The organism is Dyadobacter flavalbus, from assembly GCF_006149045.1.
Lineage (GTDB): Bacteria > Bacteroidota > Bacteroidia > Cytophagales > Spirosomataceae > Dyadobacter > Dyadobacter flavalbus.
Genome location: NZ_VBSN01000066.1, coordinates 230685 through 288355, shown reverse-complemented (window position 1 = coordinate 288355; position 57671 = coordinate 230685). Strand labels below are relative to the sequence as shown.

Sequence of the window (57671 nt, the reverse complement as noted above, 5' to 3'; positions counted from 1 at the left end):
CAGCAAAGAGTAAAAAACCGCAACTGGGCTCAGAAAAATATTTCGGGCATTGCCATGGCTGCTTACTTTCAGGAAATTGTTTTGCATCTAAACAACCGGATGAAAACAGCTAAGCCCGAAGCGCCCTGGATGAAAAAGGATGAATACGCAACAAGCCTGCTCTGAAAATTACTTTTTCAAAGAGAATATTCCGGCGTTCAGACTTTTTGCCGATTACCGGATCCTGATGAATTATTAGATGAGCTTTTAACCGGGATATTATATTAACAATTATGAAAATATTACGCGTTATTTGGAGCATGGACCCCAAAGAAGGTGGCCCGTGCCAGGGTATTCGCAATTCTATACCGGAATTAGCCAAGCTTGGCGTCTACAATGAAGTAGTTTCTTTGGATTTGCCAAATTCCAGATTTATCTCCGGTGATTCTTTTACTATTCATGCAATCGGGCCACGAAGCGGACCCTGGTCTTATAATGCAAAATTGAAGCCTTGGCTCCTGGAAAACTTACAGCGGTTTGATGCAGTAATTGTACATGGACTTTGGCAATATCATAGTTACGCTACATTTAAAGCATTAAGCCAGTTAAAAAAACAAAGTCCCGAAACTGCAATTCCGAAGTTATATGTAATGCCCCACGGAATGCTGGATCCCTGGTTTCAGAAAGCAAAAGGCAGAAAGCTGAAGGCAATCAGGAACTGGATATTCTGGAAACTTGTGGAAGGGAAAGTAGTTAATCATGCTGATGGCGTTCTTTTCACGTGTAATGCTGAATTGAAACTGGCCCGTGAAACTTTCCAGCCTTATCATCCCTTACGTGAAATCAATGTAAGTTATGGAATCAAGTCTCCGCCTTCATTTTCGGAGTCAATGCGCAATTCATTTCTGTCGGTTTGTCCCGGTATTAAAGAATTTCCTTACTTTTTATTCCTCAGCCGTATCAATTATAAAAAAGGTGTTGATATATTGATTCAGGCATACTCGATTGTTTTACAGGAATGTATTGCAATGAACAAAACTTTGCCGAAGTTGGTAATTGCAGGCCCGGGAATTGATTCCGGCTATGGGTTGCCATTGTACAAGCTGGTATCAGAAAGTGCTTTGTTAAGTCAGAACATTTTCTTTCCCGGCATGCTTTCCGGTGATGTTAAATGGGGGGCATTTTACGGATGTGATGCATTTATTCTCCCTTCCCATCAGGAGAATTTCGGAATAGCAGTTGTAGAAGCACTCGCATGTTCAAAACCTGTTTTAATTTCAAATCAGGTAAATATCTGGACCGAAATTGAAGAAGCAAAAGCAGGAATCATAGAAGATGATACTCTGAATGGTGTTGTCCGCATGCTGAAAAAGTGGATTGAAACCAGTGAAGTTAAGAAAGAAGAAATGGGTCGAAGGGCAAAGAATGTATTCAACACACAGTTTGCCATCGAGCCGGCTGCATTGCAGTTTCTTAAAGGTATCCAGCAATAGAATCAGGCTTTTGCCATGCACATTTTAATTATCCATTTATCTGTAGAGTTTAAAAATAATGCAGTCTTTAAATGAATTTTCAATGCCTCCCGAATTTCGCGGTCGTCCGGGATGGTACGTTCAGCTTTGGTGGATCATACAAGCTTTGTTTTTCAAAACATCACCTCAGTTTATGTACGGATGGAGAAGGTTTCTGATGCGTTTATTTGGCGCTAAAATCGGAAAAAATGTAATTCTTCGTCCTTCCATGCATACGCAGTTTCCCTGGAAAGTGACAATTGGTGATTACAGCTGGATTGGAGATCATGCCGTATTGTATAGTTTGGGGCCGATTAACATAGGAAGCAATGTTGTCATTTCTCAAAAAAGCTACTTATGCACGGGCTCTCATAATTACCTGAAAAATGACTTTCCGATTTATTTTGAGCCGATCCATATTGAAAATGAATGTTGGCTCGCTACGGATGTATTTGTAGGACCGGGCGTTACAATCGGGAAAGGAACGGTAGTTGGCGCACGCTCGTCCGTCTTTAAATCTTTGCCCGCAAATAAAATATGCACGGGTTCTCCGGCCAAGCCGGTTAAGGACCGCCTGCATCAACATGAACTTGAAAAAACCGCTTATAAAAAGTAATGTAGAATTTTGCCTTATACGTATTCCTGTCCATTTTAAACTTCTGATTATCATTTATGCAAAATGCACATTGCATAAACATCACCGATCTGTATTGTCTTTAATACGGTTTCTTTCTATCCCGAACTTATAAAAAAACGATCGGATGTTTCGATGAAAGCCTAGCGCCAGGTTGCATGCGAAAAGAAAATTATCCTGCTAAATATTATATAATTACTCTTTTTACATGATCGCAGTTCCTATCAACATTTCAAAAATTTCCTACATTAAAAAGAAATTAATTTATCATCATCAGCTAATATATTTTAACAAAATAGTTTGCAGCAAAAAGAATTATTTGGTAACATTGTTGTAGAAACTATTTTATGGATACTTGAAGAATGTTTTTACAAGTTGCATTTAAATACTTAGCAAATAATCTGTTGCATGTTCATTGGTTTATCGAAAATGACAATAATTGCAAACAGGCTTCCAGGTCGATAAAATTCGTACTTAAATGAGATATACGATATATAACAGCTTTACAACATGCGGATATTAATTTTCGGTATTAATTACGCTCCGGAACTAACAGGTATTGGCAAATACACAGGAGAAATGGCCGCATGGCTGGCCGGTCAGGGACATGATATGACAGCCGTAACAGGATTGCCGTATTACCCGGAATGGGAAATTCATGACGGCTATAAAAAGAAGTGGTGGGTAAAGGAACGCATTGATAATGTCAACATATACAGGTGTCCGTTATACGTCCCGAAGAAAGTTACTGCGGTCAAAAGGATCATTCACGAGTTTACTTTCCTGCTTGGGATGCTTCCAGTGTGGCTAATGCTGCTGTTTGGCAGAAAGTACGACCTGGTGCTGTGCGTTTCACCGCCTTTTCACATGAGTATTCTGCCGTTGATTTATGCCAAAATCCGTGGCGTCAAGCTCGTTACGCACATTCAGGATTTGCAGGTGGATGCTGCGCGCGATCTGGGCATGATCAAAAACAAGCGCGGATTGGACTTGATGTTCAGAGTGGAAAAAATGATCTTTGACGCAAGCTCTGCGATTTCTACAATCAGCCCGGGAATGCAGCGGAAAATCATTGCAAAAGATATATCTCCTTCCAAAATCATCCAGTTCCCCAACTGGGTGGATGAATCGGTTATTAACCCGATGCAGAAAATACATTCGCTCCGAAATGAATTCGGTATCAATCAGGACGTAAAGGTTATTCTGTATTCGGGAAACCTTGGTGAAAAACAGGGGCTTGAAATCATTGTGGATGTTGCAAAAAGTTTTGAAAACCAGAAAGATGTTGTCTTTGTCATTGTAGGATGCGGCGGCGGAAAAGAAAAGCTGGAAAATCTGGTAAAAGAATCCGGTCTGTCCAATATCCTGTTTTTTCCGTTGCAGCCTTACGACAAGCTCGCGCCGCTGCTGGCCATGGCGGATTTACATCTGGTTTTACAAAAGCAGTCTGCATCTGATCTGGTTATGCCCAGCAAACTGTCTGCCATTCTGGCAATCGGCGGATGCCCGATCGTTACCGCCATTCCCGGCACTTCGCTTTACGACATTGTTTTCAAGCACCGCATGGGCATTCTGATCAAGCCCGAATGTGCCGCTTCATTAAAGAACGGCATTGAGCTGGCCCTGAAAACGGATCTTACCGAATACAGTAAAAATGCACGCAAATATGCCGAACAATTCCTGAGTAAGGAAAAGGTGCTGCGGCATGTGGAAACATCCCTGAAAGAACTGATTGGAAAATCCTCGACACCGGCGCAGGCGGTTCAGGAAAAGCAGTCGGAACGCATCGAAAAAGTGCAGGCTTTATCCCAGCCCGCTTTTAAAATAGCCGAGGAAATCTGAACAAACCCGAAACCCTGACTGTCGAAACAAAACACAATTTCAATTTAACCGCTACAATTTTGACTGCTGATTTATACGATCATAGGATTCTTGTCAAATCAGTAAATCTTGTTCCCGGAAAGATTGTTTTCGCTTGTTGCCTAGCATACCGAAAGATGCCGAAATTAACTTCACTCAACGTTGCTGATCTATGAAAATTCACTATTTCGGAATTTTGTTCAAGGCACTTCAGTGGACTGATATAGCTCTTCTGAATGTTTCCTTCATCGTTGCCTGTCTGCTCCGCTTCGACAGTCTGAATTTAACTCACGACAGTAATTATAACAATCTGCTGCTTGTAACCAATCTTGTCTGGATATTTACAACCTACGTTTTGCGGACTTATGCTTCCATAAGTGTTTCCTTTCATTTCAGAGAGCAGATCCTGATGCTTTTCAAGGTTCTGATGCTGCATGGAGGCTTGATGATGGCATTTCTTTATCTTGGAAAAAACGGTGAAGATTACTCGCGCTCGCAGTTTCTGCTTACTTATGTCCTGTTTGTAACATTCTCTGCATGCGTGCGTTACTGCGGTCTGCTTTTTTTACAGTTTGGCCGGAGGGCAGGTTATAATTACAACAGGTATGCCATTATAGGCAAAGGATCGCTGGCAACGCTGATCAACAAATACTACGACGAACGTAAAGAGCTTGGATACCAGTTTTACGGAATGCTGGAACTGAATTCGGGAGACAAGGCTCAGACACTGGAATCTGTGGTCAAAGATAATAAGCTGGATTACCTGTACTGCTGCCTTTCCGAAATGAACGATGAGCAGGTCCGTGACATTATCCGGATTGGCGAATGCCAGAAAACGCAGATCAGGCTGATCCCCGATTTCCGCGGTTTCATGACCAACATGGCCAAGATTGAATACCATGATATTTATCCGATTATCCAGGTTAATACGAAACCGTTTTCCAGCGTTAACGAGCAAACCATCAAGCGGATTTTTGATCTGGCATTTTCGGCCATTGTAATTATTGCCGGCGCTCCTGTATTTCTGATCATTGCAGCCGCTGTAAAGATAAGTTCCAAAGGGCCGGTCATTTTCAAACAGGAACGATCGGGACAGTGGGGTGAAATATTTCAGATCTACAAGTTCAGAAGCATGTACACGGATGCGCATAAAACGGGATTGAAGCATTCTCAGGGCATTACGGATTCCCGCATTACGCCGGTAGGAAGATTTTTAAGAAAAACCCGTCTGGATGAACTGCCGCAGTTTTTCAATGTACTGAAAGGCGATATGTCTGTTGTCGGCCCAAGGCCGCTTTTTAAATATGATGTGGATATGCTGATGGAAGCCGAGCCGCATGACTTCCAGAGGCTGCTTACCGTAAAACCGGGCATTACGTCCACCGGACAGATCCATGTAGGTTATGCAGACAACGTTGCCAAAAATCTGGAAAGACTCAAATATGATCTTAAATACCTGCAGTCGTACAGCCTGCTGGATGATGTTCACCTTATTTTCCGTACCGTTCAGGTGATGCTGTCGGGACGGGGCGTGTAAGGCAGCTGTCTAAGCATTGTAAAAATTTTCAATCAACTGTTTTTTATTATTCTACTAATTTATTTCCACTTGCTAAACAATTTAAATTATTAACTACTTAAACTGAGAACATGAAAAAGAACACTATTACGCTTCTGGCATACGGGCTTGCCCTGATGTTCATGACGACAAACTGTAAAGATGACGAAAAGCCGGACCCGCTTGCACCAAGCACCGATCTGGTTGACGCCATTAACAAGATTGAACTTGCTGATGTTTCGCTTGTTGCGCCACAGCCGGTTGTTGTCGTTGAGTCTAAAATCGAAACGTCTGCGCAGGCAGCTGCTGTAAATAACGGAATTCGCGATATGGTTACTACGGGCGTTGTTCCGGAAAGCGTCAGAACAGCAGGCAGCGTAATATCAACAGCGCTTTCGGCGGAAGAAAGGAATGCTATAAGATCCGTAACGCCTGAAATGCTTGCAGCGCTGGAAAAAGGCGGCGAACTTCCAGCTAATCTGAAAGCGATTCAGACAAAAGCGGCTGCAAATGCTTCTCTGTCGGCCTATTTTACAAAAGTTACTTATCCGACTGTTCAGGGCGTTGTCATAAAAGGCCAGCGTACAAACGGCGGAAGCTCTGAAACCGCTGATTCGTATGAAGGCGTTCTTGTAAGTGACGTTTGCCTTGAAGCTGCAGAAGCCGAATACCAGAAAGTAAAAGCCAAGCTGGATGCATCCAGAGACACGCAGCTTACCGCTGTGGCAACTCAGTTTGCAAGCGACATTGCACTGCTTCCTCCGGCTGAGGCATCCTGTCTGTCGGCACTGCCAACCAAGTACGATGCACTGCGCGCATCTGAAAGAGAAACTTTTAATAATGCCAACTCTCTGCTGGATCAAAATCAGGGTTCCATGGACCCGGAACTGTATGCTCAGCTGAAAACGCAGGTTTACATCACCTATATCGAAAACATCACGTCACTGAATTCACTTCAGGAAGCCGATACACTGGCTTGTACTGCAAAGACTACTGCCGGAACGGCAAGTGCAGAAGCGGCCCGTGATGCCAATACGCTTGCAGTTCAGACAGCTTACAATGCTGCACTCACCAGTGCGGGCGCTGCCAGAGCTGCGCTTGCACAAAGCTGCCACAATCAGGGCGGTGGGCAGTAATATCAGAAATACGAAAAGCAGTATCAGGGATGGTTATTTATCATTCCTGATACTGCTTTTTACAATGCCTTCTTTTGCACAAACCAATATTTCAGGCAAAGCCGGACTCATTTACACACCTGCCGCACGCTACACCGAAGACGGCAACATGGCATTCGGCATCCATTTTTTTCCGGGCAACTACGGATTCGGCACAGACAACAGCAATCCGGGAAGAGTACTTTACATGAACCTGACCGTACTGCCCAGGTTCGACGTCAACATCAGCATGCTGCAGCTTTTCAGTACATCGGACAATCCGGTAAAGCTGGGGCTTGGCGACCGGCAGCTCGATTTCAGGTATCTTGTTTTAAAAGAGAAACCTCATCAGCCTTCGCTTGCGGTGATCGTTTCCAATCCTGCCAGCATCAGTCCTACACTTCTTACACACGCGGTTGTTGCAACTAAAAATTTCACCATCAGCAAGAATATCACAACAGAAATCAGTGCCGGTTACGGAAGTCCGTACCATGTGTACCGCAAAGGAAGTACGCTTCAGAATTACGGCTTGTTCGACAATCTGGTTTTTGAAAAGAAAAGCAAATACAGCCGTCACAAACATTACCTTGAAGGCCCGTTCGGCGGCATATCAATACAGTTCCGAAAAAAATACGGGTTGATGCTTGAATATGATTCCAGGAACATCAATGTCGGTGCCTATGCTGTGATGATGAAAAACTGGATCGTGCAGGCCGGAGTCCTGAATGCGGAGCAGATTACTTTCGGTACTTCGTACAATTTCTCCCTTTTAAAACTTCCAAACCGGATCCGCAAGCTTCATGAATAACAGAACGTATCTGCTTTTTTGCCTGCTTGTTTTAAACTGCACGATCCGTTTGGCAGCACAGGACTCAGAAAAGAACGACAAGCTCAGAAATAACTTTGAAAACGTACAGATTGATACGGCCAGCAGCAGTATTTATTATGAGCAAAGACTTTACCGCAATCCGTTTATCGGCGTATACAAAGCAAAAAAGGCATTTTCCGATACGGAGCTGAATACATTTATTCCTTTGTTTCAAGGCATACCTATCGGAAAATATTCCCTGGGCCGACAACTTGAATACAGTCCGCTTACAACCGCGGAAAGAAACAGTCAGAAACGGTTAAACACGTTTCCGTTTCAGAAAAACAATTACAAGCTTGATTTCTGGATACAACCCTATTTTGCAGCCATTTTCGGGAATTTCGAAAAACCGGTCCAAAGCAACACGAGCGTTGCCATTCAAAGTCAGTTTTACATTTTGCCCGGCCTGTCGCTTCAAGCCGGCATTTTGTTCCCGATCACCAACGATCTGGACGGCCGGCCGAAAAATATCCGGCCCGCACCCCTTTTCCTGAATCAGTTTTATGCTTCCGGATATCACTACTTCAGCGCTTCCGCAGGATTTTTCCAGAATGACCAATACGGGTTTAATGTACAATACCGGCATGCCAACCTGAGCAGCCCGTGGTCTTTCGGGCTGGAAACCGGGCTTACCGGCTTTTACTATTATCCGCGCGGCGGCATTTACAATGAAAGGCTTGATAAATTATTGCTGATCGCAGACGCATCGTACCGGTTTGCCGGTCCGGACCTGACTTTTAAAGTTTCCGGTGGCCATTATCTGGCGGGGGATGTCGGCGCACGTATAGAGCTGTTTCGTCAGTTCACAAACGTTGAAATCGGTTTTTATGCCATGAGCACGACCAACGGATCAACGATCGGCTTCAATTTTGCCATTCCGGTTCCGCCCGGCAAGCTGCTGCAGGGAAAACATGCACGCCTGCGTACGACGGATGAATTCCGCTGGGAATACACCTATACAAGAGGTTACAGAATAGGGGAACGGTACAGAACCGGTTATCAGCTGGACCAAAAGCTGCGTCAGTATCACAGGGATTACCTGAACCGGCAGTACCGGCAGCTAAATTAAAATTCAAAACCAAACGATTGCATATACTTCCATTTCAGCTCCGCAAATGCGACGACTTCCTCACTTCTCCCCTTAAACTGCCGGCACCAAAAGTGGCTGTCAAAAAAATCTATTGTGCTTTATTTTGCAATGCTGATTTCCTCAGATTTTTGTCGTAAATTTTAGCTCCGATTTTTTTTACACCAATTTATGTCCGTGAACACCTCTTTTTCAGATCATTTTTATTCATCTTCTATATGGCAGGAATTCATATCTTATCAAAAGGACGAAGTCCTGAAACCGATTTACAGAGATACCGGCCAGAAGCCTGACCGCATGCGCCGTCAGATTTTTCATTCTTCGTTAACGCAGACTTATTATATTCACCAGAAGGACAACCGGCAGGACGCAAAGTATTACGAAACTTTGATGCAGGCCAAAAAGGAATATTACTGCTATCTGCATGCGGCAACGCTCGGACTTAACCTTCCGAACAAGGTAGCGCTGGGATTTCATCATGATCCGCAGTCGGATATTATTCATATGATCCTGTCCAATCAGGAAGTAGGCGGTACCCGGCTCAAAGAAGTGCTGGAAGACATTACGATTGACGATCAGCTGAGAAATAACCTGGGTACGCTTGCAGCATATGACGCGACCAAAATCACGATCTGTTATGCAGACAACGACCGCAAGCCCAAAAACATGATTGTTTCAGATCCGTTTACCGAGAACTGCAGGTTTTATCATGTGGATTTTGAGTACACGATGCAGGAAAATTATGCGCCGTTGATCGACACCTGGTTTAGTGATGACGTAACGCGCGAATTCGGACAGGACATCATCCTGGACCGGGAAGCGGTTTTCAATATGGCCATAGAATTGCTGGACAAGGCGCAGAACTTGCCGGACGATGATTTCAAGCAACAGGTGATCAGTAACCTGCATCAGTCTTTGCCGGTGATCAGATCGCATGCTGCGCTTTTCGGACAGTCCATGTAATGTTATGCAGCTTTGCTTTCGTGTTTACAGCACTCGGCAACGGTTGTAAACACTTCTGCAATATCAATAATCTGTTCCAGTTCGATTACTTCGGAAGCGCATTCAAAATTCAGGTTCAGTTTCCCGACTTTAAGAACCAATCCGGCTTCTTTCAGAAAAACATCCATAGGCGTGTCACCCGCGCCTATGAAATGTTGCATATCAAGGCCAAGATGTGACAGGAATTTTTTAGCGCCATAGAGTTTGTTCACCTGTTCATGTGAGTAAAAATCTTTATGGTCCGTATGCTGAAACGGCGTGTCGCTCTGCACTTCTACGGGAAGGAGAAAAATCATACAGATATCTTCCGCAAGCAAATGTTCCTTCAATGTATCCAGATTGCTGCTGTATACAGTAGAAGCACTTCTGTATTTATCCCTTGTTTCGTCAACCTTTTCCTGAACGGGCGTCCATATGATTTCACCCTTTTTCCAGTCTCTCGGATAGTAAAAAACAAGCGCACTCCTTCCGTTGTTCAGGATTGCATCAACGTCCGAAATCAGATGCCCGATTTCATCTGCTGTTAACGGAAATGCCATCACCTCTTCGAAAGTAAAGCTGGATTCTTCCTTGTGAATATACCCGGCCTGGCTTCCGTTCAGGCTTACAAGCGGAATGGAAGCATGGGACATTCCGTACCAGTCATTCGCAAAAGTATTGATGACGGACAACGGGAAACGCATGGAATTAATGATAACCGTGCAGTTGCTGAGGTACAATTCCGTAAGGCCCGCTCCTACTTCCTCGGGCATAAAATAACGGCCTTCATGCTGCTGGATCACAGTTCCGTCCAGATCGGTGATCAGCCCGCCTTTTTCAATAAACTCCGGGCGGCTTGTAAAATCAGAAATTATTTGGTTCTGCTGGCTAGTTAACGGCATAATATACTTTTAGCACACATCCTGAAAAATCATGCCTAAACATAAACATATTGACAGTTTTGTTTCGTCCGGCCATAATAAGTTATTGTTAACAAGTAGCCTAAGCTCTTTACAGACAGCCCTTTTTGCGTGCATTTATTAATTCAGTTGTAAAAAACATTTCAAAGCAAACATATGACCGGTCTCTTCTGACGGTCATACAAACGAATCCTTGGAACAATCCAAAGTTTCGATAAATACATTATACAACTAAACACTATTGAGACATGAAATCTGGAATTGCTATTTTGTCGCTTGTTTTCTTCACTTTGTACTTTGTTGCATGTAAGGAAAAAGAACTGGATTCGCCGTATATTACGGTACTTTCTCCTACCCGCAATCAATCCCTTCAGGATAAAGACAGTATTAAAGTAAAAGCTCAGATAGAGCCGAAAAACACTTCCGTAGTTAATACTGTAATCACAATCAGGGACAAAAAAGAACATACGCTGACATCTGCAAATCTGGGATGCGCATGCGACAGCAAGCCGGTTGTAAATATTGAGAAATCACTCTTTTATGAAGTCAAGAAAAAGCAAAATGTTATTCTTGAAATTTGCGCCGAGCTGAAAAATGGGGAGAAGGTCTGCGAAACGGTTCCTTTTGAGTTAAAGCATTAAACTACCAAACTGATTCAGTCAAATTTAGAATAAGGCTTAATATAACCCATTTATGCCAAGCCTTAAAATTTATTATTCATGCGATTACTATAGCTATGCGCTACACACACACTTGAAAACCATGAAAATATCCATATTGATTACATTACTCTTTATATCAACGTCTGTTTATGCTCAGGAACGTATAACAATCAGCGGTTTTGTAAAGGAAAAGGGAAGTCAGGAACAGTTGCCCGGAGCCAATGTGTATATTCCCGGTACGTCCATTAACGCAGTAACCAACAATTACGGTTTTTATTCTTTAACCGTTCCCGTTTCTGACTCCGTGACGATTTCCTATTCGCTTGTAGGTTATGAAAAAGTGGTTCGCACGGTTCACGCGCAAAAGAATTCGGAGCTGAATGTGTTTCTTCCGTCCGTTCATCAGCTGGAAGAAGTCGTTGTTTCTGCGCGCAAGCAGGAAGATTATGTGAGCCGGTCGGCGCAGATGAGCGTACTGGAAATCCCGATTCAGCAGATCAAGAAAATGCCTGCGCTCTTTGGAGAAAAGGATGTTTTAAAAGGTCTGCAGTTGATGCCGGGCGTTCAGAAAGGTACCGAAGGACAAAGCGGGCTTTATGTGCGCGGAGGCGGGCCTGATCAGAACCTGATCATTCTGGACGATGCCGTCGTTTACAATGCAAATCACCTTTTCGGCTTCTTTTCCGTATTCAACAGCGATGCGATCAAAAATGTGGAACTGACTAAAGGCGGTTTTCCTGCACGCTACGGCGGCAGGCTCTCGTCCGTTGTGGAAATGAATATGAAAGAAGGAAGCAAAGACAAGCTGCACGGTGAAGGCGGAATCGGGCTTATTGCCTCGCGGCTAACGCTGGAAGGGCCTTTGTCAAAAGGGAAATCATCTTTTTTAATTTCCGGACGAAGAACCTATCTGGATATTCTGGCTGCTCCGTTTATCAAACTCTCGCAAAAAGGCAGTCAGGAGCAGTTCAGGCCCGGCTACTATTTTTTCGACCTGAATGCCAAAATCAATTACGATCTCGGAGCAAAAGATAAACTTTATCTTAGCGGCTATCTCGGTCAGGACAAGTTTTATATCAAAGAAAAAAGCTCGAATATCATAGCTAATGCTGGCATAAACTGGGGAAATGCAACGGCAACAATGCGCTGGAACCACATTCTGAACAGAAAGCTGTTTGTCAACACTTCTTTCATATTTACCAATTTCAACTTTGCCACAACCAGTTACTTCAAGGAAGTTACCGGAACAGATCGCGTTGAAACGGAATCCAGTCTGCGTTACAGTTCGAACATACGGGATTTAAGCCTGAAAACAGACTTTGACTTTTATCCGTCGGCAGCACATGCGATCAAATTCGGGGTACAGGCTACACTGCACAAGTCAACTCCTTCTGCCGTGGCTATGTCGGGTTCTTACAGCGACAAGCCCGTTGATCCAAACGAAAAGCCGGTTCATTCGCTTGAAACAGGAATTTATGCAGAAGACACATGGCAGCCATTTGATGCGTTGAAAATGAATGCAGGTTTTCGGCTGAGTTACTTCAAAGCCCGCAGCAAAAGCTATATTCAGCCTGAACCGCGTTTTTCCGCAGCATGGCGGCTGGCTCCCGATTTTTCCGCAAAGGTTTCCTACGCCCGTATGAATCAGTATGTGCATCTTTTATCCAATACCGGCATAGGATTGCCAACGGATTTGTGGGTAACCAGCACCGACCGTATTGCTCCGCAGCAATCCAGCCAGTATGCATTCGGCTTTGCGAAAGACCTTGAACAGCCTGCGCTTACCTTTACGCTTGAAGGATTTTATAAAAATATGAATCATATTCTCAGCTATAAGGAAGGCGCCACGTTTATGAGTATCAGCGAAGAAGGTGAAAATGCGAATGATGTAAGCTGGGAAGAAAATGTCACTTCCGGCAAAGGCTGGTCGTATGGCTCGGAGTTTCTCGTCCAGAAAAAAACCGGCAGGCTTTCCGGCTGGATTGGCTACACGCTTTCCTGGATTTATTGGAAATTCCCCGAGCTAAATAACGGCAATACATTCCATCCGCGTTACGACCGCCGGCACGACCTTTCCATTGTAGGAATTTACGAACTCAGCACACGGATTACCATGTCTGCAACATGGGTTTACGGAACAGGCAACGCACTTACTTTGCCGACATCCATTTACAGCGCCATCAATTCAAGAATTGATCACAGGTTTTTCAGCCAGTACAATCCGGATGAAAACCTTTTCAATGGCAATTCAACAGGATCGCCGGTTATGGAGTACGCAAGCAAGAACAATTTCCGTGCGGAAGCATTCCACCGGCTGGATCTGGCCGTTCAGTTTCACAAGAAAAAAAAGCGGTACGAACGTACGTGGGAATTCAGCGTGTACAATGCGTATAATCATAAGAATCCTTTATTCTACAGCAGTTCAGATAATTACTGGCATACTGATACCAAACAGAACAAGCTGAAAAAATATTCTCTGTTCCCCGTGATTCCTTCTTTCAGCTACAACTTCAAATTTTAAACCATGAAAAAGATGAAATCCATTATAAGCATTGCTGTAATTGCAATGTCAATGCTGCTTGCTGCCTGTGAAACCATGGTAAGCGACATTCCGGAAGCAAAGTTGCCAAAAGGTGAATCCAGACTGGTAGTGAATTCTTTTATTTCTCCGCAACTTTCCTATATCAATGTCATTGTAACGGAATCCATTCCTTTATTTACAAAGTCAGACGCAACCGGAAACAAAATAGAAAATGCAACAGTGCGGATTTCGGACGGCGTTAATGAAGTCACGATTCCCTTTGACCCAAAGAACAAATTGTACAGTATACCGCAGTCAAAGTTTCCGATTTCAGCTTCAAAAACTTATTATCTGTCTGTTTCGGATGGGAAAAGATCCGTAACGGCACAATGTACGGTTCCCAAACAAACGCCGGTGATAAAATCCTACGAAATTGATACGGTGATAAGAAGCTATTCTTTATATCAGGACACGGCTGTAACCTTGAAAATGACGTGGCAGGATTTCCCGAAGGATACCAATTATTACAGGGTCAGCGCGTTTATGGACATTGATTACACGGTTCCGGTTGCGACAGACAAGCAGGATTTTACAGAAAAAAGAATTTCAGGAACATACGATTTCAACTGGAACTGGCAAACGGGCAGAAATGAATTGATCAGTGACAACAAGCTGGACGGTTCGGTTTTCACTTCTCCGATCGGAAGGGCAAGTTTGCCGCATGAGCAGGAAAAAACTTCTGCAAACGGCAAAAAAGTCATTATTTATCCTCATACTAAAATCACGGCGATTAACATGGAAATATATAGTGTAGACAAGCATTATTATAAATATTTCCGTTCGCAGACAGTCAGTGACAATACAGACAATCCGTTTTCCGAACCTGCATTGATTTACACCAATATAAAAGGCGGGCTTGGCTGCTTCGGTGCTTACAACGCAGCACAGTTAAAACATTCCTACACAAAGTAACCCGGAACTTTACGGATCCTGAAATCCGGAAATCCGCAGGCTTTCAGGATCCGTAATTTTTTTTGTTATCGGGCATATATCGTCGCTCTTGAAATTGTCTCTAGCTAAACACACACACACTTAACATGAACTTCCATGAAAAATATCTTCTGTCTGATGCTGATTTTTCAGTGCTTTTCACTGCCGGTCATTTCACAGGATAAAATGCTTTGGGACGGTGAACTTGCGAATTCAGCCACTTGCACAAAGGCATACGGCTCCATTCTTTCGGGGCCGGATGCTTATGCAGGCAATTATTATTTCAGGGCGGAACCGGACAATGCGCATTCGCCGCGGATCAGTTTTAATTGTACCGGCTTGTGGCGTTCGGATATTTCATCTTTCGACGAGCTTCGGTTTTTTATCAAATCGAATAAAGCCAATCAGATGACTTCAGTGCGGTTTACAACTTATTTTGCCAAAAGCAACTGGGTAAATCTGGAACCTTACATTCAGGGCGGAGGCCTGATTACGACCAGTTACAAGGAAGTCAGGATTCCGCTGCAACTTCTGAAAACGCAGAGCTATAACCTCAGCTCAATCGAGTTTCTGGAATTCGGCACTTCTGCGGTCAGCCAGCTTCAGTTTTTTATCGACAACATAAAAGTTGCCGACGGAAAATCGCCGAAAGTTTATTTCAGGCCGGTTGCGGGTAATATTGCCAAGCTTCGCGTCAGTGAAAGATTTGATACAACCGACTGTTACAACGTAAAAAATTACAGTATTGAAAGTCAGGCTGATGCCGATTACAAAAACGTTGTTTATCCTGTAAAAATCGGGCGGCATGCTTATGTCTCCGGCCTCATGCCCGGATCCGGAAGCCCGGTTACCACATTCGAGCTTTTTCTGATTTTTGACAAACCGCTGAAAAATAATGTTTCCTATACCATTCATGCGAATAAATTGAAGGACCTTTCGGACAACAGCACAGTGCTGGATACCACTTTCATTTTCAGCGACAAGGATATTTATGGCAATGTAAAAGCCAATCATGTTGGCTATCTGCCAGACAGCCCGAAGCTGGGAAAGCTCGGCAACTTTCTGGGCGATGCCTGGTTTATGCCCATTGATACATTAAACCCTCCTCCTTTTCAGCTTATCAATGACGAACAGCAGGTTGTTTTCAGCGGCAACAGCAAGTTTCTGAAAACGGATTCCACTTTCAGCGGCGAACGGGTATTTGAGCTGGATTTCTCTGCATTTGCAACAGCCGGCAAGTATCATCTTTTTGTTCCCGGCTACGGCCGTTCCGAAAATTTCACCATTTCTGACAACGTTTACGACGAGCCCTACTTTCACACCGCACGCGCACTATATTTTCAAAGGACAGAAAAGCTGGAAGGATCAAGCGCCGGAAGCTGGGCACGTGACGGATTGCCGAGCAAAACGGCTGAAATTCATTCGTCACACACCCTTTCCGATCTGAACAATGCTACGGACTATGCACCGGGAACAAAAATACCGATGCCGAAAGGCTGGCTTGATGCCGGCGATTACGGCCGTTACGTTCCTACCGCGGCCAGCACCATGTTCATTCTGTTTACGGCTTTCGAGTTATATCCGAAAAAGTTTCCCGACGGTTTTTCCAACATTCCTGAAAGTGATAATAACATTCCTGATCTGCTGGATGAACTGAGATTTGAAACAGACTGGCTTAAACACATGCAGGCACCTGATGGCGGCGTCTATTTCAGAGTGACGCCTGCACTCTGGTCAAGCGGCCTGCCCGGCGAAGAAACCAACCCGCTTTACGTTTCTGAAAAAACAACGCAATCCACGGCCATGTTTGCTGCTGCCATGGCCATGGCTTACCGGAATTTCAAAACTTATGATCTGCCTTACGCCAATGCATGTCTGGATCAGGCCAAAAAAGCCTGGACTTTTCTGCAGGCACATCCTGCGGCTTCGAAGCCTGTGGATGTCAAGGGAATTGCTGCCGGCCCGTACCCGGATAAAGAAGACCGTGACAACCGTGCGTGGGCGGCAGCTGAGCTTTACAAATCAACAGGTGATGAAAAATACCATGCGGATTTCCTGAACTGGTACAAGCTGATACCGCACGAGTTTCATGCAACCATGAGCTGGCAGCAGCATACGGTAAAGGCAATCTGGGCGTATTCCACTACAACATTTCCTGTGGAAGCTGCACATGTGAATGAATTCAAAAACAAGCTGAACTCCGAAGTACTGGTGAATTATTTTAACCGGACCATGAAAAAGCATGCTTATCACGGCGCATATCATCATTACAAAGGCTATGTCGGCTTCGGAAGTTTTGCGATGGCGCAGAGTTATGCATTCGATTACATCATGTTCAGCCATTTGCTTAAAAAACCGGAATTGCTTGACCTTGCCAAAATACAGCTGGATATTCCGCTCGGAAACAATCCGTTATCCAGAAGTTTTATAACCGGCATCGGACAAAATGCACCAAAATTACCGCTGCACTGGTCATCTTTGCCAAACCGGTTCCAGGAACCTGTCCCCGGCGTGCCTGTTTTCGGCCCGGCTGCTACACTGACCATGAACCGGCCTTCCAGTTTTGCCATTCAGGATTCTGCAAACCGGTATCCTTACGGCTATACAAAAGATGACCCTTATCCCGTTCTCCGCCGGTATACCGACGTGCGCGAGGCGGTGGAAATGGCTGAGTTTACAGTTCAGGAAATGGCTGTGACCATTGCATCCTTTGCCTTTTTCAGCTCCGTTTCAAACGGCCCGCTTCCTGTACGCTTCAAGAATTTTGGCGCAAGGCGAAGTGAATGCCATGTAGAACTGTACTGGGCAACAAGCGAGGAAACCAATGCGGATTATTTCTCCGTACAGCGGAGCAGCGACGGACAGACGTTCAGAGAAATAGGCCGGATAACTGCTTCAGGCACCACCAAGCTGAGCCGTTCCTATTCCTTCACAGATCCGCAGCCGGAACAGAATAATTACTACCGCCTGAAAGAAGTGGATTTTGACGGAAAATATGAATTGACAAGAACTGTTTTTGCAGCTGATCCGTGTAACGGAACAAAGGTTTCTGTAAGTGAACTCAAAAATCACGTTTTTGAAGTAAAAACGAAAACTCCGCAGAATAGCAGATACGAGCAGCTGTCAGCTGAAATCATCAGCAAAGAAGGCAGAACCTTAAAACATCAGGAACTGAAACAGAATGCCGCAACACTGCTCGACGCGTCCGGACTTCCTTCGGGTATTTACATGCTGCATATCAGAAACCATTCGGATTATCCTGTACACACGCAAAAAATAGTAATTTACTAAACAACAATCTTGCTTTCCGCATTTGATGACTCACATTCAACTTCTCACCTTAAATCTGTAAAAAAACTTGAAACAGCATTGTGCCATGCCGCTATTGCGCCGGTTTATACGCAGTTCATGCAACAAGGATGAGGCCGCGCAGCTTATCAAAATACTTCGTTCGCCGGAAGGTCAGCTGCTTTACGGCGAATTGATGGATGAAACACTTGCCTGCAATGAAATCGAAGATGTGCTGCTAACAGACGAGCAGATTGAAATGAGCTTTTGCAAACTGGAAAACAGAATTGACAATATGATTGAACTGGCATGGATATAATCCGTTAAAGAGGAATGACTTTCTTATTTACATTCCATGAAATTTTCCTTTGTTCAACAATTATCAGTCTGCTGTTTCCTTTTGGATTTTCATTATTCCAAAGCGCAAAGCATTGAGCATAACGGCTGGCTTTTCTGGTCGCACGAACAAAAGATTTCTGAACGCTGGCAATTCAGTTACGATATGCAGCTTCGTTCTGCTGACCGGTTTGATTACGCAAACACACTTCTGATCCGGCCTGGAATCGGGTACAAAATCAGGGAAAATCAGACGGTCACTTTGGGTTATACTTATTTCGGAACCTGGGAAAAAGAAAATGACAAATTGGAATATGAACCGGAAAACAGGATTTTTGAACAATTTGAAATCAGGAACAAGCTTAAAAACGTGCAGATAACCAACCGGCTCCGATTTGAACAGCGGTTTATGCATATGCAGCAGGAAAAAATATTTGCGCAGCGGCTCAGGTATTATATTCAGGCATTGATCCCGGTTCTTGCAAATCCCGACTTTACGAACGGAATGTATGTTTGTATCCAGAATGAACTTTTCCTGAACGTTCAGGGAAACAAACAGTCCGGCAGGCAGATTTTTGATCAGAACCGGCCTTATGCGGGAACCGGATACCGCTTTAACGAAAAACTTGATCTGGAAGCCGGATTCATGCTGCGGTACATTATCCAGGAGGATAAGAATGTACGGAACAACATATTCCAGCTTTCGATCAAGTCGTCGTTCTGAAAAGAAAATGATCAAATCTGATTGTTCAGAATCGCAGCAATGTCACTTTGGCTGGGAACAGGGCCGGAAGTTTTATCCGATTCGCTTTCATAACCTTTTTTGGTATTGTGTCCTTCTGCTCCGGAATCCGGCAGAAATTTATTGGCCAGAGTAAAAATACCGGACATTAATCCGGGCTTGATTCCTTGTAGGGCCACTGCAAGTTTGGCTGTAAGCGTCAGCGTAATTTCGTTCAGACCATATTCGGTGGCCTGAATAATCTTTTTTGCTGATTCTTCAGGGTCCTGAGAAAGCAGCGGCGTCGAACCTGCATATTTGAACCATGCGAATTCAGATTCGTGCTTGCCTTTAACCAGAATATTTCTCGGGCTTCCGGTACGCATAAGGTTGGGTATAACCGTGGTTACATGAATATTATCCTTTTTCAATTCGGCATGCAGCCCTTCCGACAAAGCCACCATTGCAAACTTGCTTACGCTGTAAGGCAGCAGATGCGGCACAGAGATTTTTCCGCCAATTGAACAGATATTCACAATCCGGCCTTTTCCCTGCTCTGCAAAATAAGGCAAAGCTGCCTTGATCATATAAAGTGAAGCCCAGAAATTGGTATCCATTGCCTTTTTATAATCCTGGATATCCATGACATTCTGCGGCCCTACAAGCATTATTCCGGCATTGTTGATCAGCACGTCGATTTTACCAAAATGAGAAACCGCTGTTTGTATGACTTTGAGGGCGTCATTCGGATCGCTGATGTCAGCTGTTACAGCCAGTACATTTGCACCTCTTTCGGTCAGTTCATTTTCGGCACTTTCAAGCTGTTCGGAATTTCTGGAACAAATTACCAGCAATGCACCTTTTGCAGCCAGTTCGCGTGCCAGAATCAAACCGAGCCCGCGTGCGCCGCCGGTAATTACAACAACTTTATCAGCGAAATCAAACCGGTTCATTTCCCTGTAAATCCTTTTTGCAGCAGCATACAAACCTATTCCGGCCGCAGCATACAATGCCAGTGTTCCCGAGCCCGAATGATTATTCTTATATTCTTTCATAGTAAGTCTTTTTCGTTGAAATACCGGCAGTTAAATTTTTATGCCTGATTTATGGACATGGCCGGTTTCATTAACAATATATTGTCTTTACTTTCCCTCGTAACTCCCCGAAGCCAGCAATCCGGCAGGAACTTTGAGCTCGCCTGTTTCAAAATCAATAATTCCGTTTTGTTCTTCCTCAATGTTCGTTGCCTGCGTATAAACGTCGCCCGCTATCGGCCTCTTTCTCAGTTCCTCCTTGAAAAGCCTGATCTGTTGTGTACGTGCTTCGTCATCCTTGGGGCCGCCGTAATCCGCAAATCCGAACCCGCCCCATTCACTCACAATCAACGGAACCTGTTTCCTGTAAAAGAACGGATCTCCGACTACAAGCGGAAAAGCAGCTACACTTTCCATTTTTCCAGCTGTAAGGTCATCCAGTAACTGACGCCAGTGATCGGGATCAGGTGTATAAAGATGCGCAGTCAGCAAATCGGACTTCAGTCTTCCTTCAAACGAGATATGCTGCCAGCCGTCATTATCGACAACCAGAAACTGCGGATATGCAATTTGCATGAAATGATACATATCCATAATATATTGTCTCGTTTGCTGGTTTGTTGCAATATCCTGAGCGCCCCAGTCTTCATTATACAAGCTCCATATTACCACAGAAGGGTGCGTTCCGATCAGGGCAAGCATCCGGAACAGTTCATCTTTATGATTTGCACGGCTTTTAGAACTGGAACGGTGCGGACTCGGGACTTCAACCCAAAGCAGAATACCGATTTTATCTGCCAGCTTGTAAATGCGCGGGTCTACACCGGCAATATGTATACGCACCAGGTTGCAGCCCAGTTCTTTCATGGCGTACAAATGCTGCTGTATCTGTCTGTAAGATGCATTTCCCGGCTGGTACAGAATACCATCCAGATAAATCTGTTTGTGATTCAGAAAAATACGGTTTCCTCTTGCTTCAAATTTCCTCAGGCCGAATTTGGTTTCTATTTCAGATATATAACCGTTTTCGTCGATAAGCTGGGCGACGAGACGGTACAAGTACGGGTTTTCGGGCGACCAGAGCTGGGCATCTTTGATTTCCTGCACCAGCCGTTGTGATTTTTGGCCTGCTTCCAGCATGATCGGGTATTCGTCCTCTGCAACCAGTTTTACAAGATCCGGGTTTTTGTCCACGTTAAAGACTTTCAGACGTATTTTGTACGCACCGGGATCATGAATGCGGGTTGTTAAATTGAAACGGACAAGATTATCTTCCACGATACTGACAACGCCTACACGCGAGCGCAGCCGGTTTCTTTCCACCGTTTCCAGCCAGATGCTTCTTACAGCGCCGGTAAACGTCTGGTACCAGATGCCACCGCGTTTGTAAACGTGGGATTCCTGCTTGCCGCGCGTAATATCCGCATCCATGGAATTGGCGACACGCACAGTAAGGCGGTTTACCGGTCTCAGAATCCTTTCTTCCAGTTCGTAGGAAAAAGAGGTGTATTCTCCGATGTGCTTGTCTTCACCTTCAATTGTGGACAGCAAAAAACCATTCAGCCAAACCTGCGTTTCGTACCCGCACGCACCGAATGTGAGTTGCAGCAGGGCTTCATTCTGACCGTCGATTTCGGCATGCCTGGGTTTTTCAAACTCTCTTTCATACCAGACTACAATCTTGTCCTGCCAGGAAGGGCTGTTTTGTTGCATACTTGCCAAGTGTGTTTCCACACTTCCCGGCCAATGCGCGGTTTTTTCGTAATTATGACTGATATACCAGTTTTCCTGAATGCCTTTATCCTCGGGGTCAATGGCAAATTTCCATTCTCCATCCAGCAAAACGAATTCATTGGGACGAAGTACTGCCCGCGGCAGCGGACTTACAAAGTTCTCTTCAGCAAACTCTTCTTCTTTACTCTGGGAAAAACCATAATTGGGATGAACAGGAGTCTTACTCATCAGTATAGCATTAAATAAAACATATTATTTACTTCATTACTTCACCTGTAATCGTCTTGCTTATTGGCTGTGAAGCAATCATTTCCGGAAAAATATCCAGCTGCCATACCGAGTTGAATTGCAGCATGACGATGCACTTTTCCTTCCATGTTACATTAAGTACATGTTATTAAAATAATGCCTGACACGATATTTCAGTAAGCGAGGAGGTAATTACTCAACGCATTTTCCATGTTTACAGCAATGCGTTAAATCTTTATTCCGAAGGAAATCCCGAGGCTTCTTCCATCCGAACTCCATATGCCTGCTCCCGGGTACATCGTCGGCCTTTTGGTAAAATACTGTTTGTCGGCTACATTATGAATGCCCATCCGCAGCGTATAATTTTGGCCAAACCGGATGGTAGCATTGATGTCCAGCAAACCATACGCAGGAACTTTGCCGACGGTTCCGTTTGCAGACGGCTCCACAGTGTTAAGCGGATTGGCAAAGCTGGAACTTACATAGCTGTACTGACAGGTCAGTGACAGCTTTTTATATAAAAGCTGCATGCCGTTTCGCGAAATCCAGGTGGGAACGCCCTCTACTTTGTTACCGGTTATGCCGGCATTTTCATTGTTTGCAACGGCACTTCCTTTTATGTACACGGCATTGAAAAAGGATGTGGAAGTAAAAAAAGAAAGCTCCGTCGAAACAGAATTTGTGGTAATGTGAACGGGTACGATCTCTATATATGCTTCTACGCCCCGGTTCCGGGTGTTGCCCGTTGTGGTCCTTAAAAGATACGCCTTGCCGTTTTCACGCACCGAAACAGTTCCCATTCTGTTGTTGATCAGTACCTGAAAAAGCCCGATATCATATTTCAGTCTGTTCCGGACGTTTCCGCTGATCCCCGCCTCAAGGTTGTAACCATACGCATCTTTCAGGTTTTTGTCCACGCGTTCCAGCACAGAACCCGGAATGATATCTTTGAATACGACCGGCCTGTACGCCTGCGAAAAGCCTGCATAAATCCGGTTTTCGGCATTGATACGATATTGGGAACTGATCCCGAACAATGGAAACTGGTGTTTTATTTTATCCGGAAAATTTTCCGCATCGTAATAACTGATCGTTCCCGTCATGGCTGTACCGCCGTTTTCGATCCGGAAGCCGGGCGACAAACTAAGCTTGGGCGTCAGGTAAATCAGGTTTTCCAGAAAGAAAGCAATGTTGCTGGTTTTCATAAAAAGATTTCGTCCAAAAACCGGATCCGTAAGCGTCAGGTCAAAATCGCTGCCAGTCGTTCCTTTTCCCAACTGTCTCCTGTGCAGTTTGTTATGCATGTACTGAACACCGGAAGAAAGTATATTTCTGAATCCTGCCAGTTCGTACGAATGCATAATCCGCAGCTCGGACGTAAAGCTTTTGAAATTGTCAATATCAACTTGCCGCGCCTTGTAAGAACCCGTTGAAGTGTTGACCGTATCCGGAATATTGGCAAATGCGTCGAACATCACGCTGTTCCGTGCACCGTAAACGCCGGAATTCGTAAATTTCAGGATCGTGGCAGAACTCAGTTTCCAGTCCAGCACAATAGACGGAATGTAAATATCCGGATTAAAGTAATTCCGTGACCGCGTTGCCTGACGCGGGTCTGTCGCAAACATAGCATCCGTTAAAGGGCCCGGAATCTGATAAATGTACGAAGAGCGTCCGAGTTCCGCATGTAACCGCAACGATTTGCTGAATGCGTAACTCAGGCTGACAAACTGGGATTGTGCGTCTGATTTTGAGTTTTTCCGGTATCCGTCGGAATGCCTTTTCTGATAATAAGCGGAATAGGTTAATTTTCCGGTTTTACCGCCAATGGCATTATAAGAACTGAAAAGTCCGAAAGAGCCGGCTGAATTGATGGTTTCAAATGCAAAAGCTTTGGTTGTATCCGGACTTTTGGTAACGTAATTGATCATTCCTCCGAACTGGGCGCCATATTGCAGCGAAGAAGTCCCTCTGACCAGCTCAATGCGCTCAATGGATTCCATGGCCGGACTGTAATGGCTGGCCGGATAACCGTACATGTCGGAATTTGTAATAATGCCGTTTTGACGAATGTTGTATTCCCACGAACGGTGCGGGTCCAGTCCGCGTGTTGAAATGTTGATCTGGTTTCCGCTCCCGTCCATATCGTACACGAAAACGCCGGGGATTCTGGCAAAGATCTGCCTGCCTGTTTTTTCGGTTATATTGCCGTTGACACCGTCCATATTGATAACTTCATTCTTTTTACCCGCAGTAATGAAAGCATTATGAATGTCCGGAAGGCGTTCGGTATGGATTACATTTTTTCTTTCCTCAACAGTTACTTCATTAAGCTCCAATGTCTTGCTGTAATCTTTTCCGTTATTTTCCTGTGCTTGCGCAAAACTTGCAGCCTGAATGAATTGGAACAGTAAAATAAGTACCGGAAATAAATTTGTTCTCATTGTTTATTGAAAATGACTTGATGTCTGAATTCCGTATTGTTCTGTATCAGGGTGAAAAGTTCGCCAGCTATGCCAGAATTCCTGATATGCATTAATCCGTTTCAAGTCCTTGCCGGAGCCCGAAATGCGTTTTCCCAGAAGATCATAGGATGCATGGTCTGTAAACAGTGTATCATTTCTGATTTTCAAAGTATTAGCAACATTGCCACGGTCAAATGCAAAAAAACTCCGGTTATCGGCAGCGATGACAAGTGCAACCGGAACCGCACCGACCTGATCATTGACAATCCTTTCTTTTTGGAGCCGGTTCCAGTCAAAGGCCTTGGACTTTTCTCCTGCTTTTATGCCTACCACCCACGATTTTTCTTTCCAGGAAAGGGTATCCGTCCGCGTCAGCTCCGACTTGCTTTTGCCGCTTTCATACCGGCTCATGGAATCGTATTTTGCCTGATAAAGAGGATCGGGCTGCATTATTTTGCTGTCGGGATGCATTTTTATCCATTGTGCAAGCGTGGTTTGCGTACTGGCCAGTTCAGGAAGCAATTGGCCTTTCAGCGGCCCGGCAATGGCTTCGCCGTTTGCCTGCCGCCACCAGCTTCCGGTAGTTGCATCCTCGAACATGGCATTGAAATGATCCATTCCCACAAGCCGGAAAGTTTCTTTTTTGCCATTGACGACCGGCTCAAAAACCCTTCCGGTCCGGCATACCGTACAATAAGTAACAATGACCGATTTCCCTCCGATTACATCCTGAACCTGATGATGATAGCCGATATACTGGATCGGATACGCCTTTGCATCCCCGTTTTCCGCAATGCCGATAACGAGCCGGCCGTCAGCAACCTTGTTCATAGATGCATTGTGAAGCACAACTTCTCGCGGCTGGTAAAACATGGTATCGGCAGCCATTTGGTAATTGGCAGCGTATGTAATGGCAGTCACAACCAGAATCAAAACCAGCGAAACCCACTTTGTCTTTCCTGAAAATACGGAAAAGGCCCCCGCGACAATCATGATCCAGAACAAGCCCCGAAACGCCCAGCGCCAGTTGTGCAGAAAGTAGGCAAGGTCAACACTGTTCATCTGCTGGCTTCCCGGCATGGGCATAATGAAGTAGACTTTTGCAATTTCATACAGGATAATGCCTGTAACCCCCAGGTAAAAAATTGCTTTCATATGATTATATCTAATTGGTAATTATGGAGCTTTGACTTTTCAGAAGAAAAACATGAACAGTACAACCGGAAAAAATATAAAGAAACGGATCCGCCATCCGGCAGATCCGTTTGCCAGATTATTAACCTATGATAATATATGCTGAATTGACGGCTTCCCGCTCGGATATTCTGAAACCGGAATAAAGGTTATAGTGACACCATGTTTGTTACAAAACATTGCCTTGCATGAACGGAAATAATGTGCCGGATAGCAGGTAAATTCCTGATGCATGTATGCACATGGCATCTGCAAAGAAATTGCTTTCAGGATTTACTGTAAAAAGAATTGACTAAGCCAGATCCGGAGGCGGAGATGGAATGACGGAATGCCTTTCAGGAAGAAAGGAATGAGAATGATTATAGCTGCAATTGTTTGATTCAGTCCATTCAAGCACGTAAAAAGTATGCATACGGCCGGAAACCATGTATTCTTTCAGGAAATTTTTCAAAACATGCGCATGCTGATCATTACGGGAACCGGCAGCCGTACCCGTAACCTGATCATTGATTTTGGAAACAAGGTCGGTAAATCGGTCCCTTGCATTCTGATCAAATTTACATTGCACATACAGTGTGTCATTGATAAGCTGCTGGCTTTTCATCTGATAAAAACGGCCTTCATGTTCGATCTGGCCTTCTGCCGGTTCGGGCGCATCCCAGTTGTTCTGATAAGGAACGGAAACGGGAACCTTGATGATGATATTTTCGGAAGCAACGGACTGCTGAACAAGATCTTTTCCCGCATTACTGATGACATGCCGCTCTTCAGACAAGTAGACTATGGAATAGCCCACCATGTTATAAAGCAGCAGCCCCAATAATAATATGGAAATAATCCTGCGCAATGTTAAAATAATAAAATTTTATGAGATAATGCAAAATTATAAAAAGCTGTATGAAAACCCAGTCATATCAGCTATTTTATTTTACATCCGGTTGTTACGAAATTTAAAACGAGTTGTACCTTTTCACCGGATTTCCAATCAGTTTAATTATCAGCCATTCAATAAAGTTTGATATATGCCTTTTATCAATTTTAATACAAACAAGGTCATAAAGATCTGGGACGGCATTTACGGCACGCTTTCGCATTCGGAAAAGCAGACTTTCGGCCACCTGACCATTGATGCGGGCACTGTGTTGCCTGCACACAGCCATTTTCACGAACAATGGTGCCATGTGCTGGAAGGGGAACTGGAGTTCGATATCGAAGGTGAAAAAATGAACCTTACTAAAGGAATGACGGCCTATATTCCATCCAACGCGGTGCATTCCGCAGTAGCACATACGCAGTGCAAGGTAATCGATTGCTTTACGCCGGCACGTGAAGATTTCATTGAGCTGGAAAAACAGATTTTATAATATCCGTCCGATCCGGATTTTCAGGTGATTTATTAAAAAGTAAAACCGGATAAACAACACGTTTGCTGTGCTTTTATCCGGTTTATTTCTGAATCCGGCGGATTGAAAATTCTTTTAAAGATAGAATCATGTAGCAAAGTTAAGTTCTAGACCAGTTCCTTTTCGAATTGCATTCCAATCTGGGCCGGCGGAAAGCTTACAATCCGGTTGAATTCAGCTACAGTCTGATTGATATGTCTCTGGGAAATTCCGCTGTATTCCAGCAAAATGGATTTGGCCTGCTGCGTTCCGGACCTTTTCATTTTCCAGTATTGCGGATGATTGATCCCGATCGGCGCCCGGAAATACTTTTCTCTGGGTTCCCGGACCAGTATCTCGTAATCGGTACTCAATTCCGGATTATCGTTCAGAAAATACCCTTTCACAATGACTTTAACTTCTCTGCCGCTTTTCAGCTGGAAAATTTTTTCGTGTATCATAACGGTTTTGTTTAAGAATGGACTCATTTGTAAAAAATCAGTTGAAAGCTGCCTGCTTTTTATTTCCGTTTTCAGCATCAGCAAACGATAAAATGACCTTGCAAACTTTGTCACACAAAACCGTTTTTTCTTAAAATGATTAGTAAACGGTTGCCCTACTTAGCATACGGTCGTTTTTGCTCTTTTATTGGTTTACAAATCATTTATTCCACAATGTGACCTACAAACTGCGCCGTATTATCCAGAATTTTGCCGCCTCTCCGAAAGCCCAATCCGCAGGCTTCCCCGGCATAGAAAACTCCGGCCTGATAAGAAAAGCCTGCCGCGTCCGTCGGGAACCTGATGTATTCCTGAAAAATTTTATTCTGGGTATCGTACTCACCTTCAACGCTTTCCAGCACTTCTCCGCCTTTTTCAAGAATGGACACGTTTGCTCCTTCCCTGCCGAACAGCACTTTGCTTACCGACTGCTTATGCGGCAAAGCGTATCTTTCTGTCTGCAGCAAGAGCGGATGATACGGATAAAGGTCCCAGAGAATTTTCAGAATGTATTTGGACTGGAAAAGCAAAGTATACGCAGGATTCAGGATAAGCGCCTTTCGTGTCCTGACAATATCCGTTAGCATGGCCGCAAGCTCCGGTTCGTCATTTCCGATGTACTCCCACGGAACGAGTTTGAACCAGAAATCAAAGCGGATGAAATTGCCTCCATCGGACTCAAACTTGAAAATGCCTTGTCCGTTTGAAAACTCCACTTCATCCACATAAGCGAAATCCGTATCGAACCCGGCTTCCTTTGCTGCTTCCGCGAGCAGATTCACATTGGTGTCATCCTCCGCATAACCCCGCATGGTCGAAAACAGAATGGACGGATTAAGATCATTGTTGATATCTTTCAAAAACCGGAACTGACTGACCAGCGTTTCATAAACCGTATTGAACTGCATCGAATCGTCCAGCCCGTTCATGCGCAGATGCGCCCATTGCACCACGGCAGTTTCGGGTATGCAGGTTGCAGTATCAGCATTGAATTCAATCAGTTTGACGGGCTCATTATCAATGCCTCCCGCCAGGTCGAAACGCCCGTACAAATGCACATGCCGGTCATCAATCCAGGAAGTTCTGATCAGCTCCACCAGATTTTCGGGTATGCCCATCTCTTTGAAAAGATTGTTGTCAATGACATATTGCCCGGCTTCGATCAGCATGTCGTACAGGGTTCCTGCCGCTTCGTAATATTGGTTGGCCAGTTCCTCGGAAATTACAACCATATCACTGACCACATAAGGAGATGTATCCGTTCCGAGCATCCAGTTCCAGCCTACATTCTGAAGCGCCTTTTCCGGATGATTGGAAAGGGTTTTTAATTTTATCATGATTTTGGGATTGTTGCTTTTATGGTTATCCTCCGCTTCTGCCAGCCGAACGGCCGAAGAATCCGCTTCTGCCGCCGGCCGGCCGGGAATTCACCGTTCTTGTGGTCCTGGAAGCATTTACTTGCTGTGCTACACTTTGTGACTTGTTATAAGTAGCAGGATTGCTGTAAACAGACCTTGCATAATTCCCGTTGTCCTGGTTTCGGTAATTGTTGATGTACCCGTTATTCATAGATCTGCCGAGAAAATAGCCCATGCCGCCGTACAAAAGCATGCTGGACAATCCGCTGTGATGCCCGACATAGGAATTGTTGTTCTGGATATCCTTGTCGATCAGAGCTTTGGCCGCTTCGGTACTCAATGAATCCGTATGGCCGTCCAGATAAGTTACAATGGCCATGGATTTGTCGGCATCCACGCTTTCTTCATCGGTAATTTTGAATTCGCCGGGTTTAACTTCCTTGATATGCGAACGGACTCCTTTTGTATAGGCCGTTTCTTCATAACTGTAAGCCGACTCGTCTTCTTCATTGGAAGAGCAGCCCGTCATCATTCCCGAGGACAGAATAGCCAGTGCAAGTGCGCCGCCGATACTGATATCTTTAGCCCTTTTTATAAAAGAACCTTTTCGTAATTGCGTCATAATATCTGATTTAGGATGAAGAACAGTTCAAAAATAATTCCAGAACAGTGTTAGATGAACACAATTTGTTCGAATGGTCTGTTTTTCAAGGTTAAAAATCCTGTCTTCATTTGAACGGCTCTCGTTCATAAACAAAATAAAAGCATAACCCGCCTGAAACCGAGGTTATGCTTTTCGGATTGAATAATCATTTCAGCTAAAATGCGATCAGGCTTTTTTGGAAATTTTTTCAAGCGCGCCAACCAGTTTGTCCAGATCGCTCCGTTTCGTGTACACATGGGGCGTAACGCGGACACAATGAATGTTTTCCCAGTTAATGCCAACGGTATGGATCTGATAATCGCGCATCAGTCTGCTGTCGAGTTCTTCCGGCTTCATGCCGTCGATGCTTACGCCTGCAATAGCGCATGAATATTCCGGTTTCAGCGAAGTATGGATTTTAACACCCGGAATCTGCTGCGCTTGTTCCGCCCAATATTTTTTCAGATAATGCACACGTTCCTGTTTTCTTTTGGAACCGATTCCCTCCTGAAAATTAATGGCTTCACCGATGGCCTGCTCGATGCAGAAACTTCGCGTTCCCAGCGTTTCAAATTTCCGTATATCGGCACTTTTAGGCTGACTGTTGCATAGCAGCGGCCATATTTTTTCAATTTTGTCTTTTTTAACCCACATCATCCCGCTTCCGACCGGCGCGCTGAGAAACTTGTGCAGGCTGGTCCCGAAGTAATCGCATTCCAGGTCCGGGATTTTGAAATCGAGCAGCCCGAAACTGTGCGCGCCGTCCACAACGACTTCAATTCCTTTGCTGTGCGCCATTTGGCATATTTTCTTCACCGGCATAATCTGCCCCACCCAGTTGATGATGTGCGTTACGTGGATAATCCTGGTATTCGGCGTAATGGCATCCGCGTAGGCTTTTACAATCTGCTCGTCGTTTTCAATGGGAAAGTCGAAAGACAGCTGCTTGTAAACTAGTCCGTCGCGCATCTCACGCTGTTTCCATGCCTGAATCATATTGGGATAATCCTGAACGGTACCGATGATTTCATCGCCTTTCTGCAGCGGCAAGCCGAAAATGATGGTATTCAGCGCTTCTGTGGCATTGCGGTTGATGGCAATTTCTTCTGCGTCGCATCCCGCCAGTTTTGCCAGATGCTGCCTCAGCGGTTCGCGGCCTTTGTCAATAATGCGCCACATATAATACGAAGGGCCCTGTGCGGCCGCCTTGTTGTATTTTTCAAGCGCTTCCTGCACGACAACCGGCGAAGGCGATACACCTCCGTTGTTGAGAATAATGATGTTGCTTTTGCTGGCCGTGTACGCGTCCTGGATCACGGACCAGTAATCTTCGTTATCCTCGCTGTTTTCATTCCAAAGTTTTTCAGCTTCATGGAAATCCGCAGCATGCAGTTCATTGAAAAGACTGTTGATACCAAAGGCGCCAACGCCAAGGGCTGCGCTCTTTTTGAAAAAGGACCGTCGGTTGTTCATAGATGTATTTTTCAGAAATAGTATTGGAGTGAGATACAATGTATTAATTATCTCCGTCAATCCCAATCATTCCGCATCCATACTGTCCTTTGTAACAGCGTTGATCATCCAGTTGTATGTATTGTAAGGTTCCGGAAGGCCATCGCTGTTGAGCTGAAGATACATGAGATGCAAATGCGTCGGCGAGCGCTTCTTGTACGCATTATACCCGGAACGCCCGACTTCGGCGATTTTGTCACCGGCTTTTACCCATTGGCCGGGCTGCACCTGAACGATGTTGTTGTGCGCATAGTAAAAAAGTCCGTCGAGGCAGGGATCGTAAATCCATATCCAGTTGCCGCCGCGCAGCTCGCTGTCGTATTTCCAGCCCGTTTCCGTCGCCAGCACAATGCCCGGACTGAATGACAGAATATCCACCGGCTTCCACGTCCGGTCGTCGAGGTTATCCTGATCTCTGTCGCGGATAAAAAGGTCGTGTGCCGGATGGCTTCCGCTTACTTCCCTGTCAAAAAGATCAAACCCGTTTGGCCGGTAACCTCTTCCCCGGCCGCCAATGGATTCACGCGGCAGATAGTCGCGGATGGGGTAAACAAAATAGGCAGAATCCACGGAAGGACACGAATCTCTCTGAAACGAAGCCCTCAGATTGCCCATGACAACCCGGAATGCATTTCTTGCGGAATCAGGCGAAATGTTTCCGTCCCGGATATCGAGCTGAAGCTGGTTAAAAGCGGCACAATATTCTGCTATTTCTCCGGATGGTACTTTCTCACTCGTCCAGGCAGATACAGCGATGATCAACAGGATTCCGGCAATTCTTTTTACTGACATTAACAACGGCTTTGACACCAATCCTTTTTTTTTCACTTATTTGAATCCGAAGAACGTTACCTTGTACCTTTAAAATAAAACAACGCAAATGTATTTGTTATACATTAAAAAAATGCAGTCAAATTCTTTAAGTCACAAACTCTAAATTACTTTAAAATGCAAAACCGTCGTTTTGGACGTACCGGCTGGCAGATCAGCGAAATAGGGTACGGAATGTGGGGACTTGCCGGCTGGACCGGCTCGGACCGCAAAGAAACAGATGACTCTCTGAATCTGGCAGTGGAATCCGGCGTAAACTTTTTTGATACCGCCTGGGGATATGGGGAAGGTTTGAGTGAAAGGATTCTCGGAGACCTTATCAAACGCTATCCGGACCGCAAGCTTTATGCAGCCACCAAAATTCCGCCTAAAAACAGGAAATGGCCGTCCAGACCGGAATTTACGCTGAAAGAAGTTTTTCCGGCCGACTACATTGTGGAGTATACCGAGAAAAGCCTTAAAAACCTGGGTACCGAGCAAATCGATCTTCTTCAGTTCCATGTCTGGGAAGATGGCTGGGCGCAGGAAGACGAATGGAAAGAAGCGATCCAGAAACTGACGAAAGAAGGAAAAGTGGAACGCTGGGGAATCAGTATCAACCGTTGGGAACCCGACAATGCGCTGGAAACACTGAAAACCGGATTGATCGATGCCGTTCAGGTTATTTACAATATTTTTGACCAGGCTCCGGAAGACAATCTTTTCCCGCTCTGCAGAAAAATGGACATCGGCGTTATTGCACGTGTGCCTTTTGATGAAGGAACGCTGACAGGAACGCTGACGAAGGAAACCACTTTTCCTGCGGATGACTGGCGCTCTACTTATTTTGTCCCTGAAAACCTGAATTCCAGCGTGGATCATGCCGAGGCATTGCGCGCGGACTTGCCGGAAGGAATGACAATGCCCGAACTTGCGCTGCGCTTTATCCTGAACAATCCGGACGTTCACACGACGATCCCGGGCATGCGGAAACTGCCGCACGTCAGATCAAACGTTGCCGTAAGCGACGGACAATTACTGTCAGCCGAAACAGCAGAAAAGCTGAAACAGCATCGCTGGGACCGACAACCCACCGAATGGTCTCAATAGCAAATAATAAAAAACCTCGCCGTAACTGACGAGGTTTTTTTATTTATCTGAATAAATTTCTGTCAAACGAAAATCGCCCCGGCCCTGTCAGAAATAGCGTTACATAAGAAATCAGAAATGAAAGTCCGTGTTCCTTTTTGTCAAAGGTATCCTGCGCATGAATGATAAAAATGGCTACAAGCATGGTTATGATCAGCGGAATGAGCGCTGCACGGGTTACAAGCCCGAGAATCACCAGAATAGAACATACGAATTCTGCGAATATGGCCAGGATCAATGAAAATTCCTGGCCCAAACCAATCGGATCTGCAAAAGAGGAATCGCCGCCCATGTAGCCTTTGAGCTTGGCATAGCCGTGTGTCAGCATTAGCAACGACATACCGACTCTTAAAATCAGAATGCCTGAATCGGCGGAAGCCGGAAGCTTGACGGGTCTCAGAAAGTTTCTCAGCATAATTAACTCTGTTAGTGTTCATAAAAGCCTTGCGGAAAGCACGATAAAACTTTTCAGGTTTTATGGTTATCGCAGGCAACGTGACGGACATTATATACGGTTTCAAAAATAAAGAAATTGTAACTTCCTTGTACGTTTTTGATTACAGATAAATATTTTTAGATTTACCTAAATATATATCTAGATAAGGTAAAATAATAAATTAAAGTCATATGAAGCTTTATATACAACTGATATTCTGCCTTTTGTCATTCGATGCGACAGCTCAATTTACGCTATCCGGGAAAATCGCCATTGAAGGCCAGACCGAACCTGCATTTGGTGCTTCGGTCTATATTAATGAACTGAAAACCGGCACGACGGCGGACACGCTTGGAAATTACAGGTTAACGGGCATTCCGCGCGGTAGTTATACCGTAAAGATCAGTTACGTTGCCATGCCTGCGCTTACTGAAAAGAACGTGCGCATTGAACAAAATACGGTCCGTGATTTTACGATCAAATCAGGTGAAAATGCCCTGAATGAAGTTGTAGTAACAGGAACGATGCGGGAAGTTTCAAAACTGGACAGTCCGGTTCCGGTGGATATTATCACGGCAAAATTCATTTACAAAAACCCGGTCCCGAGCATTTTTGACGGATTGAGTTATGTAAACGGCGTGCGTCCGCAACTCAACTGCAACGTTTGCAACACCGGCGACATCCATATGAACGGACTGGAAGGGCCTTATACCATGGTTCTTATCGACGGCATGCCCATGGTAAGCGGACTTTCCACGGTTTACGGTTTGTCGGGAATCCCAAACAGTCTGCTGGAAAGGGTAGAAATCGTAAAAGGCCCCGCTTCGACGCTTTACGGTTCAGAAGCCGTAGGCGGACTGATCAATATCATCACAAAGAATCCGTCCAAAGCGCCTTTGTTTTCCGCAGACGTTTTCAGCACTTCATGGAGCGATTACAATGCAGACCTGGGCGTAAAATTCTCCGCCGGGCCAAAAGTCAGTTCATTGCTGGGAGTCAATTATTTCAATTACCAGAATCCTGTTGACAACAATAAGGACGGATTTACAGACCTTACTTTGCAGAACCGGATTTCGGTTTTCAACAAATGGTCGTTCAGCCTGAAAGGTAACCGACAGGCCAGCATTGCAGCCAGATATTATTATGAAGACCGCTGGGGCGGACAAATGAACTGGAACAAATCGTACCGTGGCGGCAGCGAAGTGTACGGCGAGAGCATTTATACCAAACGTTATGAAATACTGGGCAATTATCAGCTTCCGGTTTCGCAGAAAATCACGCTTCAGTATTCGTTCAGTTCGCATAACCAGAATTCGGTTTATGGAAATGTCCTTTTTAATGCCGACCAGAAAATCGCCTTTGCACAGTTTCTCTGGGACAAGGAAATCGGGAAACACAGCCTTTTGTTCGGAACGCCTTTCCGCTATACTTTTTATAATGACAACACGACGGCAACGCGCTATACGGACGGACAGGATCATCCGGACAAGATCTTGCTGCCGGGCTTTTTTGTACAGGATGAAATCAAATCGGGCATCCATTCGCTGCTGCTTGGCGCAAGGTACGATTACAACAGCCGGCACGGAAGCATTTTTACACCCCGAGTTGCTTATAAAATCAAACTGAATCAGACGGACGTTATCAGGCTTAATGTCGGACGCGGGTTCCGGATTGTCAATTTGTTTACGGAAGACCATGCCGCGCTGACGGGTTCGAGACAAGTGATCGTAAAAGAAGCGCTCAATCCGGAGCAGAGCTGGAATGCGAATATCAACTTTGTAAAGAAGATTGTGACGGGCAATTCGTTTATCGGCCTGGACGCTTCCGCTTTTTACACGTATTTCACAAACCGGATTCTGCCGGATTACGATACCAATCCGAATCAGATCATTTATGACAATCTGGACGGGTATGCCGTTTCAAAAGGAATTAGCCTCAACCTCGATTTCAACTTTCCTTTTCCGCTGAAAATCATGACGGGCGGCACTTTCATGGATAATTTTCAGAGCGAGAACGGCATTCGGTTCCGTCCCGTCCTGACCGAAAAATTCACGGGCGTATGGACTTTGACCTATGACATCCAGAAAGCAGGCATTTCCTTTGATTACACCGGCAACATTTACGGGCCCATGCGCCTGCCCATACTGAGCGAGGACGATCCGCGCGCAAGCGTTTCGCCGGTATGGTCTCTTCAGAATATCCAGATAACAAAGAAATTCAGTAACGGACTAGAAATTTACGGAGGCATCAAAAACCTGCTGAACTTCACGCCGCCGGCAAATTCCATCGCGCGCGCATCCGATCCTTTCGACAAAAATGTAAAATTTGACGATCATGGTCAGGTCATCGCCACGCCGGAAAATCCATACCGTCTGACCTTCGATCCGTCGTATGTTTATGCACCAAATCAGGGACTTAGAGGCTTTCTCGGATTAAGATATATGTTAAGATAAAATCTGCTAAATTGCACAAAAAACGTCAGCTAAAACGTTCTGGTATAATTATTCAAGGATGAAAAAGACATACAGTATTGATATTCATTGATTTGAATAATTATTAATTGTATATTTGTCTCATCAACTATTTAACACTACTTAATCATGGCATTAACAAAGCAGTTTGTAAAGAGCAAATCGGTTTACAAAGTTACATTTACAGTACCTGCGGAAGCAGCAGTTGAAGCTAAAAAAGTTGCTCTTGTGGGAGAATTCAACGGCTGGAATCCTGCGGAAGCAATTGCGCTTAAGAAACAGAAAGATGGTTCTTTCAAAGGAATTGTTGAGCTTGGAGCAGGTGAATATCAGTTCCGCTATATTCTGGATGACGAAAAATGGCAGAACGATCCGGAAGCTGACAAATTCGTTCCGGCAGGCGTTGAAGACACAGAAAATTCAGTTGTTGTATTGTAGTTAGCTGTTAGCTGTTAGCTGTTAGCTGTTAGCTGTTAGCTGTTAGCTGTTAGCTGTTAGCTGTTAGCTGTTAGAAGAAAAACCCGGGGTGTAAATGATTTACTCCCGGGTTTTTTATTTTTTAAACTTGCTGGATGTCTTTTGATTTAGATTGCGAAGTTGTCGCTTTCTACATAAGCTTTAATGAGGGCGTCTTCTCCTTCTTTTCCTTTTTGTGAGTTGCCGTGCTCCATTCCCATGATAAAGGATTTGTTCTCTTTCTTGCTTCTGTCGTAAATGTATTTGAAAATGTTTTTATAATTGATTTCTCCGGTTGTAGGCTCATTCCGGCCGGGCTCGTCCCCGATCTGGAAGTAATCAATTTCACTCCATGTTTTGTCAATATTATACAGAATGCGGCCTTCGTTTTTCTGCATGTGATAAATATCATAAAGGATCTTGCATGACTTGCTGTTCACGCCGCGGCATATTTCATACGTCTGGTCGGAAGTTCTCAGAAACAGGTTCGGCGAATCGCTCAGCGGTTCCAGCACCATGACCAGTCCATGCGGTTCCAGTATTTCGGCACCACGGCGCAATGCGTCAATTACGTTTCCGGTTTGTACGCCGATCGGAATGTTTCTTTCAAAATCGCCCGGAACAACGGTCATCCATTTGGCATTGACGCGCTTGGCCGTTTCCACCGCTTTTTTGCAGCCATTCAGGAAAATGTCGATGTATTCCTTTTTGCCGGCAGCCAATGTATTGGCTCCGTTTCCGCCTTTGTCCACTACAAACACGCCCATTTCCATTCCCAGGCGGGTCATTTCCCTGGCAATTGCTTCTTGCTGCTCCACAGGCCGGCCCATCATGCCGTTATCTTCCAAAGCCATAAAGCCCTGATCGGCCATGAATTTGAGCTGATCAATGACATCTTTTCCTGCACTGTTCTGAAACATGCCGAAGTGAGATGCATATTTCAGTTTGAATTTGTTTTTTGCCAATGGGGATGTTGCGAAAGCTTCTCCTGTTGCGATTGCTGCACCAGCGATTCCAAGTGAAGATTTTACAAAATTTCTGCGGAGCATATATTTTTAAGGTTTTGTTTACTTAAACATTAAAGAAGCGGCTTTATGAAATATACCCCAATTCTTTTCAGGAAACTTGGAAACGGCTAGTTTCCCTTTCTTTTCTTCCTTCTTTCCTTTCTGCTTTTCGGCTCGGCAGGCGCAGTAACCGTAACTTCCGGCTCCGGCGCGGGAAAATACGGCGCAAGCTGATTTCTGATATCTTCCCGGAACGCATTCTTGACGCCATTCAGTGCCGCTTCCTTGATTTCACCTTCCAGACGGCCGTCTTTCAGCAACTTCACAACCGCTTCTTCTCCCGGCCAGCTTGCACCCAGATATTCCGCCGCATTTTTCCGTACTGTCAGCGATTCGCTGTTATCCGTAACTGCCGCACGCAGCAGATTTACGGATTCGGAACTTCCTGCGGACTGGATGGAAGCAAGTAAAGCCGACTTCTGCCTGTCATTGAGCCTTGAAAACTTTTGCGTTACATACAAAATCCCGGCCTGTTTCAGCAACAGCCGGCCTGCATCACGGCCGATTACTTCATCGGATTTGTCCAGCGCAAGCCTGAACAGCCTTTCATTTTCCGATTCCAGTTCATACCTCGTCATCAGATCAATGTAATCTGCTGTTCCGTACGTTTCGTCCAGCAGCTTGTTCAGCGCGGTCAGCCCTTGTTGTGAATTGGTTACAAAAGATTTGTCCAGATGCAGCAATGCCAGTTTACTGACTTCAATCCGATCCGAAGAATTCACATTCATTACGTTCAGCAACGCCTGCGTTTTTTCGTATCCTGCGTGAAAAAAGTCGAATGCCCGGAAATACCGCAGCCTGTCTTTGAAACTGACCGTAGTATCCGCTGCAAGATTGGTCAGGTATGGAATGGCGCGTCTTGTTCTTGCAAGCCAGATAATGTCTTTTCCCGCATCCGTTGCTTCGGGGTTCGCTCCTGCCCTTTCCAGCCATGCCGGAAAAATGCGTTCCCATTGCTCAAAAGCGCCTATGCTCAATGCTTCCACCGACCAGCGGTCATTTCCCTTGTATTGTTTTGCAAGCTGCAGCCATACATCCAGCGCCTCGTAAGTATGATTATGGTTGATCGCCAGCGCACATTCTCTTCTTACCTGCGGGTCCGGATCGGAAGTGAGCCGCTTGATGTATTCGGTAGGATCGCTGTTCCGCTGCCGCACGGCTCTCAATGCCGTAATTCTCAGGTTCGGGTTCAGTTCGCGGAAAGCGATGTCGAGGTTGCGGTAATTAAACCCTTCGATATTGTTTAAAACCCAGAGTGCCCTTGCGCGCAGTTTCGGGTTCGCATTGTATTCACGGAAAAGATTTTCAAGATACGGTTCTGCTGCCCAGCCGTGTTTTACGCAGGCATTCCACGCCATGTAACGCATGGACAAATTGGGGCTGCGCAATGCCTTTACGGCTTCTTCGGGAATAGAAAGGTCATAAACCGGAATGTTGTAAGGTACGCCTGCCGGCGCAATGCGAAACAGTCTTCCCCGGCTTTTATCCTTCATTTTATGCGAACCAATTACGGGATCATACCAGTCGGAAACGATCAGCGAGCCGTCGGGTGCCACGCATACGTCCGTCGGCCTGAACCATTTGTCGCGCTTTCCTTCTGCAACCGGAATGATACCGTCCGATTTGTAACCGGCGCCACTGTTCCGGACCTGAACGGCGTTAATGCTGTTTTGGCCTGCATCGGCCAGCAAAATCTGGTCCCAGTAACGTCGCGGAAGCAATTCTCCTTCATAAACGGTTAGTCCCATCGGAAAACCGGAACCTGTTTCCAGCAAGTCGGGCACAACGCCGGGATCATTCTGGTGCCAGTGACGGCGCGGGATTTCATCTTCTACATTGGTCCTGTTGAGCCGCCAGCTTGCGCCTGTCATTTCATCAATATACCCGAAATTGCCGTTTTCCATAACATAGGAAACGCGGTCAGCGCCATTTCCCGGCTCTTCCTGATCTGGCTGCCACATGGTTCCGTAACTGTCCACGGCTACTTCAAAGCCGTTTCGGAAATTCTGCGCCAGGATTTCAACTTTGGTAAAATCCTGGCTGCACCTGAAAACCACGCCCTGTTTAAATTGCCTGAAATCAAGCGGCCTTTCGTATTTATCCAGCAAAGGACGGTCTTTGCCGTCTACAAGCTGCCTGCCGGCGTTTCCAAAATTAAAATAAAATTTTCCGTCCGGGCCGAATACAAAAGCATGTACGCCCGCATCGTTTTGGACGCCGCCGATTTCCTTGAAAAGCACCTCTTTTACATCCGCCTTGTCGTCTCCGTCCGTATCCGTAAAAAGCCAAACGTACGGACTTTGCGAAACAATGGCCTTGTTTCCCATGACCCAGATTCCCAGCGGTGCATTGATTTCGGCTCCCTGGTAAAAAACTTTGGTAACGTCCGATTTTCCGTCACCGTCTTTGTCTTCAAGGATCAGGATGCGGTCACCGACGCCGAGTTCGGACTTTCCGTTAACGGCAGGACGGTAATTATAGGATTCACAAACCCATACCCTTCCGCGATGGTCTACATCGATATTAATGGGGTTGATTACATCGGGCTCGGATGCAAAGAGCGTGGCTTCCAGGCCGTCGGCCATTTTGAGACCGGCGATGGCATTTCTGGAAAACCGTTTTTCAGGTTCGGAAAGTGCTGCATAGATGCTGTCGGGATCCGTAACGACGATTTCAGGAACAACAGTTACAGAATCAGCTGTTTGGCCAAAACCGCAGAAATTCAGCAGAAGGCAATGGACGGCAATGAATAGTGTGGATTTCTTAAAATGAATTGATTTCAAAACAGACTTTTATAATGCGGGATATTCAAACTCGCATAAAATTACCTGTTGTTTCGGGAATAATAAAATGAACTTGGAAGGAATGAAGCCGGATCAAAAATTAATCCTGTGAAATACAACTTTACGGCTGTATTTCACAGGACCGGCGTTCTTATTTCTTTCTCAGATTGCTCAGATAAGTCACCAGACTAACCAATTCTTCGGTGCTCATGGCGTCCTGCAATCCGGCCGGCATCATGGAATCATTCAGCTGTTTGATGGACTTTACCTGCGACATTTTGTATTCCTGCGTCGAGCCGCCGGGGAATTTCATGATCAGGTCGGTTTCTGTTTTGCTGGCGATAATGCCGGAAACTTCGGAGCCGTCTTTAAACTTCACTTCAAACCCTTCATACCCGAAACCAATTCCCGCACTTGGCTCGAAAATAGCCGCATACTGTGCTTCTTTGGGCAGCTTGCTTCCGATTTCAGACAGTTTCGGCCCGAAATCCATTCCTTCGCCGTTCACCTGATGGCAAACCGAACAGTAAGAAGAAAATACTTCCTTGCCTTTGGAAACACTGCCGTTCATGCCCACCAGTTCTTTCAGTTCAGGATGTTTTTTAACGACTATGCTTCCACCTTCCAGGTATTTTGCCGCTTCCATCTTGACCGATTTCCGCCATGCACCGCTTAATCCCTGCACTGCTGCAGTTTTCATTTCTCCTTCCAGCTTGTTTTCTTTAAGCAGTTCAAGCACTTCATCTTCACCGCTCATTGTACCGCCGAGTGATTTCACTGCAACCAGTCGCATACCGGCGGGATATTTTTTATCCAGCGATACCGTTTCCAGCATTTCCAGCGATTCCTTACTTCCGACACCTTTTAAAGCGGTCAGGATATTTTCACTTTTTTCGGCATCTTTTCCTTTGATCACATTCCAGACCAGCTCTGACCCGTTCTGTTTCATAAGCTGCGCTGCTGCTGCACCGCCTGTTCTGGTGGAAGCCTGCGCAATGGCAAGATCGAGCAAGCGGTTGTTTTCGGATTCCAGTTCGTAGCGCGCAACCAGTTCAAGGTAAAGAGCGGTTCCGTATGAAGCGTCCAGCAGTTTTTTAACTGCCGCCATTGCTTCCGGGCTTTGTTTTACAAAATCGGGATCCAAATGCCGCAATGCAAGTTCATTAATTTTGCTTTGATTGGCGGCACTCCCTTTCATGATCTGCAAAAGAGCCGTAGACTTTTCTTTTCCTCCCGGATTAAAATCAAATGCGCGGAAATACCGCAGTCTGCTTTTCAGATCCATATTCGGATCGCCAGCCAGTGAAGCCAGCAACGGAATTGATTCCTTGCTTCTGGAACGCCACACAATATCTTTTCCTGCTTTTGTCGCCACCGGATCGACGCCGGCTTCTGCAACCCATGCTTTGAAAAACGAATCCCATTGTCCGTCTGCTCCGATTCCCAGTGCTTCCAGATACCAGCGGTCCTGGCCGTCGTATTGCCGGGCAAGCGCGGTCCATAATGCCGGAGCTTCTGCAGATTTGTTATGATGAAGCATTAATGCACATTCTCTGCGGACCTGCGGTTCTTTGTCGTTCACAAGCATTTTGATATAGCTTGTCAGATCTGCATAATTGGTTTCGCTTGCAGCACGCAAAGCAGCGATCCGCATATCCGGGTTGCTGTCTTTTATGGCGGTATCAATGGCTTTTTTGCCAGCCTCCGGCGATTTGCTCAGCATCCACAAAGCCCTTGCACGCATACGCGAATTGGCTTTCGGATCATTGAACAGTTTTTCCAAAGCAGGAACAGCCGATGTGTTCATTTTTTCCAGTGCCTGCCATGCAAGATAACGAACTGATAAGTTGGGGCTTTGCAAAGCAGTAACAGCGCCTTCAGGCGTGGAAAAATCATTTTTCGGAATACGGTAAGGCGTATTGGAAGGTGCTATCCGGAACAAACGGCCTCTGTTCTGGTCTCCGGCCTGATGCCCGCCTACGCCCGGATCGTACCAGTCGGAAACAATCAGCGAGCCGTCCGGCGCCACGCATACATCCGAAGGCCGGAACCATTGATCGCGTTTGCCGTCCACAAGATTAACGATTTTGGCAGAATAGCCTGCGCCAGCCTTTTGAACAGGATATGAACGGACTACGTTGTGACCGGGTTCGCAGTGAATCATCTGATCCCAGAATGCTTTCGGCAAAAGACGGCCTTCGTAAATGACCATTCCGGTCGGCGAACCGGAGCCGGTCTGCAGCAAGTTCGGGACAACGCCGGGATCGTTCAAATGCCAGTGACGAAACGGAATGGAATCCTCCATATTGGTACGGTTTGCACGCCAGCCTGCGCCGGTCAGTTCATCGGTATAGCCGTAATTTCCGTGCTGCATTACGTAATTGATCCTTACGCTTTTATTGCCGTCATCGTCATTGTCGGACTGCCACATGGTTCCGTAGCTGTCAATAGCGACTTCATAATTATTTCTGAAATTATTTGCCAGTACCTCGATATTTTTAAAATCAGGATCGCAGCGAAACACCATTCCCTGTTTCAGCTTTTTGAAATCAATCGGTTCGCCGTCTTTTCCGACAATCGGCTTTCCTTTACCGTCAAGTAACTGGCCGCCCTCATTTCCGAAATTGAAATACAGCTTTCCGTCCGGGGCAAAAACAAAAGCGTGCATGCCATGATCGTGCTGCTCACCGCCGACGCCTTCAAAAATCACTTCTTTCTTATCCGCTTTGCCGTCATTGTTTTCATCCGTAAAAAGCCATACGTAAGGACTTTGGGATACGACAACTCTGTTTCCCATTACCCAGATTCCCAGCGGCGAATTGATTTCCTTTCCCTGATAAAAAACGGTTGTCTTGTCCGATTTCCCGTCCCCGTTGCTGTCTTCCAGGATCAAAATGCGGTCGCCTTCATCTTTGGTAGGATTGCCGTTAATGGCCGGACGATAATTGTAAGCTTCACAAACCCACACCCGGCCCAGATGATCGACATCGATATTCGTAGGATTGGTGATGACGGGTTCGGAGGCAAAAAGCGTGGCTTCCAGACCGTTGGTTACAGACAATCCGGCAACAGCATATTTCGGTGACCTTTTCTGCTCATCGGTCAGGTCTTTGTACAGGCTGTCCAGCACGGAACTCTGAAAAGTGCTCGGATTGGATCGCTGGTAAGTACTTACCATTAAACCCAGCAACATACAGCCGGCGGGAAAAAGCAATAAGGATTTTTTGAAGTTCATTTGGTAAAATAATTATGGACTGTATTGCAGCCGGTCTGCGCCATTCTTGAATAAAGATTACTAATTTTAGATCTATAAGAGTTTATCTACATGTCATTTACTATTATGAGCAAGACTTTTTTTTACGCCGCTGCCATTTGCATCTCATTGCAGGCCAACGCACAGACAGCCATTCCCGCAGCCGAAATCCAGATCAGAACAGCCGTGCTGGCAGCGCCGTCTGAAAAGCAGGAAGGAGCCAAAGTTTACGGCTATGCGCCTGACGGGACTTTTAAAATACTCCGGAACGGAACCAATGATCTGGTATGCCTTGCCGATGACCCGAAAAAAGAAGATATCAGCGTTTCGTGTTACCATGCGGACCTGGAACCGTTTATGGAGCGCGGCAGGATACTCAGCAAAGAAGGTAAAAACGCAAAGGAAATTTTTGACATCCGGGAAAATGAAGCCAAAAGCAAAAAGCTGAGCATGCCCAAACAGCCTTCCACTTTATACGTACTTTCCGGCACAAAAGACAATTACAATGCAGCCGACGGCACGTTAAAAAACAGTTACCTTCGCTATGTGATTTACATTCCGTATGCCACTGCGGAAAGTACCGGATTGCCGCTGAAACCCGATGTTGCCGGCATGCCGTGGATTATGGACCCCGGAACGCACCGCGCCCACATTATGATCAATCCCGCAAAACCCTGATTTTTTTATCTGGATTTTAAAATCAGAAACCGCCTTCAGAGAACGGAAGTCAATATTTTTAAGGTAGGTTAAAACCGGACGGTGCTTTTGCAGTAAAATCTTTTCCGATGAAAAAAGTTATTTCACTGCCGGTATTCTGCTGGCTAATGACAATAAGTATGGCTGTAACGGCACAAACCGAAACAATGAACCTCTGGCCGGAAGGCAAAATCCCCAATTTCAAAACGAGCAGCGTTGCTGAAAAATCCGAAACGGATGCAAGCAACATTTTGCGCATCAGCGGCGTAACCGTTCCGACCCTGACCGCCTATATTGCGCCTAAAGAAAATGCGACCGGAGCAGCCGTCATGATTTGCCCGGGCGGCGGTTACGGGATTCTGGCTGCATCGCATGAAGGCAGCGATTTTGCCAAATGGTTTAACGAACGCGGCATTTCTGCGTTTGTACTGAAATACAGGCTTCCGAACGAAAAAGCCATGACGCACCAGCATGAAGTTCCTTTGATGGATGCCATGCAGGGAATGAAAATGATCCGTCAGAACGCGGCCAAATGGAATATTGATCCGAACAAAATCGGTGTAATGGGCTTTTCTGCCGGCGGACATCTTGCTGCGACCCTTTCCACGCACTACAATATGGGCCCGAAAGCTTCGCAGGAATCCAAGCCTGATTTTTCCATTCTGCTTTATCCGGTGATTTCATTTCTGCCTTCCATTTCGCACGGCGGCTCGCGGGACAATCTGCTTGGCGCTGAAAAGTCGGACGAACTGATCAGATATTACTCCAATGAATTACAGGTCAGCGATCAGACGCCGCCGGCATTTCTCGTGCATGCCATGGACGACGGTGCCGTTCCGGTCGAGAACAGCATTGAGTATTATCTTGCACTGAAAAAACATAAAATAGCCGCTGAAATGCATTTATACCCGATTGGCGGCCACGGTTACGGCATGCGCACGGAAGGAAAAGGATCGCTTGCCAACTGGCCTGCGGCGATGGAAGGCTGGCTGAAATCCATGGGTTATATGAAGAAATAATGATAAGCCCTGATTTATCAATAGATTTGAACGAAAATTCAGTCTGTTGAACAAAGTCTTTGCCATGAATGCCGTAAACCGCTTTTTGATTAACCCGAAATCCATTCTGTTCGTATTTCTGGGCGTTGCAGTATTTGCCAGTCTGCAGTCCTATTTCGGAGGTTTGAAAAGTTTTGTGGAAGGTGGCCATCTTTATACGACTTACAACAATTACATCATTTTCAAACAGTCTTTCTTCCACCTGCTTGAAAACAAGGACCTGTACGCGCAATTCGTTGAAGAACAAGGCGACTTATTCAAGTACAGCCCGAGCTTTGCACTGATCTTCGGCATGCTTTCGATTCTTCCGGACGTTCTGGGACTTTCTTTATGGAACATTCTGAATGCATTCGTCTTGTTCTGTTCGGTGTATTATCTGCCGCGTATCGACATCCGGACCAAAGGGCTGATCCTCGTTTTTATGCTTGTCGAACTGCTTACTTCGGTGCAGAATGAACAAAGCAACGCGCTGATTGCAGGATTACTGATTTTCAGCTTTGGCTTTCTGGAAAGAGGAAAATACTGGATGGCCACTTTATGCGTGGTTTCAACGATTTTCATCAAAGTGTTCGGCATTGTTGCGCTGGCCCTTTTCTTACTTTACCCCAATAAGTTCAAACTGGCTTATACGACGGCTTTCTGGGTTGTATTTTTTACGTTTCTGCCGTTGCTTGTCATTGATTGGGAGCAGTTTGTCTTTCTTTATAAAAGCTGGGCGAATTTGTTGCAGAACGATCATTCCATTTCGGACGGACTTTCTGTGATCGGCTGGCTGAAATCGTGGTTTGGCTGGCAGGTGAATAAAACGTATGTAAGTCTGGCGGGCGTGGTGCTTTTCTGCATTCCGCTACTGAAAATCAGATCATACCAGAACTTTGTATTCCGGATTCTGATGCTTTCTTCCATTTTGGTCTGGGTTGTAATTTTTAATCACCGCGCAGAATCGCCGACTTTTATCATTGCGATCAGCGGCGTGGCGCTCTGGTATTACGCACAGTTTCCCAAAAAAGAAAACTATGCTTTACTTGTTCTGGCATTTGTGTTTACTGCTTTGTCACCGACGGATATTTTCCCGAAATTCATTCGCGACGAATGGATGAAACCCTATGTTGCAAAAGCAGTTCCGTGTATTCTGATCTGGGGAAAAATTATTTATGATATGCTATTCGGCAGGTTACTGCCAAGAGAAGAAACGGAAAAGGTATTATAAAAAAAAGCGTTGCAGGTATCGGATCTTGCCTGCAACGCATTCATATGTTTTCAATTCATCGCCACCAGTGTACGGCTCACTTCACTGACATCTTTCGTGGCAAGGCGTATGTATTTTACAATTCTTTCCTGATTATCCGAAATTTCCAGCGTGTAATTGCCGTCCTGTATTTCTGAAAAATTCAGTTTGCGGCCAAATTTTCTTGTCGCTTTTCCGATGTGTTCTTCATGCAGAACCTGACCTTTATCGTTCATCAGGCGTATTGCCATCCGTTCGCCCAACGCCTTTTCAATCAGGACTTTCATGGTCACTGTATTTCTGATCTGATACATTCCCATGCGGAAATTCCTGCAACTGTTGTTTTTGCATTCCGCTTTGGTTTCAACAGGAAGCGCGGAAACGTTGGAGCTTAGCAGCAAAATTCCGAAAGCTGCTGCAGCAAGTGATGTGAGCATTTTTTTCATGGCCGAACAAAGGTTATCAGTGAAAGTTTGGGATAATTTTCACCAATGATGCCTTCCTTTCAGGCCATGTTGCATGCTTTGTTTAAACGGTGAATTAAGGATGCTGAACGGTTTATCCTCCGATTGCAATCATGGTGCGGTTCTGCTCGTAGTCCGATTTGGCATGTTTTTCAGTGAAGCCTGCATGTCCGCCGTGAGCAAAATGTTTTTTATGAAAATGCGAATAGATCAAGGCACGAACGTCTTTTCCGGCGCGCAGCGGCGTCAGTAAATCGATTTCAGTCGTATCAAAAAGGCAGTTTTTCAGTTTTCCGTCAGCCGTCAGCCGAATTCGGTTGCACCCCGAGCAGAACGGGTGCGTAACGGTTCCGATAATCCCGAAAGTGCCTGCGCCGCCATTTACCTGAAAACGGTGTGCGGTATCCTGCAATTCTCCGGGTAATTTCTGAAAGTCAAAATGATTGCTGATACCGGAAAGCAGATCGTTGTAGGAAACAATTTTGGACATATCCCACTGATTGCCGTTGAACGGCATAAACTCTATAAACCGGACATGCAGATTGGGTTCGTCAACCGTAAGTCTTACAAAATCACTGACCTCGTCATCATTAATCCCGCGCATTACAACCATGTTGATCTTGACAACAAAACCTTCTGTCAGAAGCAACCGGATGTTATCCAGCGTTTTGGTAAAATGACTGCGTTTTGTAATGCCGGCAAACCGTTCTTCCCTCAAAGTATCCAGACTTACATTCAGCGAACTTACGCCTGCATCTTTCAGATTATTTATAAACTGATCGATCAGAACGGCATTGGTTGTAAGCGTAAGCGAAGCCGGCAATTTGCCAAGATCCGAAATAATATGGCCTGCATCTTTGCGGATCAGCGGTTCTCCGCCGGTCAGACGGATTTTATCCACGCCCATTTCTACAAATATGCCTGCAAGCATTTTAATTTCATCTGCCTGCATCAGCCATTTGGACGGCATAAACTGCATATCTTCCTGCGGCATGCAGTATGTACAGCGCAGGTTGCACTTATCCGTCAGCGAAATCCGCAGATAAGTATGCTTACGGCCAAATGTATCTACAATGGGCAATGACATGGATGGACTGGAATTCAAATGAGCAAAAGTTATGTATGCTTTGTGCCTTCTAAAACGCTGAAAACGTGCAGAACATGCGGAAAAAGAGCATCCATATATTCTGTAACGCCGCCTGTACTTCCCGGCATGGTGATCACCAGCGTTTCCTTGATTAAACCGGCCGCAGACCGTGAAAGCATGGCCGTTGGAATCCGTTCCTGGCCATATTGCCGCGCCGTTTCTGCAATTCCGGGAATTTCACGATCCAGCAATTCACTGACAGCTTCCGGTGTAACATCGCGGTGCGACAAACCGGTTCCGCCCGTGATCAAAATCATTTGATACTGCGCATCGCAAAGGCTTCGTATCTTGTCCTGAATGCTGCTTTTATCGTCGGGAATGATGCTGTAATCGCTTACACTGATTTTTATGGCGTCCAGTTTTTCAATGATTTTCCTGCCCGATTTATCTTCACCGATTCCGTTTGAAATGCTGTCGGAGCAAACCACAACAGCCGTTTTCAGATTTTCCGGAACTGCTTTTCTGTCGCTTTTTCCGCCTTTCTTTTCCAGCAGCTTAATGTTGTTGATTTCAACGCCTTTGTCAATCGGTTTGAGCATGTCGTACATCGTCAGGGCCACAACCGATGCGCCGTGCATGGCTTCGACTTCCACGCCGGTTTTATAAATCGTCTTGACGGTCAGTTCAATTACAATGGAAAGATTTTCGATTCTGTAATTTACAGCGGTATATTCCACCGGAATCGGGTGACAGTCCGGCAAAAGGTCCGGCGTTTTCTTTACTGCCAGGAATCCCGCTGCTTTGGCCATTTCAAAAACATCGCCTTTGGGAACGGCCCGGTCCTGAATTGCCTGAATGGTTTCGGGTTTGCTGACCTGCACCGTTGCCTGTGCGGTGGCAATCCGTAAAGTATTGGTTTTATGCGTTATATCGACCATCAAAAATCAGTAAAATTCATTAGCGGAAAGCCGGAGCTCAACTATTTTCTTTCCAGACGTATGCTCCGTTTTCTCCGATCAGTTCTTTTCCAAAAACGGGAACATTGGCCTTAATTTCTTCAACAACAAACTCGGAAGCCTCAAAAGCGGCACGGCGGTGCGGAGAAGAAACAAAAACAAACAGGCTGATTTCGCCGACCGGCACCGTTCCCAGGCTGTGATAAATATGCATGCAAGTCAGTTCAAACCGGGCAAATGCTTTTTCCCTGATCTCGTGAAATGCATGTTCGGCCATTTCTTCGTAAGCAGAATATTCAATTGCAGTAACAGTCCCGCTCTCTTTCTGGTCCGCACGGATTTGCCCCAGAAAAATAGCATGCGCACCGATACCGGTTTTGGAATGGTGGCTGGCAATGGATTTTGAAACGAACTCGGGGCTGATCGGTCCCTGAACAAATACTTTTTTGGGCTTGTGTATCTTTTCCATTCACTCGGATTTATACTTCTGAACAAGAAAATCTGGATTTATCCACCGGCAAAAGGCGGTAAAAGCGCAATTTCGGCTGACGGATCAATCGGTGCAAAGTCTTCTGCTATTTTCTGGTTGACGGCAACTTTAAACTTTTTTTCACGCAACGCCGGATATTTTTCCAGAATCTGGCTGCGAAATTTTCCTACGGTAAGGTTTTCATCCGAAATCCAGAGTTCGTTGGCGTGGCCGGTTATTTCCGCCAGCATTCCGTAATACATCACATGCACGCTCATTTATTCCGTATTTTTAAGCTTGGTTATTTCCTGTTAAGCAGTTGATTACAATCAGTCCGGATTAAACGTTTTTACAGAATTTTCTCTATCCGATATACATTTTCCTGACAGCTTAATGCTGATTGCCAACAGCTCCTGAAACCATAAACACACATTTCGAAAATGAAATTCAGAACGGCAGCAAATGTACTTCCACAAGGTCGCCTTCCGAAATGACATTCTGCGTTACCGGAAGATAAATAATTGCATTCGCAATGGCAAAAGAACGCAGCGCAAACGACTCCTGCCCATCCAGCGGAACTACGTAATCTTCTTCTACAAATGCTTTCAGGAATTCATCCCTTTCACCGTCGAATGAATAAGCATGCTTGACAGGCATTTTCAGTTTTCTGAGAAACATATCCGTTCTGCCCGTTATTTTACGGATGGCCGGAAGCACGTATTCGTAGTAACAAACGAGCGACGAAGCCGGATTTCCCGGCAGGGCAAAAAACAGCTTTTCCTGCCTTTTTGCAAAAAGAAGCGGCTTTCCGGGTTTTTGCCTTACTTTATAAAAAATGGTTTCAGCGCTAATTTCCTGTAAAGCTTTTTCCACAAAATCGTAATCGCCGACGGATACGCCGCCTGTTGCCAGCACAAGATCATTGATTTGCGAAAGTTCTTCAAGCGCATCTACAGTGGACTGAAAGTCATCTTTGGCATACTTGATTTCAATATCAGAAATGCCTTCCTGCTGCAAAGCCGCAATAAGCATGGCGGAATTGGATTCGTATACTTTGCCGTGCACAAGCGGCTCGCCGGGTTTGAGCAGTTCATCGCCTGTCACCAGCAAACCTACTTTCGGCTTGCTGTACACTTCTACGACCTGCACATTCATGCCCAGCAAAAAACCTATGCTCCCGGGGGTAAGATAAGTGCCTTTTTTTAATGCAATCGCTCCTTGCCTGATCTGTTTTCCGACTTCCCTGACATTTTTTCCAGGCGGAACCGGGAATTCATGAATGATAACCTGTCCGCTTTGCACCGAAGTATGCTCCTGCATAATAACGGCCGTTGCGCCGTCGGGAACGGGCGCCCCGGTAAAAATCCGGATTGCATTTCCCGAGATCAAAGGCTGCAGTTCGGACTGTCCGGCTCTGGACTCTCCGGTTATTTTCAGGAAAACGTCTTTTTGAATAATGTCGGAATGAAGAATGGCATATCCGTCCATGGACGACTGCCGGAAAGAAGGCATGGAAAGCGGCGCGGCAATGTCGGCCGCCAGTACAAATCCTGCTGCTGACGTCGTTGGTCTGGTTTCCGTGGCATTCAGTACGGTTTCGGAATAAATCCTTTGTTTGGCCTCGTTTACTGTTACCATAAATGCTTTGTTAAAGATCATTTCTGCAAGTTAACACATCGCGGAACTTCATTTACATTTCCGGAAAATGATTAAAAATTTTGCAGGTTTTTAAAATATTTAAAAATTTTAGAAGAAAAGTACATCGTATCCGAAAATGCACTTTGTACAATTATTTCATAATCAGCTAAGTAGCTTAAAAAAATATTTTTTTGCTTTATCAATCCTTCCAAAATGCGTCAGAAAAGCCGTTCTGTAAATTTTCCCAACAGCCATGATAAATTTTACAGACTGGTAAAATGCCAATTGTATTCATTGCTGAACTGCAAATCCCGCCAAATCGGACGTCCTTGTTTTAATTCTATACTACAAACGTACAAATAGTTCTAAATCAGATATTTACCAAAATGTTGAATATTTTTAATTCTATACCGTTATCTTTACACCCCGGCTTTATGCCATAAACCGATGTTTCACGAAATAAAAAATGCATGATAAGACTAATCTTTATGGCCTTCTCAATTGCAATAATGGGCAAATCGCCCCTGAGCGAGGTGAAGGTGGAAAAGAAGGAGCTGAAAGAAAACACCATTATTGATTCAGATCTTCTTGCTATTGACTTCTGTGGCGAAGCGATACCATTATCAGAGCTTCGAATTGCCGAGCGATACCAGAAAACGATCAGAAATTACGACAATCCCGCCTTTCGTAAGCTGATGACAAAGACCCAGAAAAGAATGAAAATCATTGAACCCATTCTTAAAAAGTACGGAGTACCAGCCGATTTCAAATATATTCCCCTTATCGAGAGCGCAATGAGCGATGATGTCAAATCACACCGCGGTGCTGCCGGCTACTGGCAACTGATGCCATCCACAGCAAAATCGCTTGGTCTGGTTGTCAACTCAACCAGAGACGACCGCAAACATCTCGTTAAATCAACGCATGCCGCTGGCAAATACCTCCGAAGCCTGCACCGGCAACTTGGCTCATGGACGCTCGTAGCAGCCGCATACAATGCCGGCCCGAGTCGCATTCAGAACAGAATGGACTCCCAGAACAAGGATGATTATTTCAAGCTAAAATTAAATTCAGAAACTACAAAATACATTTACAAGCTGCTTGCAGTGAAGGAATGGTTTTCCAATCCGGAAAGAAGCAGGGAATGGGTAAGCGGAAATGTGGTAGAAAAGCTTTCGGAATACCGGACGGAACAAAGCAAAATCCGTATGGCGCTGGAAGAAGAAATGATTAAAATTTCCGCCGACTCCTGATCAATCAATTATTTGGCATTAAATTAATAGAAAAGGTTACAATATCCTTTTCTTTGTGTTGTTATTGCAATCAGCGAAAACATTGCTGAATAACAATGTAAACTTATTTAAATGCTCTTATAATATGACAAAAGCAGAAATGATCACTGACAAAGGGACTATGCTGATCGAATTTTACGATGAGGATGCTCCTGCCACAGTGAAAAACTTTGTTGACTTATCGAAAAAGGGATTTTATGACGGTACTATTTTCCACCGTGTAATTCCTGACTTTATGATACAAGGTGGCGATCCGACGGGAACTGGCCGCGGAGGTCCGGGTTACAAAATCAAATGTGAACTGAACGGCGGTAACCAATATCATGACCGTGGCGTATTGTCCATGGCACATGCCGGACGCGATACAGGAGGTTCTCAGTTTTTCATCTGTCATGGCCGCAGAAATACGGCGCATCTGGACGGAAACCACACTTGTTTCGGAAAAGTTGTGGAAGGTGTTGAAACCGTGGACTTGATCCGTCAGGGTGACAAAATCCAGAAAGTAACAATTATCGAAGAGACAGAAGCCTGAAAGCATCTGGTTCGTAAACAAAAAATGCCCGGAACAGTCCCGGGCATTTTTTGTTGGTATGCAAGCTGTTACCAGAAATGTGCATACAGAAAACTTATGATTGCAATAACGCTTACTGCGCCGATGATGAATGTACGGTGCGGAATAAACATGGAAGCGTCAATGGCAAGTCCTTTGCGCTCATCGGGCAATACAAGACCTAAAATAAACATAACCGAAACGCATATCAGAAATACAATGCCCATACGGTCCAGGAACGGAACCTGTGTCCAGTCGGCAAACGGGAAATAGTTGTTATGCATGGCAAGTGCGATCAGGAAACCGCCGACGATGGCGAACAAAGCGCCTGCCGAATTGGTGCGTTTCCAGAAAAAGCCCATGATGAAAGCTGCAAAAATCCCCGGCGAAAGAAGCCCGGTCATTTCCTGAATAAACTGAAAACCGCCTTTTTTATCGATTCCCATGTACGGAGAAACGAGAATTGCCAGAATCATGGAAATTACGACAACAAGCCTTCCGATTCTTACAAGCGTTTTTTCATCTGCATTTTTTCCAATGTAATTTTTGAAAATATCCAGTGTAAAAATGGTTGAAATACTGTTGGCTTTTCCGGCCAGCGAAGCTACAACGGCGGCTGTAAGAGCAGCAAATGAAAGTCCTTTCAGACCAGAAGGCAGCAGGTTCAGCAACACAGGATATGCTTTATCTGCATTGATTACGCCATCCGATCCCATCATTTCGGCCTGGAACATACCTTTGTTATATAATGCGTAAGCAGCGATCCCGGGCAGAACCACGATAACGGGCATAAGCAGTTTCAGAAAAGCCGCAAATAAAATACCGTTTCTTGCTGTTTTCAGATCCGCGCCCAAAGCACGTTGTGTGATATATTGGTTACATCCCCAGTAGTTCAGGTTAACAATCCACATCCCGCCGAGCAAAACTGCCAGTCCGGGCAATTGCATGTAAAACGGACTGGTTTTTGGAAAGATCATATGAAAATGATCGTCATGGTTTTCACGCATCATTTTGATCCCGCTTATGACGCCGTCAAGTCCGGCATCACCGGAAACCAGATTAATCGCCAGATACGTTGTTGCCAAACCGCCGATTACAAGAAAGAAAACCTGAATTACGTCCGTAAAGCCAATTACTTTCATCCCGCCGATTGTGATGATGATTGCAAAAACAGCAAGCGCAATCATGCAAAACTGGAAATTAAGCCCGGATATGCCCGATACAGCAAGCGCCCCCAGATAAAGGATGGAGGTAAGATTGACCAGAATGTAAAGCGCAAGCCAGAACACGGCCATGATAAGACTTACCGTGGGATTATAACGCTGACTCAGAAACTGAGGCATTGTATAAATCTTGTTTTTAAGATAAATGGGCATGAAAAATACAGCGACGATCACCAGTGTCGCTGCTGCCATCCATTCGTAAGTCGAAATACCCAATCCCATTGAAAAGCCGTTTCCCGACATTCCGATAAACTGCTCTGCCGAAATATTGGAAGCAATCAGTGAGGCTCCGATTGCCCACCAAGTAAGCGAGCCTTCTGCCAGAAAAAAGTCTTTTGTCGATTCAGCAGTTGATTTCTTTCGCTGATAAATCCAATAACCGTAACCGGAAACTACAATGAAGTAAAAGAAGAAAACGATGTAATCAAGGGTCTGTAATTGTTGCATTTCAGATATTAAAAATGAATGAATAGATATCGCTTGTTAGTTTAAATCGAAAGGTACATTATTTTCGGAAAATAGTACAAAATCCGAACAACCATAATGCTGAATACTTTTTGTTTTTTGTTAGCTGCTCATAAATATAGCTACAAGGACATATTCCCGATGCTTTACTCTGCTATTTTCTTTACTTCCCGAACCCGCAGCGGATTGGCAGGCAATTGTTTCTTCATCAAAGCATCTTCTTTCTTTTGCATATCGGCATAAGCCTCCGCGAAAGTCTGCCCGTTGTTTATACGTGTAATTAAATCCTGCAAAGCGTTTTTTCCCGTAACGGCAAGCCAGTAGGAAACTTCCATTCCCGAGGACATATAGGCAAGCATCACCTGCCGCTGCCCTCCGCTGAAAAATCCTTTGATGGATGTTATATTTTCGAGTTCAAGTATCTGCTGGCCTCCGCCGGTATAATAAAGCCACTCTTCCATGTAATCCAGATACCGTCCGGCTGCATCCGGATTATTTACAAACCTTCTGTCCAGCATCAGCGCAGTTCCTTCATTGAACCACTGCGGGACTTCATTGGCGATTGTCCACCAGCCAAGCCGTTCCAGCAATTCCGTATGGCTCATCTCATGACTGATCACGTCTGCATTCATTCCCTGCGCATTCAGGATGACATATGAACTGCCCCAGGGTGTTCCCAAACTGCACCCGGCTCCTTCTGTGCTGTTGCAGTATTTCTGATACTGCCGGGAATCGCTGCATATGATCAGCACCGGATCTGATTTCCTGCCGTTGTAAAATGAATCCACCCGCACTGCTGACTGCCGGATAATCTTCCGCAGTACATTATATGATGGCGGTTTGATATCAGGACTGAAATAGGTTTTTCCGTCAACAGAAACAAATCCGGAAAAACGGATGAACTCGCAGTAAAATATTTGTGGGTAAAGAAAAAAAAGACTTCCCGGGATGATCAGCAATCCGGTCAAAAGAAATTTTCCCCAGTGGAAAAAAGGTTTTTGATCTGGATTTCCGGCTTTCAAAAGAAATGCTTTGGGATAGGTTTTATCAGCCACGAATACACCAACAAACACGAATGCAATGCTGAAATATTCGTGTGAATCCGTGTATTCGTGGCTTGAAAATTAATGTTTGAAGTGGCGGATTCCGGTTGTGACCATTGAAACGCCGTGTTCATTGCAGTACGCAATGGAATCCTTGTCACGAATAGAACCGCCCGGCTGTACTACCGCAGTAATACCGGCCTGCTGTGCAATTTCAACACAGTCTGCAAACGGGAAAAAAGCGTCGGAAGCCATAACCGCACCGTTCAGGTCGAACCCAAATGCCTTTGCCTTGTCAATAGCCTGACGCAAAGCATCTACCCGGGAAGTCTGACCCGTTCCGCTGGCAAGAAGCTGGTTTTCCTTCGCCAGAACAATTGTATTGGATTTGGTATGTTTACAAACCTTTAATGCAAATTCCATAGCCGTAACTTCATTTTCAGAAGGCGCCTTTTCCGTTACGGTTGTAAACTGGGAAGCAGTTTCGGTAGACAAATCCTTATCCTGCACCAAAACCCCGTTCAGAATGGTTTTAAACATTATCTGCGGCAGGTTTACAGCATTACGTTTCAGAAGAATCCTGTTTTTCTTGGATTTCAGCAGATCAAGCGCTTCTTCATCATATTCCGGCGCAATCAGGATTTCCATAAACAGCTTGTTCAGTTCTTCGGCAGTGGCCAGATCAACTTTTGAATTGGTGATCACAACACCGCCGAATGCAGACACCGGATCGCAGGCCAGCGCATTGTCATAAGCTTCCTTTGCAGTTGCAGCCGTAGCGATTCCGCAAGCATTCGTATGTTTGATAATCGCAAAAGTAGGTTGCGCACCTTCAAATTCATCAATCAGGTTAACGCATGCGTCTACGTCAACAAGATTGTTGTAAGACAATTCCTTGCCATGCAGTTTGTCAAAAATCCCTTCCAGATCGCCGTAGTACGTAGCATTCTGGTGCGGATTTTCACCGTAACGTAAAGTCTGCGAAGAAAGGCTTGTGAAATTGAAAAGATCGCTGTCCGATTTCTCCTTGTCCGCCGTAAAAAAACGGTTGATGGCACCGTCATAATGTGAAGAAACTGCAAAAGCAAGTCCGGCGTAATAACGGCGGTCTTCCAGATCAGTGGTACCGGCCTTTGCAGAAAGCAGTTCCACAACTTCTTCATACTGGCTGCGTGAAGATACGATCAGCGTATCTTTAAAATTCTTTGCAGTTGCCCGGATCAGCGAAATGCCGCCTATGTCTATTTTTTCAATGATATCCGCTTCATCTGCGCCGGATGCAACAGTTTCTTCAAAAGGATAAAGATCCACCACAACAAGGTCGATAGCCGGAATATTATATTGCTGCGCCTGTTCAAGATCACCTGAATCGTCACGACGGTATAAAATCCCGCCCATCACTGCCGGGTGCAGCGTTTTTACCCTGCCGCCGAAAATAGACGGATAACCCGTAAGTTCTTCCACAGCAGTAACTGGAATTTGCAGGCTTTCAATGAAGGTCTGAGTACCGCCGGTTGAGTAAATTTTTACTCCGTTATTATGAAGAAGACGAACCAAAGGTTCAAGTCCGTCCTTATAGTATACAGATATAAGCGCGGATTGGATTTTTTTAGACATTTCGGAATGTTTGCTGTAAAATTACAAATTCGGAAATTTTGGTAGCCAAGTTAACGAATTCTCTTGCTGTTCAATATTTCCGGACTGAAAATAAGCCGCAAAGATAGATGAAAAAAGTACGAAGTCTGAAGAGGAAAGTACTAAATATCCGAAGCGCCGTAACTTGAAATCAAAAGACAAAATCAAAAACGATGGATCTTAACCTGACAGGAAAAACAGCTCTCGTCTGCGGAAGCACACAGGGAATCGGACTTGCCACGGCAGTGGAACTGGCTGGAATGGGCGCAAATGTTACACTCGTCGCCAGAAATGAAGAAAAACT

49 protein-coding genes (2 of these 49 cut by a window edge) are annotated in these 57671 nt (G+C 45.2%); 25 read left to right on the top strand and 24 right to left on the bottom strand.

Features of this window, described 5'->3' with window-relative positions:
* The 9 genes from FEM33_RS21735 to FEM33_RS21700 all read left to right on the top strand — a co-directional run.
* Positions 1-165, top strand: partial view of a glycosyltransferase family 4 protein gene (locus FEM33_RS21735; RefSeq protein WP_161597207.1) — the end only. The gene continues 993 nt to the left of window position 1, outside the view; only the last 165 of its 1158 coding nucleotides appear in the window; the start codon falls outside the window, past its left edge; the stop codon is at positions 163-165.
* Positions 166-272: 107 nt separating this feature from the next.
* Complete coding sequence (locus FEM33_RS21730) at positions 273-1472, top strand: glycosyltransferase (protein ID WP_139014076.1); 1200 nt, start codon at positions 273-275, stop codon at positions 1470-1472.
* A 58-nt stretch (positions 1473-1530) separates the two neighbouring features.
* Complete coding sequence (locus FEM33_RS21725; protein WP_139014075.1) at positions 1531-2106, top strand: putative colanic acid biosynthesis acetyltransferase; 576 nt, start codon at positions 1531-1533, stop codon at positions 2104-2106.
* A 528-nt stretch (positions 2107-2634) separates the two neighbouring features.
* Positions 2635-3966: a WcaI family glycosyltransferase gene (locus FEM33_RS21720; RefSeq protein ID WP_139014074.1), complete on the top strand. Its 1332-nt coding sequence runs from the start codon at positions 2635-2637 to the stop codon at positions 3964-3966.
* Between the two features lie 190 nt (positions 3967-4156).
* The gene (locus FEM33_RS21715; protein WP_139014073.1) at positions 4157-5521 is read left to right on the top strand and encodes a sugar transferase; all 1365 of its coding nucleotides are present in this window, start codon (positions 4157-4159) and stop codon (positions 5519-5521) included.
* Positions 5522-5631: 110 nt separating this feature from the next.
* Complete coding sequence (locus FEM33_RS21710; protein ID WP_139014072.1) at positions 5632-6675, top strand: hypothetical protein; 1044 nt, start codon at positions 5632-5634, stop codon at positions 6673-6675.
* Positions 6599-7501 carry a YjbH domain-containing protein gene (locus FEM33_RS26785; RefSeq protein ID WP_229214355.1) on the top strand — a complete coding sequence of 301 codons (903 nt, stop codon included), beginning with the start codon at positions 6599-6601 and terminating at the stop codon, positions 7499-7501. Before FEM33_RS21710 ends, FEM33_RS26785 begins: the two co-directional genes overlap by 77 nt.
* On the top strand, positions 7494-8630 hold the full coding sequence (locus tag FEM33_RS26780; RefSeq protein WP_229214354.1) for a YjbH domain-containing protein: 1137 nt from the start codon (positions 7494-7496) through the stop codon (positions 8628-8630). Before FEM33_RS26785 ends, FEM33_RS26780 begins: the two co-directional genes overlap by 8 nt.
* A gap of 189 nt (positions 8631-8819) precedes the next feature.
* Positions 8820-9611: a hypothetical protein gene (locus FEM33_RS21700; protein WP_139014071.1), complete on the top strand. Its 792-nt coding sequence runs from the start codon at positions 8820-8822 to the stop codon at positions 9609-9611.
* 2 nt (positions 9612-9613) lie between these two features.
* Here the strand turns inward: FEM33_RS21700 and FEM33_RS21695 are convergent, their stop codons facing one another.
* Positions 9614-10531 carry an HAD hydrolase family protein gene (locus FEM33_RS21695; protein ID WP_139014070.1) on the bottom strand — a complete coding sequence of 306 codons (918 nt, stop codon included), beginning with the start codon at positions 10529-10531 and terminating at the stop codon, positions 9614-9616.
* A 266-nt stretch (positions 10532-10797) separates the two neighbouring features.
* Here FEM33_RS21695 and FEM33_RS21690 point away from each other — a divergent pair, with 266 nt between their 5' ends.
* The 6 genes from FEM33_RS21690 (at position 10798) to FEM33_RS21665 (ending at position 19070) form a co-directional block, all read left to right on the top strand.
* A complete protein-coding gene (locus FEM33_RS21690; RefSeq protein WP_139014069.1) occupies positions 10798-11190 on the top strand; it encodes a hypothetical protein in 393 nt (130 codons plus the stop codon).
* 121 nt (positions 11191-11311) lie between these two features.
* Entirely contained in the window at positions 11312-13732 is a 2421-nt protein-coding gene (locus tag FEM33_RS21685; RefSeq protein ID WP_139014068.1) for a TonB-dependent receptor, read from the top strand.
* Positions 13733-13744: 12 nt separating this feature from the next.
* Complete coding sequence (locus tag FEM33_RS21680; protein ID WP_229214353.1) at positions 13745-14704, top strand: DUF4249 domain-containing protein; 960 nt, start codon at positions 13745-13747, stop codon at positions 14702-14704.
* Between the two features lie 135 nt (positions 14705-14839).
* Positions 14840-18013, top strand: coding sequence for a glycoside hydrolase family 9 protein (locus FEM33_RS21675; RefSeq protein ID WP_229214352.1), 3174 nt, complete (start codon positions 14840-14842; stop codon positions 18011-18013).
* 85 nt (positions 18014-18098) lie between these two features.
* Positions 18099-18329 carry a hypothetical protein gene (locus FEM33_RS21670; RefSeq protein ID WP_139014067.1) on the top strand — a complete coding sequence of 77 codons (231 nt, stop codon included), beginning with the start codon at positions 18099-18101 and terminating at the stop codon, positions 18327-18329.
* 81 nt (positions 18330-18410) lie between these two features.
* Positions 18411-19070, top strand: a complete 660-nt coding sequence (locus FEM33_RS21665; RefSeq protein WP_161597206.1) for a DUF2490 domain-containing protein — start codon at positions 18411-18413, stop codon at positions 19068-19070.
* Positions 19071-19081: 11 nt separating this feature from the next.
* Here FEM33_RS21665 and FEM33_RS21660 read toward each other — a convergent pair whose 3' ends face one another.
* From FEM33_RS21660 to FEM33_RS21640, 5 genes are all read right to left on the bottom strand, one after another.
* Positions 19082-20122: an SDR family NAD(P)-dependent oxidoreductase gene (locus FEM33_RS21660; protein WP_139014065.1), complete on the bottom strand. Its 1041-nt coding sequence runs from the start codon at positions 20120-20122 to the stop codon at positions 19082-19084.
* A gap of 87 nt (positions 20123-20209) precedes the next feature.
* Positions 20210-22063 (bottom strand): glycoside hydrolase family 2 protein, encoded by a 1854-nt coding sequence (locus FEM33_RS21655; protein WP_139014064.1) that lies wholly within the window; start codon positions 22061-22063, stop codon positions 20210-20212.
* A 248-nt stretch (positions 22064-22311) separates the two neighbouring features.
* Entirely contained in the window at positions 22312-24528 is a 2217-nt protein-coding gene (locus tag FEM33_RS21650; RefSeq protein WP_139014063.1) for a TonB-dependent receptor family protein, read from the bottom strand.
* 3 nt (positions 24529-24531) lie between these two features.
* A complete protein-coding gene (locus FEM33_RS21645; protein WP_139014062.1) occupies positions 24532-25704 on the bottom strand; it encodes a DUF3179 domain-containing (seleno)protein in 1173 nt (390 codons plus the stop codon).
* A 331-nt stretch (positions 25705-26035) separates the two neighbouring features.
* Entirely contained in the window at positions 26036-26590 is a 555-nt protein-coding gene (locus tag FEM33_RS21640; RefSeq protein WP_139014061.1) for a hypothetical protein, read from the bottom strand.
* 175 nt (positions 26591-26765) lie between these two features.
* Between FEM33_RS21640 and FEM33_RS21635 the strand changes: the two genes are divergently transcribed.
* Positions 26766-27107 carry a cupin domain-containing protein gene (locus FEM33_RS21635; protein WP_139014060.1) on the top strand — a complete coding sequence of 114 codons (342 nt, stop codon included), beginning with the start codon at positions 26766-26768 and terminating at the stop codon, positions 27105-27107.
* Positions 27108-27253: 146 nt separating this feature from the next.
* Here FEM33_RS21635 and FEM33_RS21630 read toward each other — a convergent pair whose 3' ends face one another.
* From FEM33_RS21630 to FEM33_RS21610, 5 genes are all read right to left on the bottom strand, one after another.
* Positions 27254-27586, bottom strand: a complete 333-nt coding sequence (locus FEM33_RS21630; protein ID WP_139014059.1) for a hypothetical protein — start codon at positions 27584-27586, stop codon at positions 27254-27256.
* Positions 27587-27789: 203 nt separating this feature from the next.
* The gene (locus tag FEM33_RS21625; RefSeq protein WP_139014058.1) at positions 27790-28962 is read right to left on the bottom strand and encodes a glutathionylspermidine synthase family protein; all 1173 of its coding nucleotides are present in this window, start codon (positions 28960-28962) and stop codon (positions 27790-27792) included.
* Between the two features lie 25 nt (positions 28963-28987).
* Positions 28988-29605, bottom strand: coding sequence for a Cj0371 family chemotaxis-regulating polar lipoprotein (locus tag FEM33_RS21620; protein WP_139014057.1), 618 nt, complete (start codon positions 29603-29605; stop codon positions 28988-28990).
* Between the two features lie 207 nt (positions 29606-29812).
* A complete protein-coding gene (locus FEM33_RS21615) occupies positions 29813-31099 on the bottom strand; it encodes an aminotransferase class V-fold PLP-dependent enzyme (RefSeq protein WP_139014056.1) in 1287 nt (428 codons plus the stop codon).
* Between the two features lie 66 nt (positions 31100-31165).
* Positions 31166-31930 (bottom strand): M23 family metallopeptidase, encoded by a 765-nt coding sequence (locus FEM33_RS21610; protein WP_139014055.1) that lies wholly within the window; start codon positions 31928-31930, stop codon positions 31166-31168.
* A gap of 156 nt (positions 31931-32086) precedes the next feature.
* Here FEM33_RS21610 and FEM33_RS21605 point away from each other — a divergent pair, with 156 nt between their 5' ends.
* Complete coding sequence (locus FEM33_RS21605) at positions 32087-33058, top strand: aldo/keto reductase (RefSeq protein ID WP_139014054.1); 972 nt, start codon at positions 32087-32089, stop codon at positions 33056-33058.
* A gap of 43 nt (positions 33059-33101) precedes the next feature.
* Here FEM33_RS21605 and FEM33_RS21600 read toward each other — a convergent pair whose 3' ends face one another.
* Positions 33102-33512, bottom strand: coding sequence for a DoxX family protein (locus FEM33_RS21600; protein ID WP_139014053.1), 411 nt, complete (start codon positions 33510-33512; stop codon positions 33102-33104).
* A gap of 212 nt (positions 33513-33724) precedes the next feature.
* On the opposite strand from FEM33_RS21600, the gene FEM33_RS21595 reads away from it, so the two are divergent.
* Together FEM33_RS21595 and FEM33_RS21590 are read left to right on the top strand one after the other, a co-directional pair.
* Positions 33725-35986: a TonB-dependent receptor gene (locus FEM33_RS21595; protein WP_139014052.1), complete on the top strand. Its 2262-nt coding sequence runs from the start codon at positions 33725-33727 to the stop codon at positions 35984-35986.
* Positions 35987-36133: 147 nt separating this feature from the next.
* Complete coding sequence (locus FEM33_RS21590; protein WP_139014051.1) at positions 36134-36442, top strand: isoamylase early set domain-containing protein; 309 nt, start codon at positions 36134-36136, stop codon at positions 36440-36442.
* A gap of 146 nt (positions 36443-36588) precedes the next feature.
* Here the strand turns inward: FEM33_RS21590 and FEM33_RS21585 are convergent, their stop codons facing one another.
* The 3 genes from FEM33_RS21585 to FEM33_RS21575 all read right to left on the bottom strand — a co-directional run bounded on the left by FEM33_RS21585 (position 36589) and on the right by FEM33_RS21575 (position 43545).
* Positions 36589-37509, bottom strand: a complete 921-nt coding sequence (locus tag FEM33_RS21585; protein ID WP_139014050.1) for a hydroxypyruvate isomerase family protein — start codon at positions 37507-37509, stop codon at positions 36589-36591.
* An 86-nt stretch (positions 37510-37595) separates the two neighbouring features.
* Positions 37596-40310 carry a PVC-type heme-binding CxxCH protein gene (locus tag FEM33_RS21580; protein ID WP_229214351.1) on the bottom strand — a complete coding sequence of 905 codons (2715 nt, stop codon included), beginning with the start codon at positions 40308-40310 and terminating at the stop codon, positions 37596-37598.
* Positions 40311-40461: 151 nt separating this feature from the next.
* Positions 40462-43545, bottom strand: a complete 3084-nt coding sequence (locus tag FEM33_RS21575; protein WP_139014049.1) for a PVC-type heme-binding CxxCH protein — start codon at positions 43543-43545, stop codon at positions 40462-40464.
* A 105-nt stretch (positions 43546-43650) separates the two neighbouring features.
* On the opposite strand from FEM33_RS21575, the gene FEM33_RS21570 reads away from it, so the two are divergent.
* From FEM33_RS21570 to FEM33_RS21560, 3 genes are all read left to right on the top strand, one after another.
* Complete coding sequence (locus tag FEM33_RS21570; protein WP_139014048.1) at positions 43651-44241, top strand: hypothetical protein; 591 nt, start codon at positions 43651-43653, stop codon at positions 44239-44241.
* A gap of 107 nt (positions 44242-44348) precedes the next feature.
* Positions 44349-45278: an alpha/beta hydrolase gene (locus tag FEM33_RS21565; RefSeq protein ID WP_374756446.1), complete on the top strand. Its 930-nt coding sequence runs from the start codon at positions 44349-44351 to the stop codon at positions 45276-45278.
* Positions 45279-45324: 46 nt separating this feature from the next.
* Positions 45325-46527 carry a glycosyltransferase family 87 protein gene (locus FEM33_RS21560; protein ID WP_229214350.1) on the top strand — a complete coding sequence of 401 codons (1203 nt, stop codon included), beginning with the start codon at positions 45325-45327 and terminating at the stop codon, positions 46525-46527.
* 50 nt (positions 46528-46577) lie between these two features.
* Here FEM33_RS21560 and FEM33_RS21555 read toward each other — a convergent pair whose 3' ends face one another.
* The 6 genes from FEM33_RS21555 to FEM33_RS21530 form a co-directional block, all read right to left on the bottom strand.
* Entirely contained in the window at positions 46578-46991 is a 414-nt protein-coding gene (locus tag FEM33_RS21555) for a T9SS type A sorting domain-containing protein (protein WP_139014047.1), read from the bottom strand.
* Positions 46992-47103: 112 nt separating this feature from the next.
* Entirely contained in the window at positions 47104-48096 is a 993-nt protein-coding gene (moaA, locus tag FEM33_RS21550) for a GTP 3',8-cyclase MoaA (RefSeq protein WP_139014046.1), read from the bottom strand.
* A gap of 29 nt (positions 48097-48125) precedes the next feature.
* Positions 48126-49034, bottom strand: a complete 909-nt coding sequence (gene moaCB / locus FEM33_RS21545; RefSeq protein WP_139014045.1) for a bifunctional molybdenum cofactor biosynthesis protein MoaC/MoaB — start codon at positions 49032-49034, stop codon at positions 48126-48128.
* A 37-nt stretch (positions 49035-49071) separates the two neighbouring features.
* Complete coding sequence (locus FEM33_RS21540; RefSeq protein WP_139014044.1) at positions 49072-49521, bottom strand: molybdenum cofactor biosynthesis protein MoaE; 450 nt, start codon at positions 49519-49521, stop codon at positions 49072-49074.
* A 38-nt stretch (positions 49522-49559) separates the two neighbouring features.
* Complete coding sequence (locus FEM33_RS21535) at positions 49560-49799, bottom strand: MoaD/ThiS family protein (RefSeq protein WP_139014043.1); 240 nt, start codon at positions 49797-49799, stop codon at positions 49560-49562.
* 169 nt (positions 49800-49968) lie between these two features.
* On the bottom strand, positions 49969-51159 hold the full coding sequence (locus FEM33_RS21530) for a molybdopterin molybdotransferase MoeA (protein ID WP_139014042.1): 1191 nt from the start codon (positions 51157-51159) through the stop codon (positions 49969-49971).
* 488 nt (positions 51160-51647) lie between these two features.
* On the opposite strand from FEM33_RS21530, the gene FEM33_RS21525 reads away from it, so the two are divergent.
* A complete protein-coding gene (locus tag FEM33_RS21525) occupies positions 51648-52412 on the top strand; it encodes a lytic transglycosylase domain-containing protein (protein ID WP_229214349.1) in 765 nt (254 codons plus the stop codon).
* 124 nt (positions 52413-52536) lie between these two features.
* Complete coding sequence (locus FEM33_RS21520) at positions 52537-52983, top strand: peptidylprolyl isomerase (protein ID WP_139014040.1); 447 nt, start codon at positions 52537-52539, stop codon at positions 52981-52983.
* A gap of 68 nt (positions 52984-53051) precedes the next feature.
* Here the strand turns inward: FEM33_RS21520 and FEM33_RS21515 are convergent, their stop codons facing one another.
* The 3 genes from FEM33_RS21515 to purH form a co-directional block, all read right to left on the bottom strand.
* Positions 53052-54671, bottom strand: coding sequence for a sodium:solute symporter family transporter (locus FEM33_RS21515; protein ID WP_139014039.1), 1620 nt, complete (start codon positions 54669-54671; stop codon positions 53052-53054).
* A gap of 164 nt (positions 54672-54835) precedes the next feature.
* Positions 54836-55762, bottom strand: a complete 927-nt coding sequence (locus FEM33_RS21510) for a hypothetical protein (RefSeq protein WP_229214348.1) — start codon at positions 55760-55762, stop codon at positions 54836-54838.
* Positions 55763-55813: 51 nt separating this feature from the next.
* Complete coding sequence (purH, locus tag FEM33_RS21505; RefSeq protein WP_139014038.1) at positions 55814-57349, bottom strand: bifunctional phosphoribosylaminoimidazolecarboxamide formyltransferase/IMP cyclohydrolase; 1536 nt, start codon at positions 57347-57349, stop codon at positions 55814-55816.
* 191 nt (positions 57350-57540) lie between these two features.
* On the opposite strand from purH, the gene FEM33_RS21500 reads away from it, so the two are divergent.
* Positions 57541-57671, top strand: the start of a protein-coding gene (locus FEM33_RS21500; RefSeq protein ID WP_139014037.1) for an SDR family oxidoreductase. It continues 658 nt past the right edge of the window; 131 of the gene's 789 nt are visible here — the first part of the coding sequence; its start codon is at positions 57541-57543; its stop codon lies beyond the right edge, outside the window.

Bases quoted from the DNA above. Each gene is read 5' to 3' on its own strand.
- FEM33_RS21730 (WP_139014076.1), top strand. From the start codon at position 273: ATGAAAATATTACGCGTTATTTGGAGCATGGACCCCAAAGAAGGTGGC.
- FEM33_RS21725 (WP_139014075.1), top strand. From the start codon at position 1,531: ATGCAGTCTTTAAATGAATTTTCAATGCCTCCCGAATTTCGCGGTCGT.
- FEM33_RS21720 (WP_139014074.1), top strand. From the start codon at position 2,635: ATGCGGATATTAATTTTCGGTATTAATTACGCTCCGGAACTAACAGGT.
- FEM33_RS21715 (WP_139014073.1), top strand. From the start codon at position 4,157: ATGAAAATTCACTATTTCGGAATTTTGTTCAAGGCACTTCAGTGGACT.
- FEM33_RS21710 (WP_139014072.1), top strand. From the start codon at position 5,632: ATGAAAAAGAACACTATTACGCTTCTGGCATACGGGCTTGCCCTGATG.
- FEM33_RS26785 (WP_229214355.1), top strand. From the start codon at position 6,599: ATGCTGCACTCACCAGTGCGGGCGCTGCCAGAGCTGCGCTTGCACAAA.
- FEM33_RS26780 (WP_229214354.1), top strand. From the start codon at position 7,494: ATGAATAACAGAACGTATCTGCTTTTTTGCCTGCTTGTTTTAAACTGC.
- FEM33_RS21700 (WP_139014071.1), top strand. From the start codon at position 8,820: ATGTCCGTGAACACCTCTTTTTCAGATCATTTTTATTCATCTTCTATA.
- FEM33_RS21695 (WP_139014070.1), bottom strand. From the start codon at position 10,531: ATGCCGTTAACTAGCCAGCAGAACCAAATAATTTCTGATTTTACAAGC.
- FEM33_RS21690 (WP_139014069.1), top strand. From the start codon at position 10,798: ATGAAATCTGGAATTGCTATTTTGTCGCTTGTTTTCTTCACTTTGTAC.
- FEM33_RS21685 (WP_139014068.1), top strand. From the start codon at position 11,312: ATGAAAATATCCATATTGATTACATTACTCTTTATATCAACGTCTGTT.
- FEM33_RS21680 (WP_229214353.1), top strand. From the start codon at position 13,745: ATGAAATCCATTATAAGCATTGCTGTAATTGCAATGTCAATGCTGCTT.
- FEM33_RS21675 (WP_229214352.1), top strand. From the start codon at position 14,840: ATGAAAAATATCTTCTGTCTGATGCTGATTTTTCAGTGCTTTTCACTG.
- FEM33_RS21670 (WP_139014067.1), top strand. From the start codon at position 18,099: ATGCCGCTATTGCGCCGGTTTATACGCAGTTCATGCAACAAGGATGAG.
- FEM33_RS21660 (WP_139014065.1), bottom strand. From the start codon at position 20,122: ATGAAAGAATATAAGAATAATCATTCGGGCTCGGGAACACTGGCATTG.
- FEM33_RS21655 (WP_139014064.1), bottom strand. From the start codon at position 22,063: ATGAGTAAGACTCCTGTTCATCCCAATTATGGTTTTTCCCAGAGTAAA.
- FEM33_RS21650 (WP_139014063.1), bottom strand. From the start codon at position 24,528: ATGAGAACAAATTTATTTCCGGTACTTATTTTACTGTTCCAATTCATT.
- FEM33_RS21645 (WP_139014062.1), bottom strand. From the start codon at position 25,704: ATGAAAGCAATTTTTTACCTGGGGGTTACAGGCATTATCCTGTATGAA.
- FEM33_RS21635 (WP_139014060.1), top strand. From the start codon at position 26,766: ATGCCTTTTATCAATTTTAATACAAACAAGGTCATAAAGATCTGGGAC.
- FEM33_RS21630 (WP_139014059.1), bottom strand. From the start codon at position 27,586: ATGATACACGAAAAAATTTTCCAGCTGAAAAGCGGCAGAGAAGTTAAA.
- FEM33_RS21625 (WP_139014058.1), bottom strand. From the start codon at position 28,962: ATGATAAAATTAAAAACCCTTTCCAATCATCCGGAAAAGGCGCTTCAG.
- FEM33_RS21620 (WP_139014057.1), bottom strand. From the start codon at position 29,605: ATGACGCAATTACGAAAAGGTTCTTTTATAAAAAGGGCTAAAGATATC.
- FEM33_RS21615 (WP_139014056.1), bottom strand. From the start codon at position 31,099: ATGAACAACCGACGGTCCTTTTTCAAAAAGAGCGCAGCCCTTGGCGTT.
- FEM33_RS21610 (WP_139014055.1), bottom strand. From the start codon at position 31,930: ATGTCAGTAAAAAGAATTGCCGGAATCCTGTTGATCATCGCTGTATCT.
- FEM33_RS21605 (WP_139014054.1), top strand. From the start codon at position 32,087: ATGCAAAACCGTCGTTTTGGACGTACCGGCTGGCAGATCAGCGAAATA.
- FEM33_RS21600 (WP_139014053.1), bottom strand. From the start codon at position 33,512: ATGCTGAGAAACTTTCTGAGACCCGTCAAGCTTCCGGCTTCCGCCGAT.
- FEM33_RS21595 (WP_139014052.1), top strand. From the start codon at position 33,725: ATGAAGCTTTATATACAACTGATATTCTGCCTTTTGTCATTCGATGCG.
- FEM33_RS21590 (WP_139014051.1), top strand. From the start codon at position 36,134: ATGGCATTAACAAAGCAGTTTGTAAAGAGCAAATCGGTTTACAAAGTT.
- FEM33_RS21585 (WP_139014050.1), bottom strand. From the start codon at position 37,509: ATGCTCCGCAGAAATTTTGTAAAATCTTCACTTGGAATCGCTGGTGCA.
- FEM33_RS21575 (WP_139014049.1), bottom strand. From the start codon at position 43,545: ATGAACTTCAAAAAATCCTTATTGCTTTTTCCCGCCGGCTGTATGTTG.
- FEM33_RS21570 (WP_139014048.1), top strand. From the start codon at position 43,651: ATGAGCAAGACTTTTTTTTACGCCGCTGCCATTTGCATCTCATTGCAG.
- FEM33_RS21565 (WP_374756446.1), top strand. From the start codon at position 44,349: ATGAAAAAAGTTATTTCACTGCCGGTATTCTGCTGGCTAATGACAATA.
- FEM33_RS21555 (WP_139014047.1), bottom strand. From the start codon at position 46,991: ATGAAAAAAATGCTCACATCACTTGCTGCAGCAGCTTTCGGAATTTTG.
- moaA (WP_139014046.1), bottom strand. From the start codon at position 48,096: ATGTCATTGCCCATTGTAGATACATTTGGCCGTAAGCATACTTATCTG.
- moaCB (WP_139014045.1), bottom strand. From the start codon at position 49,034: ATGGTCGATATAACGCATAAAACCAATACTTTACGGATTGCCACCGCA.
- FEM33_RS21540 (WP_139014044.1), bottom strand. From the start codon at position 49,521: ATGGAAAAGATACACAAGCCCAAAAAAGTATTTGTTCAGGGACCGATC.
- FEM33_RS21535 (WP_139014043.1), bottom strand. From the start codon at position 49,799: ATGAGCGTGCATGTGATGTATTACGGAATGCTGGCGGAAATAACCGGC.
- FEM33_RS21530 (WP_139014042.1), bottom strand. From the start codon at position 51,159: ATGGTAACAGTAAACGAGGCCAAACAAAGGATTTATTCCGAAACCGTA.
- FEM33_RS21525 (WP_229214349.1), top strand. From the start codon at position 51,648: ATGGCCTTCTCAATTGCAATAATGGGCAAATCGCCCCTGAGCGAGGTG.
- FEM33_RS21520 (WP_139014040.1), top strand. From the start codon at position 52,537: ATGACAAAAGCAGAAATGATCACTGACAAAGGGACTATGCTGATCGAA.
- FEM33_RS21515 (WP_139014039.1), bottom strand. From the start codon at position 54,671: ATGCAACAATTACAGACCCTTGATTACATCGTTTTCTTCTTTTACTTC.
- purH (WP_139014038.1), bottom strand. From the start codon at position 57,349: ATGTCTAAAAAAATCCAATCCGCGCTTATATCTGTATACTATAAGGAC.